66 protein-coding genes (2 of these 66 running past the window's edge) are annotated in these 52,495 nt (G+C 61.2%); 35 read left to right on the top strand and 31 right to left on the bottom strand.

Annotated elements, in window-relative coordinates:
• Positions 1-552: the end of an adenylate/guanylate cyclase domain-containing protein gene (locus tag TRM7557_RS10395; protein ID WP_058290150.1), read on the top strand. It extends 708 nt beyond the left edge of the window; 552 of the gene's 1,260 nt are visible here — the last part of the coding sequence; its start codon lies off the left edge, out of view; its stop codon occupies positions 550-552.
• Positions 553-674: 122 nt separating this feature from the next.
• On the opposite strand, the gene TRM7557_RS10400 is transcribed toward TRM7557_RS10395, so the two are convergent.
• From TRM7557_RS10400 to trmD, 4 genes are all read right to left on the bottom strand, one after another.
• Positions 675-1,484 carry a division plane positioning ATPase MipZ gene (locus TRM7557_RS10400; RefSeq protein ID WP_058290151.1) on the bottom strand — a complete coding sequence of 270 codons (810 nt, stop codon included), beginning with the start codon at positions 1,482-1,484 and terminating at the stop codon, positions 675-677.
• Positions 1,485-1,703: 219 nt separating this feature from the next.
• On the bottom strand, positions 1,704-1,925 hold the full coding sequence (rpmE, locus tag TRM7557_RS10405) for a 50S ribosomal protein L31 (RefSeq protein WP_058290152.1): 222 nt from the start codon (positions 1,923-1,925) through the stop codon (positions 1,704-1,706).
• Between the two features lie 11 nt (positions 1,926-1,936).
• Entirely contained in the window at positions 1,937-2,308 is a 372-nt protein-coding gene (gene rplS, locus TRM7557_RS10410) for a 50S ribosomal protein L19 (RefSeq protein ID WP_058290153.1), read from the bottom strand.
• Between the two features lie 394 nt (positions 2,309-2,702).
• Positions 2,703-3,518, bottom strand: a complete 816-nt coding sequence (trmD, locus tag TRM7557_RS10415) for a tRNA (guanosine(37)-N1)-methyltransferase TrmD (RefSeq protein WP_058290154.1) — start codon at positions 3,516-3,518, stop codon at positions 2,703-2,705.
• A 50-nt stretch (positions 3,519-3,568) separates the two neighbouring features.
• Here trmD and TRM7557_RS10420 point away from each other — a divergent pair, with 50 nt between their 5' ends.
• Positions 3,569-4,594 (top strand): phosphotransferase, encoded by a 1,026-nt coding sequence (locus TRM7557_RS10420; RefSeq protein ID WP_058290155.1) that lies wholly within the window; start codon positions 3,569-3,571, stop codon positions 4,592-4,594.
• On the opposite strand, the gene rimM is transcribed toward TRM7557_RS10420, so the two are convergent.
• From rimM to ffh, 8 genes are read right to left on the bottom strand one after another with little or no spacing between them, the layout of a single operon-like run.
• A complete protein-coding gene (rimM, locus tag TRM7557_RS10425; RefSeq protein ID WP_058290156.1) occupies positions 4,591-5,094 on the bottom strand; it encodes a ribosome maturation factor RimM in 504 nt (167 codons plus the stop codon). The two genes, TRM7557_RS10420 and rimM, sit on opposite strands and share 4 nt — an antisense overlap.
• Positions 5,087-5,257, bottom strand: a complete 171-nt coding sequence (locus tag TRM7557_RS20040) for a hypothetical protein (protein WP_165592453.1) — start codon at positions 5,255-5,257, stop codon at positions 5,087-5,089. Before TRM7557_RS20040 ends, rimM begins: the two co-directional genes overlap by 8 nt.
• Positions 5,258-5,278: 21 nt before the next feature.
• The gene (gene bluB, locus TRM7557_RS10430) at positions 5,279-5,932 is read right to left on the bottom strand and encodes a 5,6-dimethylbenzimidazole synthase (RefSeq protein ID WP_058290157.1); all 654 of its coding nucleotides are present in this window, start codon (positions 5,930-5,932) and stop codon (positions 5,279-5,281) included.
• 3 nt (positions 5,933-5,935) lie between these two features.
• The gene (rpsP, locus tag TRM7557_RS10435; RefSeq protein ID WP_058290158.1) at positions 5,936-6,301 is read right to left on the bottom strand and encodes a 30S ribosomal protein S16; all 366 of its coding nucleotides are present in this window, start codon (positions 6,299-6,301) and stop codon (positions 5,936-5,938) included.
• A gap of 58 nt (positions 6,302-6,359) precedes the next feature.
• Positions 6,360-6,668 carry a chorismate mutase gene (locus TRM7557_RS10440; protein WP_058290159.1) on the bottom strand — a complete coding sequence of 103 codons (309 nt, stop codon included), beginning with the start codon at positions 6,666-6,668 and terminating at the stop codon, positions 6,360-6,362.
• Positions 6,661-7,263 (bottom strand): GNAT family N-acetyltransferase, encoded by a 603-nt coding sequence (locus TRM7557_RS10445; RefSeq protein WP_058290160.1) that lies wholly within the window; start codon positions 7,261-7,263, stop codon positions 6,661-6,663. Before TRM7557_RS10445 ends, TRM7557_RS10440 begins: the two co-directional genes overlap by 8 nt.
• A complete protein-coding gene (locus TRM7557_RS10450) occupies positions 7,260-7,796 on the bottom strand; it encodes a GNAT family N-acetyltransferase (RefSeq protein ID WP_058290161.1) in 537 nt (178 codons plus the stop codon). Before TRM7557_RS10450 ends, TRM7557_RS10445 begins: the two co-directional genes overlap by 4 nt.
• Positions 7,797-9,344: a signal recognition particle protein gene (gene ffh, locus TRM7557_RS10455; protein WP_058290162.1), complete on the bottom strand. Its 1,548-nt coding sequence runs from the start codon at positions 9,342-9,344 to the stop codon at positions 7,797-7,799.
• A 302-nt stretch (positions 9,345-9,646) separates the two neighbouring features.
• Between ffh and TRM7557_RS10460 the strand changes: the two genes are divergently transcribed.
• Positions 9,647-10,174 carry a prolyl-tRNA synthetase associated domain-containing protein gene (locus tag TRM7557_RS10460; RefSeq protein ID WP_058290239.1) on the top strand — a complete coding sequence of 176 codons (528 nt, stop codon included), beginning with the start codon at positions 9,647-9,649 and terminating at the stop codon, positions 10,172-10,174.
• A 246-nt stretch (positions 10,175-10,420) separates the two neighbouring features.
• Here the strand turns inward: TRM7557_RS10460 and TRM7557_RS10465 are convergent, their stop codons facing one another.
• On the bottom strand, positions 10,421-11,002 hold the full coding sequence (locus TRM7557_RS10465) for an FMN-dependent NADH-azoreductase (RefSeq protein ID WP_058290163.1): 582 nt from the start codon (positions 11,000-11,002) through the stop codon (positions 10,421-10,423).
• 130 nt (positions 11,003-11,132) lie between these two features.
• Here TRM7557_RS10465 and TRM7557_RS10470 point away from each other — a divergent pair, with 130 nt between their 5' ends.
• The 3 genes from TRM7557_RS10470 to TRM7557_RS10480 all read left to right on the top strand — a co-directional run bounded on the left by TRM7557_RS10470 (position 11,133) and on the right by TRM7557_RS10480 (position 13,858).
• Positions 11,133-12,011 (top strand): LysR family transcriptional regulator, encoded by an 879-nt coding sequence (locus tag TRM7557_RS10470; RefSeq protein ID WP_058290164.1) that lies wholly within the window; start codon positions 11,133-11,135, stop codon positions 12,009-12,011.
• Between the two features lie 27 nt (positions 12,012-12,038).
• A complete protein-coding gene (locus TRM7557_RS10475; RefSeq protein ID WP_058290165.1) occupies positions 12,039-12,935 on the top strand; it encodes a DMT family transporter in 897 nt (298 codons plus the stop codon).
• A 74-nt stretch (positions 12,936-13,009) separates the two neighbouring features.
• Complete coding sequence (locus TRM7557_RS10480) at positions 13,010-13,858, top strand: transglutaminase domain-containing protein (RefSeq protein ID WP_058290166.1); 849 nt, start codon at positions 13,010-13,012, stop codon at positions 13,856-13,858.
• Positions 13,859-13,861: 3 nt separating this feature from the next.
• Here the strand turns inward: TRM7557_RS10480 and TRM7557_RS10485 are convergent, their stop codons facing one another.
• Positions 13,862-14,197 carry an ArsR/SmtB family transcription factor gene (locus TRM7557_RS10485; protein ID WP_058290167.1) on the bottom strand — a complete coding sequence of 112 codons (336 nt, stop codon included), beginning with the start codon at positions 14,195-14,197 and terminating at the stop codon, positions 13,862-13,864.
• 105 nt (positions 14,198-14,302) lie between these two features.
• Between TRM7557_RS10485 and TRM7557_RS10490 the strand changes: the two genes are divergently transcribed.
• From TRM7557_RS10490 to TRM7557_RS10520, 7 genes are all read left to right on the top strand, one after another.
• On the top strand, positions 14,303-15,217 hold the full coding sequence (locus tag TRM7557_RS10490; RefSeq protein ID WP_058290168.1) for a DMT family transporter: 915 nt from the start codon (positions 14,303-14,305) through the stop codon (positions 15,215-15,217).
• 185 nt (positions 15,218-15,402) lie between these two features.
• Positions 15,403-15,762: an AtpZ/AtpI family protein gene (locus tag TRM7557_RS10495; protein WP_058290169.1), complete on the top strand. Its 360-nt coding sequence runs from the start codon at positions 15,403-15,405 to the stop codon at positions 15,760-15,762.
• Positions 15,763-15,859: 97 nt separating this feature from the next.
• Positions 15,860-16,663: a F0F1 ATP synthase subunit A gene (locus TRM7557_RS10500; protein WP_058290170.1), complete on the top strand. Its 804-nt coding sequence runs from the start codon at positions 15,860-15,862 to the stop codon at positions 16,661-16,663.
• A gap of 61 nt (positions 16,664-16,724) precedes the next feature.
• Complete coding sequence (locus tag TRM7557_RS10505) at positions 16,725-16,949, top strand: F0F1 ATP synthase subunit C (RefSeq protein WP_005636439.1); 225 nt, start codon at positions 16,725-16,727, stop codon at positions 16,947-16,949.
• 86 nt (positions 16,950-17,035) lie between these two features.
• Positions 17,036-17,581, top strand: a complete 546-nt coding sequence (locus TRM7557_RS10510; RefSeq protein ID WP_058290171.1) for a F0F1 ATP synthase subunit B' — start codon at positions 17,036-17,038, stop codon at positions 17,579-17,581.
• A 4-nt stretch (positions 17,582-17,585) separates the two neighbouring features.
• Positions 17,586-18,143, top strand: a complete 558-nt coding sequence (locus TRM7557_RS10515; protein ID WP_058290172.1) for a F0F1 ATP synthase subunit B — start codon at positions 17,586-17,588, stop codon at positions 18,141-18,143.
• Positions 18,144-18,329: 186 nt separating this feature from the next.
• On the top strand, positions 18,330-19,169 hold the full coding sequence (locus TRM7557_RS10520; RefSeq protein ID WP_058290173.1) for a phosphate ABC transporter ATP-binding protein: 840 nt from the start codon (positions 18,330-18,332) through the stop codon (positions 19,167-19,169).
• Positions 19,170-19,181: 12 nt separating this feature from the next.
• Here TRM7557_RS10520 and TRM7557_RS10525 read toward each other — a convergent pair whose 3' ends face one another.
• A complete protein-coding gene (locus TRM7557_RS10525; protein ID WP_058290174.1) occupies positions 19,182-19,952 on the bottom strand; it encodes a FadR/GntR family transcriptional regulator in 771 nt (256 codons plus the stop codon).
• Positions 19,953-20,111: 159 nt separating this feature from the next.
• Between TRM7557_RS10525 and TRM7557_RS10530 the strand changes: the two genes are divergently transcribed.
• The 3 genes from TRM7557_RS10530 (at position 20,112) to TRM7557_RS10540 (ending at position 25,327) form a co-directional block, all read left to right on the top strand.
• Entirely contained in the window at positions 20,112-21,323 is a 1,212-nt protein-coding gene (locus tag TRM7557_RS10530; RefSeq protein ID WP_058290240.1) for an aminotransferase-like domain-containing protein, read from the top strand.
• A 122-nt stretch (positions 21,324-21,445) separates the two neighbouring features.
• Positions 21,446-24,913, top strand: a complete 3,468-nt coding sequence (gene smc / locus TRM7557_RS10535; RefSeq protein WP_058290175.1) for a chromosome segregation protein SMC — start codon at positions 21,446-21,448, stop codon at positions 24,911-24,913.
• Positions 24,914-24,976: 63 nt separating this feature from the next.
• Positions 24,977-25,327: a hypothetical protein gene (locus tag TRM7557_RS10540; protein ID WP_058290176.1), complete on the top strand. Its 351-nt coding sequence runs from the start codon at positions 24,977-24,979 to the stop codon at positions 25,325-25,327.
• A 25-nt stretch (positions 25,328-25,352) separates the two neighbouring features.
• On the opposite strand, the gene TRM7557_RS10545 is transcribed toward TRM7557_RS10540, so the two are convergent.
• The 4 genes from TRM7557_RS10545 to TRM7557_RS10560 form a co-directional block, all read right to left on the bottom strand.
• The gene (locus TRM7557_RS10545; RefSeq protein ID WP_082626594.1) at positions 25,353-26,588 is read right to left on the bottom strand and encodes a lytic murein transglycosylase; all 1,236 of its coding nucleotides are present in this window, start codon (positions 26,586-26,588) and stop codon (positions 25,353-25,355) included.
• Between the two features lie 28 nt (positions 26,589-26,616).
• Positions 26,617-27,540, bottom strand: coding sequence for an adenosylcobinamide-phosphate synthase CbiB (gene cbiB / locus TRM7557_RS10550; protein ID WP_058290242.1), 924 nt, complete (start codon positions 27,538-27,540; stop codon positions 26,617-26,619).
• A 5-nt stretch (positions 27,541-27,545) separates the two neighbouring features.
• Positions 27,546-28,490, bottom strand: coding sequence for a threonine-phosphate decarboxylase CobD (gene cobD, locus TRM7557_RS10555; protein ID WP_058290177.1), 945 nt, complete (start codon positions 28,488-28,490; stop codon positions 27,546-27,548).
• A 143-nt stretch (positions 28,491-28,633) separates the two neighbouring features.
• Positions 28,634-29,608: a glutathione S-transferase family protein gene (locus TRM7557_RS10560; RefSeq protein ID WP_058290178.1), complete on the bottom strand. Its 975-nt coding sequence runs from the start codon at positions 29,606-29,608 to the stop codon at positions 28,634-28,636.
• Between the two features lie 234 nt (positions 29,609-29,842).
• Here TRM7557_RS10560 and TRM7557_RS10565 point away from each other — a divergent pair, with 234 nt between their 5' ends.
• Positions 29,843-30,190 carry a hypothetical protein gene (locus tag TRM7557_RS10565; RefSeq protein ID WP_058290179.1) on the top strand — a complete coding sequence of 116 codons (348 nt, stop codon included), beginning with the start codon at positions 29,843-29,845 and terminating at the stop codon, positions 30,188-30,190.
• 62 nt (positions 30,191-30,252) lie between these two features.
• Here the strand turns inward: TRM7557_RS10565 and TRM7557_RS10570 are convergent, their stop codons facing one another.
• On the bottom strand, positions 30,253-30,789 hold the full coding sequence (locus TRM7557_RS10570; protein WP_058290180.1) for a L,D-transpeptidase family protein: 537 nt from the start codon (positions 30,787-30,789) through the stop codon (positions 30,253-30,255).
• Complete coding sequence (locus TRM7557_RS10575; protein ID WP_058290181.1) at positions 30,789-31,961, bottom strand: MalY/PatB family protein; 1,173 nt, start codon at positions 31,959-31,961, stop codon at positions 30,789-30,791. The genes TRM7557_RS10570 and TRM7557_RS10575 overlap by 1 nt, the downstream gene beginning before the upstream one ends.
• 141 nt (positions 31,962-32,102) lie before the next feature.
• Here TRM7557_RS10575 and def (TRM7557_RS10580) point away from each other — a divergent pair, with 141 nt between their 5' ends.
• From def (TRM7557_RS10580) to TRM7557_RS10600, 5 genes are read left to right on the top strand one after another with little or no spacing between them, the layout of a single operon-like run.
• A complete protein-coding gene (gene def, locus TRM7557_RS10580; protein WP_058290182.1) occupies positions 32,103-32,627 on the top strand; it encodes a peptide deformylase in 525 nt (174 codons plus the stop codon).
• Between the two features lie 12 nt (positions 32,628-32,639).
• Positions 32,640-33,137: a peptide deformylase gene (def, locus tag TRM7557_RS10585; RefSeq protein WP_058290183.1), complete on the top strand. Its 498-nt coding sequence runs from the start codon at positions 32,640-32,642 to the stop codon at positions 33,135-33,137.
• Positions 33,138-33,149: 12 nt separating this feature from the next.
• Complete coding sequence (gene fmt / locus TRM7557_RS10590) at positions 33,150-34,073, top strand: methionyl-tRNA formyltransferase (protein ID WP_058290184.1); 924 nt, start codon at positions 33,150-33,152, stop codon at positions 34,071-34,073.
• Complete coding sequence (locus TRM7557_RS10595; protein WP_058290185.1) at positions 34,073-34,309, top strand: hypothetical protein; 237 nt, start codon at positions 34,073-34,075, stop codon at positions 34,307-34,309. The genes fmt and TRM7557_RS10595 overlap by 1 nt, the downstream gene beginning before the upstream one ends.
• Positions 34,310-34,332: 23 nt before the next feature.
• Complete coding sequence (locus TRM7557_RS10600) at positions 34,333-34,569, top strand: GlsB/YeaQ/YmgE family stress response membrane protein (protein WP_058290186.1); 237 nt, start codon at positions 34,333-34,335, stop codon at positions 34,567-34,569.
• A 15-nt stretch (positions 34,570-34,584) separates the two neighbouring features.
• On the opposite strand, the gene TRM7557_RS10605 is transcribed toward TRM7557_RS10600, so the two are convergent.
• The 6 genes from TRM7557_RS10605 to TRM7557_RS10630 form a co-directional block, all read right to left on the bottom strand.
• Positions 34,585-35,208: a trimeric intracellular cation channel family protein gene (locus TRM7557_RS10605; protein ID WP_058290187.1), complete on the bottom strand. Its 624-nt coding sequence runs from the start codon at positions 35,206-35,208 to the stop codon at positions 34,585-34,587.
• A 13-nt stretch (positions 35,209-35,221) separates the two neighbouring features.
• A complete protein-coding gene (gene rnhA, locus TRM7557_RS10610) occupies positions 35,222-35,677 on the bottom strand; it encodes a ribonuclease HI (protein WP_058290188.1) in 456 nt (151 codons plus the stop codon).
• Between the two features lie 31 nt (positions 35,678-35,708).
• Positions 35,709-36,179: a DUF3429 domain-containing protein gene (locus tag TRM7557_RS10615; RefSeq protein WP_058290189.1), complete on the bottom strand. Its 471-nt coding sequence runs from the start codon at positions 36,177-36,179 to the stop codon at positions 35,709-35,711.
• On the bottom strand, positions 36,179-36,793 hold the full coding sequence (locus TRM7557_RS10620; protein WP_058290190.1) for a LysE family translocator: 615 nt from the start codon (positions 36,791-36,793) through the stop codon (positions 36,179-36,181). The genes TRM7557_RS10615 and TRM7557_RS10620 overlap by 1 nt, the downstream gene beginning before the upstream one ends.
• 80 nt (positions 36,794-36,873) lie before the next feature.
• On the bottom strand, positions 36,874-37,836 hold the full coding sequence (gene ispH / locus TRM7557_RS10625) for a 4-hydroxy-3-methylbut-2-enyl diphosphate reductase (protein ID WP_058290191.1): 963 nt from the start codon (positions 37,834-37,836) through the stop codon (positions 36,874-36,876).
• Between the two features lie 225 nt (positions 37,837-38,061).
• Positions 38,062-38,631, bottom strand: a complete 570-nt coding sequence (locus TRM7557_RS10630; protein WP_058290192.1) for a LabA-like NYN domain-containing protein — start codon at positions 38,629-38,631, stop codon at positions 38,062-38,064.
• Positions 38,632-38,774: 143 nt separating this feature from the next.
• Between TRM7557_RS10630 and folK the strand changes: the two genes are divergently transcribed.
• The 10 genes from folK to rnc all read left to right on the top strand — a co-directional run bounded on the left by folK (position 38,775) and on the right by rnc (position 47,123).
• Positions 38,775-39,356, top strand: coding sequence for a 2-amino-4-hydroxy-6-hydroxymethyldihydropteridine diphosphokinase (gene folK / locus TRM7557_RS19620; RefSeq protein ID WP_074942037.1), 582 nt, complete (start codon positions 38,775-38,777; stop codon positions 39,354-39,356).
• Between the two features lie 94 nt (positions 39,357-39,450).
• A complete protein-coding gene (gene rpoZ, locus TRM7557_RS10640; RefSeq protein WP_058290194.1) occupies positions 39,451-39,804 on the top strand; it encodes a DNA-directed RNA polymerase subunit omega in 354 nt (117 codons plus the stop codon).
• Positions 39,805-39,847: 43 nt separating this feature from the next.
• Positions 39,848-41,953 carry a RelA/SpoT family protein gene (locus TRM7557_RS10645; RefSeq protein ID WP_058290195.1) on the top strand — a complete coding sequence of 702 codons (2,106 nt, stop codon included), beginning with the start codon at positions 39,848-39,850 and terminating at the stop codon, positions 41,951-41,953.
• Between the two features lie 53 nt (positions 41,954-42,006).
• Positions 42,007-42,696 carry a DUF2062 domain-containing protein gene (locus TRM7557_RS10650; RefSeq protein ID WP_058290196.1) on the top strand — a complete coding sequence of 230 codons (690 nt, stop codon included), beginning with the start codon at positions 42,007-42,009 and terminating at the stop codon, positions 42,694-42,696.
• Between the two features lie 96 nt (positions 42,697-42,792).
• On the top strand, positions 42,793-43,554 hold the full coding sequence (locus TRM7557_RS10655; RefSeq protein WP_058290197.1) for a pyridoxine 5'-phosphate synthase: 762 nt from the start codon (positions 42,793-42,795) through the stop codon (positions 43,552-43,554).
• Entirely contained in the window at positions 43,551-43,988 is a 438-nt protein-coding gene (locus tag TRM7557_RS10660; protein ID WP_058290198.1) for an ABZJ_00895 family protein, read from the top strand. Before TRM7557_RS10655 ends, TRM7557_RS10660 begins: the two co-directional genes overlap by 4 nt.
• Positions 43,985-44,407 (top strand): holo-ACP synthase, encoded by a 423-nt coding sequence (acpS, locus tag TRM7557_RS10665; protein ID WP_058290199.1) that lies wholly within the window; start codon positions 43,985-43,987, stop codon positions 44,405-44,407. Before TRM7557_RS10660 ends, acpS begins: the two co-directional genes overlap by 4 nt.
• Before the next feature lie 59 nt (positions 44,408-44,466).
• Positions 44,467-45,303: a signal peptidase I gene (gene lepB / locus TRM7557_RS10670; protein ID WP_058290200.1), complete on the top strand. Its 837-nt coding sequence runs from the start codon at positions 44,467-44,469 to the stop codon at positions 45,301-45,303.
• Positions 45,304-45,539: 236 nt separating this feature from the next.
• A complete protein-coding gene (gene lepB / locus TRM7557_RS20045) occupies positions 45,540-46,310 on the top strand; it encodes a signal peptidase I (protein ID WP_235811456.1) in 771 nt (256 codons plus the stop codon).
• Between the two features lie 126 nt (positions 46,311-46,436).
• Entirely contained in the window at positions 46,437-47,123 is a 687-nt protein-coding gene (gene rnc / locus TRM7557_RS10680; RefSeq protein ID WP_058290201.1) for a ribonuclease III, read from the top strand.
• Between the two features lie 6 nt (positions 47,124-47,129).
• On the opposite strand, the gene TRM7557_RS10685 is transcribed toward rnc, so the two are convergent.
• Positions 47,130-48,512: a multicopper oxidase family protein gene (locus TRM7557_RS10685; protein WP_058290202.1), complete on the bottom strand. Its 1,383-nt coding sequence runs from the start codon at positions 48,510-48,512 to the stop codon at positions 47,130-47,132.
• 209 nt (positions 48,513-48,721) lie between these two features.
• On the opposite strand from TRM7557_RS10685, the gene era reads away from it, so the two are divergent.
• Together era and TRM7557_RS10695 are read left to right on the top strand one after the other, a co-directional pair.
• A complete protein-coding gene (gene era / locus TRM7557_RS10690; protein WP_058290203.1) occupies positions 48,722-49,630 on the top strand; it encodes a GTPase Era in 909 nt (302 codons plus the stop codon).
• Between the two features lie 90 nt (positions 49,631-49,720).
• Positions 49,721-50,050, top strand: coding sequence for a DUF1491 family protein (locus tag TRM7557_RS10695; protein WP_058290204.1), 330 nt, complete (start codon positions 49,721-49,723; stop codon positions 50,048-50,050).
• A gap of 6 nt (positions 50,051-50,056) precedes the next feature.
• Here the strand turns inward: TRM7557_RS10695 and TRM7557_RS10700 are convergent, their stop codons facing one another.
• Positions 50,057-50,467, bottom strand: coding sequence for a hypothetical protein (locus tag TRM7557_RS10700; RefSeq protein ID WP_058290205.1), 411 nt, complete (start codon positions 50,465-50,467; stop codon positions 50,057-50,059).
• A gap of 112 nt (positions 50,468-50,579) precedes the next feature.
• Here TRM7557_RS10700 and recO point away from each other — a divergent pair, with 112 nt between their 5' ends.
• Positions 50,580-51,305, top strand: coding sequence for a DNA repair protein RecO (gene recO / locus TRM7557_RS10705; RefSeq protein ID WP_058290206.1), 726 nt, complete (start codon positions 50,580-50,582; stop codon positions 51,303-51,305).
• Here recO and TRM7557_RS10710 read toward each other — a convergent pair.
• A complete protein-coding gene (locus TRM7557_RS10710) occupies positions 51,286-51,747 on the bottom strand; it encodes a hypothetical protein (protein WP_131727552.1) in 462 nt (153 codons plus the stop codon). The two genes, recO and TRM7557_RS10710, sit on opposite strands and share 20 nt — an antisense overlap.
• Positions 51,748-51,806: 59 nt before the next feature.
• A protein-coding gene (locus TRM7557_RS10715) for a methyl-accepting chemotaxis protein (protein ID WP_058290244.1) crosses the window boundary here: on the bottom strand, positions 51,807-52,495 show its 3' portion. 1,669 nt of this gene lie beyond the right edge of the window; the window shows 689 of its 2,358 coding nt (coding positions 1,670-2,358); its start codon lies off the right edge, out of view; its stop codon occupies positions 51,807-51,809.

The following is a 52,495-nucleotide window of genomic DNA, read 5'->3' on the forward strand; positions in this document are numbered from 1 at the left end:
GCCCTGTCCGAACGCCTGCCGGGATGCGAGGTGGTGGAGATGCTCAACAGCTATCTCGATCATGTCATCGAAGTGGTGCAGGGACATGGCGGGAATATCCTCAAATTTCTCGGGGATGGTGTGCTTGCAATGTTCAACCTGGGCACGCTCGAGGCCGATGCCCGCGCGGCGCTCGATGCCGCTGCCGCCCTACAGGCGCGATTGTCGCAGGTGAATGATCAGCGCCAGACCAAAGGTCTGCCCCATGCGGGCTATCGGGTTACACTCCATGCCGGAGAGATCCTGTATGGGAATATTGGCGCAGAGAACCGCTTGGACTTCACTGTGATCGGCCCGACGGTGAATCTCACAGCTCGCATGTCCGATTTGCACCGGGCGGTGGACCGCGAGGTGTTGCTGTCCGAGGAAGTGCGCCGCGCTGCGGGGGAGGTCTCGCATGATCTTGTGTCGGTTGGCCGCTACATGCTGCGCGGGGTGGCTGCGCCAATAGAGATGTTCACCATTTATCTCGCCGCAGAGGCACCCGCTGCCCCTTTGCCAACCATGTCGTAATTATTCAGCGGTTGCGCCCAGCCACAGCGGGGCCCTCCCGCCCCGTTCGGGTGAGGCACAGCCTCCCCACACACGCGTTGGGCCGGGCAGGCCGCGGCTGCCTTTGCTCCGCGAGCGCGGCCCTAGATGTCGATATCGACGCCCGGCAGTTCCAGCGTTTTCATCATATCGCGCAGTTCCTGACGGGCGGCGATATTGGAAATATTGAGCTGCTTGACGCCCACGTCCTTCAGGTCCAGCAGGGTCAGCCCCCGTGGGAACAGTTCGCGGAAGATCACGCGTTCGGAGAACCCGGGCGAAACCCGGAAGCCAATGCGCTTGGACAGCATTGAGATGGCGCGTTCCATCTTTTCTTTGTTGACCATGCGCTGGGTGCCGACGCGGTTGCGGATGACAATCCAGTCGATTGGCGGCAGCCCGGCTTGCGCGCGCAGCTGGCGGGCATTCCAGACCATTTCAGAGTAGACCGACGGGCCTTTGATGGCTTCCCCCTTGTCGTCCGTATGCGCCAGCAGATCAAAGTCGACAAAGCTGTCGTTCAGCGGTGTGATCAGCGTATCGGCCAGCGAATGCGCCACCTGAGACAGGCGCGTGTGTGATCCGGGGCAGTCGATCAGGATGAAATCATACTTCGGCTCAAGTTCGGAAATCGCCGCAGACAGCCGCAGGTCATAAATGTTTTCGCCGGGCTGCAAAGAGTTCGGGTCGATTTCGGGCAGATCATAGAGCGACACCATCGGCAGCTCGAGATTGGAGTTGGCCATGAAATTCAGCCGGTTCTCCAGATAGCGCCCCAAGGATCGCTGGCGCAGGTCCAGATCCAGACCTGCGATCTTGTGGCCCAAGCGGGCCAAGGTGGTTGCGACGTGCATCGACACGGTCGATTTGCCCGCGCCGCCCTTTTCATTGCCGACGACAATAATATGCGCCATCTATCGGTCCCTCTGCGTGCTGCAGACCCTGTTGTGAGCCTGTCTTTTGCCTCGACTATAGAGAGGGGGCTTTTCAATGGGAAGCGTGGAGAGGGCCTGAATTAGAGCCTATTTCTGCAGTGCAAATTCCTGCGGCAGCGCGCGGGGGCTGTTCAGCGCCCGCAAACGAAAACGCCGCCCCAGAGGGACGGCGTTTCGTGTTCAAAACACAAGCTGGGATTAGAAGCCCAGACCTTCGTATTTCGCTTTGAACTTGGACACGCGGCCACCGGCGTCCATCAGACGGGTGGAGCCACCGGTCCACGCGGGGTGCGCGGAGGGGTCGATGTCCAGTGCCAGCTGATCGCCTTCTTTGCCCCAGGTGGAGCGCATTTTGACAATGGTGCCATCGGTCATTTTGACGTCGATGAAGTGGTAGTCGGGATGAGTATCGGCTTTCATAGAACCACTCCTTACGCTTTGGCTTTGTAGTTGCTGTCTTCTGCGATACGCGCGGATTTACCACGGCGGGAACGCAGATAGTAGAGTTTGGCGCGACGGACGCGGCCACGGCGAACAACTTCGATGCTCTCGATGTTGGTGGAGAACAGCGGGAACACACGCTCCACGCCTTCGCCGAAGGAAATCTTGCGGACGGTGAAGGAACCAGAGATGCCGTTGCCGTTCTTGCGGGAGATGCAGACACCTTCGTAGTTCTGCACGCGGGAACGGGAGCCTTCGGTCACTTTGTAGCCGACGCGGATGGTGTCACCGGCTTTGAAGTCGGGGATGTCTTTCCCCAGCGCAGCAATCTGCTCCGCTTCGAGTTGTGCGATCAGATCCATGATCGTCTCCTATGGTTGCTCGTGGTTTTTCCACGAAGTTTGCGAAACATCCCAGAGCTCCTGGTCCTCATCGGGTCCGCGGATCTGAAGGTCAGACTGCGCCCGCCGGAGATGGCTGTTTTTCCTTTTATTTCCCTTTGGTTCTGTCCCCTGATCCGATGAGAAAACCGGGGGGTGCGGACAGGCCAAAGTCCCGGCGACTCGCAAAGAGTTGCCCGGATGGACGGTCTTTAGTTGGAATGCGCCTGTAAATCAAGGCCGTTTCGTCGCGAAACGCGTTGCGTGACGGGCGTACGCCGGGGCCGCAACGGGGGCAGGCGGGGCAGCGGTGGAGCGGGGCGCTGCCCCGCACCCCGGGATATTTGAGAAAAGATGAAAGAGCAGCGCCTACGCCTTAGGTTTCGTCTTGGTCCTCGCGCTGCTGATAGGCGTCCCAGAGGTCGGGGCGGCGTTTGGCGGTGATCTCTTCGCTCATCTGCTGGCGCCATTTTTCCACGTTGCCGTGGTGGCCGGACATGAGCACATCGGGGATCTTGCGCCCTTTCCATTCGGCGGGCCGGGTGTATTGCGGGTGTTCCAGCAGGCCGGAGGAGAAGCTTTCTTCCTCGGTCGAGGCCTGATTGCCCAGGACGCCGGGGATCAGGCGCACGGTGGCGTCAATCAGGGCTTGGGCCGCCAGTTCGCCGCCGGTCATGACAAAATCACCCAGCGAGACCTCTTGGATATTGTAGTGTTCCAGCACCCGTTCATCGACGCCTTCGAACCGACCGCACAGGAGGGTCATGCCGTCGCAGCGCGCCAAATTCTGCATCATCTTCTGGTCCATGCGGCGTCCGCGGGGGCTCAGGTAGATCAGCGGCCAGTTGCCACGGGTGTCGGCTTGGGCTGTTTCAATTGCGTCGCCCAGCACATCCGCACGCAGCACCATGCCCGCGCCACCGCCTGCGGGGGTGTCGTCGACGTTCTTGTGCTTGCCAATGCCAAAGGGGCGCAGGTCGATGGTCTCGAGCTGCCAGAGGCCCTGTTGCAGCGCCTTGCCGGTGAGGCTTTCGCCGAGAACGCCAGGAAAGGCGCCGGGGAACAGGGTCAGGATCTTGGCCTTCCAGACACCGGCGAGGTCGGGGGTATCCGTCATCAGTTCGCGCGGTTTCAGGGTGGCGCCAATCGACAGGCGGCCGTGGGACTTGTGAGATTTGGTTGGCTTGCTCATGGGATGCTGTTTAATTCAATCGCGGCAGGGTGCAACAGAAAGAATATGGGATGAGCCAGGACGAACAGTCGGCAGATGCGGTGCAGCTGCGTACGCAGGCGCTGTGGCCGCAGATTGCCGCAGATCTGGGCCTGTCCGGGGACGGCGCAGGCTTTCAGCGGCTGCGGGTCAACCGGCGGATGGCGGCTCGGCGCTGCGCGATGGTGGTGCGGGACACAGGCGGCGGGGCCTATGTGCTGCGGGCGGATTTTGGTGCAGGCGGCGAGGCTGCGTTTCAGAAAGTTCTGGCCCGCCACATCGCAGCAGAAGAAGGTTTGCGGGATGTTCCGGGCGTTCGAGTGCCCAAAGTGCTGTGGCGGGACCCTGAGCAGAAGATCATTCTGTTGGAATTTGTGCCCGGCGATACGCTGTTTCGGGAAATGACGGCGGCGGACTTGGGGATGGTGTCGCGGGGGGAGGTTCTGGAACAGGCCGGGCGCGCCATTGCCGCCCTGCACCGCTGTTCACAGGTAGGGGCGCGCAAATTCTGGCCGAAGGCGCATCTGGAGCGGGTGTCGCAGGTGGCGCAAGAGGTGCGTGGGGGCCTGCGTGAGGTGCACCGGCCCAAGCGGTTTCTGGGTCTTTGTGCGCATCTGCATAAGGCCGGGCGCGCGGCCCGTGGGCATCCCTTTGAGGGCGCGCTGGAACATGGCGATTTGCATATGCGCAATGTGCTGCTGTCGGGTGAGGATCTGTGGTTCATTGATTTTGCCAACCACAGTGGCATCTATCCGCAGCGTGACATCGCAAATTTCTGGTTGGCCAATGGCATGTTCCATCTGATCGCACCGGAAGATGACGGCGAGGTGGCGGCGGGCTTTTGCATGGTGGCGCAAGCCGATTGGGCGGCTTTTGAACGCGGCTATGGCGCCGGGCTCAGCGATGATCCGGTGGTGCGGTTTTTCTTTGCACTGCGGGTGTTTGACGCCTGGCTCAAGCAGGGGCACCAGCGCGATGGGCTGACGGCTGAGCAGGTCAGGCGCCGGACCGAACGGCTGGAGCGGGTGCTGAGCAGCTTGCAGGCCAGTGTGGCTTAGAACAGCCCTTCGGGCGGGTCGGCGACAATGCGGCCCTGTGCCAGATCCACAGTTGGCACCGCATCCAGTGTAAACGGCAGCAGAACGGTGGTTTTCAACCCCGGCCCCTGGATTTCCAGCAGGTCTGCGGCGCCGTGGTTCTGCACCGATTTCACCGTGCCCAGGTGCGCCCCGCCGGTGTCAAACACCGCAAGGCCAATCAGGTCGGCGTGGTAAAATTCGTCATCGGGCAGTTTCGGCAGACGGTCGCGCGGCGCAAACAGGCGCAGGCCTTTCAGCGCGTCGGCCTCTTCCTTGGTCTCCACCCCGGTCAGGCGTGCCGCATAGCCGCCTTTGATGGCGCGGGTCAGGATGACGGAATAGCTGCCGTTGCCCTGCTCATCGGTGAGGGGGCAGTAGGCCTCGATCTCTTCCGGCATGGCGCAGAAGCTTTTGAGGCGGACCTCGCCGCGAACCCCGAAAGAGCCCGCAAGCGCGCCAACGCAGATCAGATCATCCATTAAACTCTCCAGTGACGGGGCTGGCGCAGACGCGGGCCCCTGTGGTCGTGCGGGTCCATTCGCCGCCTGCCAGATCGCAGCGCTCGCGTGCGCCTGCACGTTCAAAAAGAACACCGGCGCCAAAGGCGACAGCCGTGAATATGATAAGGCGAATTAGTCCCATGTCCCCTAACTGCCGGGGAACTTAGCGGGTTTCAAGGGGCAGGTCACGATAGCGCCGTTCCCAGCCGCTTTCTTCCAGCTCTGGGATGTCGGAGAGCCGTTCGGGGTGGCCAATGCAGAAGTAACCGACAAGCTGCCAGTCTTCCGGCACGTTCAGGTCGCGGGTCAGCTGGTCCGGGTCGAGGATCGACACCCAGCCAAGGCCCAGACCTTCGGCGCGCAAGGACAGCCAGAACAGGGTGATCGCGCAGACCACCGAATAGCGGCGCATCTCGGGCATGGTGCCCGCACCCAATCCGTGGCCTTTGGTGGTGCTTTCATCGCAGAAAAACGCCATCTGTACCGGCGCATTGCGCATGCCCGAGAGTTTCAGCGTGGCGTAGCGGGCGGCTTTGTCCCCGCCGTATCCCTGAAGGGCGCGGTCGTTTGCGGCCTCGAAATTGGCCAATGCGGCAGCGCGGGCCGCGTCGCTTTCGACACGGATCAGCCGCCAGGGTTCAGACAGCCCGACCGAGGGGGCCATCTGGATGGCAGAGAGGCAGCGCCTAAGCACTGCCTCGTCCACTGCATCACTGCGAAAGCGCCGGACATCCCGGCGCAGACGCATGAGCAAATCCAATTGGCGGCGGAACGCCTCGGGGAAGTCGCCTTCCGGGTGAGGGGTCCGCGCGTCCATGGATTATTCCTCAGCTGTTGCTTCGGCTGCTTCAGCGGCTTTCGCTGCTTTTTCTTCTGCGCGCTCTTGCGCTTTTTTGCCCGGAACAGCTTTGTTCGGGTTGTTACGCTCTTTCTTGGTCAGAACGCCTGCTGCTTCCAGCATACGTGCAACACGGTCGGTCGGCTGTGCGCCTTTGTCGAGCCATGCCTGGACTTTTTCCATGTCCATTTTCACGCGCTCTTCGCTGTCTTTCGGCAGCAGCGGGTTGTAGGTGCCCAGCTTCTCGATGAAGCGGCCGTCGCGCGGCATGCGGCTGTCAGCAGCCACGATGCGGTAGAAGGGACGCTTTTTGGAGCCGCCGCGGGCCAGACGAATTTTCATTGCCATTGTTCAGATCTCCTTTGGATGGCGTTGAACGGGAAAGCCTGTGTCAGGTCAAGCCCGTTTATTCTTGGTGTTTCTTGTGGTGGCGAATGACCTCATCGATGATGAAGTTCAAAAACGCCTTGGCGAATTCCGGGTCGAGGTCGGCCGCGGTTGCCAAGTCTTCGAGACGTGCGATCTGGCGCGCTTCGCGGTCAGGATCGGACGGGGGAAGGTCGTGTTCGGCCTTGAGCTTGCCCACGGCCTGGGTGTGTTTGAACCGCTCGCCCAGCGTGTAGACCAAAATGGCGTCCAGACGGTCGATGCTCTCGCGGTGGCCTTTGAGGATCTCGGCGGCGCGGGCGACGGGGTCGTTTTGCAGATCAGTCAATGGCCCATCCTTTCGGTTTAAAGAGCGGGTCGGCGTAGTGGTTGATTTCCATTTCGATCGCATCCCCAATCTGGCTGTTTTGCAGATCCGCCGGAGAGGGGTGGCGATAGACCGCGTCATTGCCGTCAATGGTGGCGGCTTCCGGGTCCTTCTTCGCGCCCAGCCGTTCGGCCAGACGGATCGAATCGAGGTTTTTCGGGTCAATATAGCTGACCGCGCCGTTCCAGCCCTGCTGGTCGTAGTAATAGGCGCGCGCCGCGTGGCTGGCCTCGAGCGCGTAGCCTTTGCCAGCGGCACCGGGCCAGATGATCCAGGCGATTTCCCGTTCGGGCCAGCCTGCGGGCTGCCAGCCCCCGGCCATGCCATAGGTTTCATCGGTCGCCTTGTCGTGGATCATCCACATGCCAAAGCCCTTGATCTGCCAATGGCCGATTTCTGCGGCATAGAGCATCCATGCCTCGTAGGCATTCAGGGGGCCGCCCATGAAACGGGAGCGATAGGAGGTGAAGGTGGCTTTGAAATCCGGGTAATCCACGGCTTCGGGCGCGCGCAGGATCAGGCGGTTGGTTTCCAGCGTGGGGATGGTCACGGTCATGCGTAGGCCTCCACACTGCCGTCATCTTTGGGAAGGTGGCGGTAAACCAAGGTCGGCTTTTCGGCAAAAGGCACGGCGGCGTTTGCATCCAGAACCGCGCCCAGGCGTTCGGCCAGCGCAATAGAGCGGGCGTTTTCCGGCGCGATATAGCTGACGATCTTGGTCCAGCCCAGACGGCTGCGCGCATCCGCCACTGCGGCAACGGCGGCCTCATGAGCAAAGCCGTGCCCTTCGGCGCCGTCAAAGATCAGCCAGCCGATTTCGGTTTCGGGCCAGCCGTCCGGGAAGAACGGGCCAACCAGACCAATAATGCTGTCATCGCCCTTGCGGGTCACAGCCCAGAGGCCAAAGCCTTTGAGCTCCCAGTGGCCAAAGATCGAAGCGGTGTTTTTCCACGCCATAAACCGGGGCACATTGCCCGCCGCATATTGCGACCGTTCGGACATATAGAAGGCAACAATAGCCTCCTTGTCGCGCGGCTCGGGGCGGCGCAACACAAGTCGTTCGGTCGATATGGTCGGCGTGGCGGTCATTTACTTCTTTTTCTTTCCAAAGCCACCGAGGCCACCAAGGCCGGGCAGACCACCGGGCATGCCACCCATGCCGCCAAGGCCCGGAAGGCCGCCGGGAAGACCCTTGCCGCCGCCCATGGCTTTGGCGGCTGCTTCCAGCGCTTTGGGGTCGATGTTGGAGGGGTCCATGCCTGCGGGCATGTCGGGCATGCTGCCTTTGCCGCCGAACATGCCAGCCATGGCCTGTTTCAGCATTTTGCCTTTGCCCATTTTGCCCATCTTCTTCATCACATCCGCCATCTGGCGGTGCATTTTCAGAAGCTTGTTCAGATCGCTGACCTCTTGGCCGGCACCGGCCGCAATGCGTTTCTTGCGCGAGGCTTGCAGCAGCGCAGGGTTGGCGCGTTCTTTCTTGGTCATGGACTGAATGAGGGCGACCTGACGCAGGATGACCTTGTCGTCAAAGCCTGCCTCTTCGACCTGTTTGGCCATTTTGCCCATGCCCGGCATCATCTGCATCATGCCCTGCATGCCGCCCATCTGCTGCATCTGTTCCAGCTGCATCTTCAGGTCGTTCATATTGAACTGACCCTTCATCATGCGCTTCATCATGCGTTCGGCCTGTTCGGCCTCGATGGTTTCCTGGGCTTTCTCGACCAGAGCAACAATGTCACCCATGCCAAGGATGCGGCCGGCGATCCGTTCTGGCTCGAAGGTCTCGATCGCGTCCATCTTTTCGCCGAGGCCCACGAAACGGATCGGCTTGCCGGTGACTGCGCGCATGGAGAAGGCGGCACCGCCGCGCCCGTCGCCGTCCATACGGGTCAGGACCACGCCAGAGATGCCAACTTTGGCGTCAAATTCCTCGGCGACCTCAACGGCGACCTGACCGGTCAGACCGTCAACAACAAGCAGGGTCTCGCGGGGCTCAACTACGTTGCGAACCTCTTCGACCTCGCCCATGAGGGTTTCGTCGATGTGCAGGCGACCGGCAGTGTCGAGCATATAGACGTCATAGCCACCCAAGAGCGCCTGCTGTTTGGCACGTTTGGCAATGTCGACGGGTTTCTGGCCCGGCACGATCGGCAGGGTGTCCACGCCGATCTGTGTGCCCAGCACCGCCAGCTGGTCCATCGCCGCCGGGCGATAAACGTCGAGCGAGGCCATGAGGACCTTCTTGCCCTCTTTGTCTTTCAGACGTTTGGCAAGCTTGCCGGTGGTGGTGGTCTTACCCGACCCCTGCAGGCCGACCATCAGGATCGGGGCAGGCGGGTTGTCGATTTTCAGCGCGCCGGGATCGCCTTCGCCCTGAAGGGTGGCAACCATGGCGTCATGGACGATTTTCACGACCTGCTGGCCCGGCGTCACGGATTTGGTGACGGCCTGACCGGTGGCCTGATCCTGCACGCGTTTGACAAAATCCCGCGCCACGGGCAGGGAGACGTCTGCCTCCAGCAGGGCCACGCGCACTTCGCGCAGGGCGGTTTTGACGTCGTCCTCAGATAGGGCACCCTGTTTGGTCAGCCGGTCAAAGACGCCAGAGAGGCGTTCGGATAGATTTTCAAACATGCTCTGCGGTCTCCTGTGGCCGTAACATCAAACAAGTGCTGCCTAATTTAGGCAGCGGTGGGTCCATGTGCAATTGCCTGTCTTGCGGTAAGATCAGACCAAACGCTATTGCCCCCACGGGCGTAACACGCTGGTGGAGGGCGATCCCCGACATGGGCGGGGACCGGAAGACCTGAGATTCTTCCGGGATTTGGTCGGGCATTATCGGGTTTTGGTCGGGGAGTCAATTGCAGGGCCGGTTTGTTGCTGTCACAAGGGGCGGCAACGGACAAAAGGAAAGACCAAAACCCATGAGCGACGTTGTGGATGCCTCTTCGGCTTTTCAGGACAGCCTGCCCACCTCATCAGATGCGCTGCTGGCGCAGATGGATGAATGGGGCATTGCCTATACCCTGCACGACCATGTGCCGCTGCGCACGGTGGAGGATGCCAAAGGGGTCGAGGATAAGATCATCGCGCCCGGCAAGCGCTGTCTGCGGCTGAAGAACCTCTACCTGCGGGATCGCAAGAAGCGGAATTATCTGGTGAGCCTGGAGCAGGACCGCGAGATTGACCTCAAGGCGCTTGGCGGGGAGCTGGGTGTCGGCGGTCTGTCGTTCGGGTCGGCGGATCGTCTGTTGCAGAACCTTGGTATCCGCCCCGGCGCGGTGAGCCCGCTGGCGATGATCAATGGGGTCGAGACCGACGTGCGGTTCTTCATGGACCGCGAGGCGCAGGAGGCAGAGCTGATCTATATGCACCCGCTGGTGAATGATCGCACCGTGGCCATGGAGCGCGCGGCGTTTTTCGCGTTTCTGGAGAAGATCAGGGTGACACCGGAGTGGGTCTGACACCTCCGCGTGTTTAGCTTGGGTGCTTAACCCGGCGTCTGCGCTGCAGAGGGTTTGCGCTGTGCTGCGCACATCGCCGGGGGGCAGGGGCCGCGCCTTCGGCGCGGCCCCTGCCATGCCCAACGCTTTTTGAGGGGAGGCTTTGCCTCACCTCAAAGGGGCGGGAGATCCGCGCGCGCCGCAGGCGAAATGGCCCCCGAAGGGGCCATGACATGCGTTCTGTGAGTGGGAGGGCTTAGGCGGGGCTTAGGCGGCCAGGGCTGCGACGGCGTCTTTTGCCTTGGCCATGGAGCCTTCGGCATCGATGGCCTGCTGGTCCGCGGCGATGATTTCAACATCTGCAATGCCAATAAAGCCCAGCATATGGCGCAGGTAAGGGACCGCGTAGTCGAAGTCCGCGCCAACCGGAGTGCCACCGGAGGCCGCAACAATAATGGCGCGTTTGCCGGTCAGCAGACCTTCGGGTCCGTTCTCAGTGTATTTGAACGTCACTCCCGCGCGGGCCACCTGATCGAGCCAGGCCTTCAGCGTTGCGGGGATCGAAAAGTTGTAGATCGGCGCGCCGATGACAATGGTGTCGGCGGCTTGTAGCTCTGCCACCAGCTCATCGGACAGTGCAAGGGTCGCGCGCTGTTCGGCGCTCCGGTCTTCGGCGGGGGTGAAATTCGCGCCCACCCAGGTCGCGTCCAGCAGCGGAAGCGGGGTGGCGACATCGCGGCGGATCACTGTTTCAGGCGCAAGCTTTGCCACAACAGCGGCGGAAAGGTCACGGGTGGCAGAGCCCGTCAGACGGGCGGAGCTGTCGATATGCAGGACGGTCTTGGTCATGGTAGGGTTCCTTTTGAGGGTGTGCTTTGAGAGAAAGATGCACCCTTGCAAAACCAAACACAATTTTCGATATTCAACAGGATCTGTGCATTTTTGCAGAATCTGATTGAGGGACGGGCAGGGGGCTGTGATGGACAATTGGGACGAGGTGCGCACCGCCTTTCAGGTGGCCCGGCTGGGCACTGTCAGCGGCGCGGCCGAGGTGCTGGGCGTACACCATGCCACGGTCATCCGCCATATTGATGCGATCGAAGGCCGGCTGGGCGTCAAGCTGTTCCAGCGCCATGCGCGCGGCTATACCCCAACCGAATCCGGGCTGGATCTGCTGCGCGTGGCACAGGCGACGGATGATCAGTTCAGCCAGCTGGTCGGGCGGCTGAAGGGGCAGGGGGACGAGGTTTCGGGCGAATTGGTCGTGACCTCGCTGTCGTCCATGGCGCCGATGCTGGCACCGGAACTGATTGCGTTTCAGCAGCTGCACCCGGATCTGGTGATCCGCTATCTGACCGGCGACCGGCTGTTCCGGCTGGAGTACGGCGAGGCCCATGTGGCCCTGCGCGCAGGCGCGGCGCCGGAACAGCCTGACAATGTGGTGCAGCCTTTCCTGAGCCAGCGCATGGCGATGTTTGCCTCTAAATCCTATGTGGAGCAGCACGGGATGCTGAACGGCGTGGAGGACATGCAGAACCACCGCTTTGTGGGCGCTGATAATTCGGAAAGCCGGGCCCCGTTCGAGCGCTGGCTGCGCGCCAATGTCAGCGAGGACCGCATTGCGTTCCGCTGTTCGGATCGCACCACTGCGCAAGAGGCGGTGCAGGCGGGCGCAGGCATCGGGTTCTTCACCCTCTGGGAGGCTGCGGGCCATCCTGATCTGGTGCAGATGATGGAGCCCAAGGACGATTGGACCGCAACCCTGTGGTTGGTGACTCATGTGGATCTGCATCGCACCAATAAGGTGCAGGCGTTTTTGTCTTTCCTGAAGGACCGCGCCAAGAGCTGGCCTGCCTGATCGGGCCAATGCGTCTGGACATGCACAATGACTGACGCCCAACGCGGCCATCTGGCCATGCTGACCTTCTCTGCGCTGGTCGCGGGGAGCTTTTCGCTGGGCGTGCTGATCGCCAATGACATCGCCCCTGCCGCGCTGAATGCGGTGCGGTTTCTGTTGGCCGGGGTGCTGATCGGGGCGGCGGCGTCCTTAGGGGGCGGGTTGCAGCGCCGCCATTTCGCGGCGCCTTGGCGTTTTTTGGTTCTGGGCGGGGTCTTTGCGAGCTACTTCGTGCTGATGTTCTACGGCCTGAAAACCGCAGCGCCGGTGAGTGCTGCGGCGGTGTTCACCCTGACCCCGGTTCTCAGCGCGCTGTTTGGCTGGCTGATGCTGCGGCAGGTCACAACCTTGCGGATGGCGAGCGCGCTGGCGATTGGCGCGGCGGGCGCGCTATGGGTGATCTTTCGCGGTGATCTGGGCGCCCTGTTGCGGTTCGAGATTGGCCGCGGTGAGGTGATCTATTTCTGGGGCTGCGTGGCTCATGCCATATATACGCCCCTAGTGCGCAAGCTGAACCGGGGCGAGCCTGCGGTGAGCTTTACCTTTGGCACGCTGGTGGCGGGCGCGGCGCTGCTGTTTGCCTTTGGCGCGCGCGATGTGATGGCGACCGATTGGGGGAGCCTGCGGCCCATCGTCTGGATCGGCCTTATATATGTGTCGGTCTTTGCCTCGGCCTGTACGTTCGTGTTGCTGCAGTTCGCCACCCTGCGCCTGCCAAGCGCGAAGGTCATGGCCTATACCTATCTGGTGCCCAGCTGGGTGATCGGCTGGGAGATCGCACTGGGGAACGGATTGCCCCCGTTGGTGACTTTGGGGGGAATTGCGCTGACGGCGGTGGCGCTGTGGCTGCTGCTGAAGGACGAGGGGGCGGCGGCGAAACCCTGAAAAACGCTTGGGTGTTATGGCGATGACATCTGCACGCCCTAGAGTCTCGGGAAACAGAATGGGGGAGGGGCACAATGATCGAGCTGTGCTATCGGTTTACTGCGGCATCTGGCAGTCGCTTTTTGGTGCCGCAGGGGATGGCCACGCCACATATCGCGCCTTTGGGGCAGATGGTGACGGGGGCCGCGCTGCGCCTGATGGCCGAGCCGCGCTTGGCGCAGATGTTGACCTGCGGCATTGCTACGGGCGGCGAGATCCAAGTGCGGACCCGGTTTCAGGCTGCAGGCGGCCCAGGGGAGTTCAGCTATCCTGAAGCCATGTTCGTGCCGCGCCCCAGTCGATATACGGCGGCGGCTGTGGATTTGGCCAAGGAAGGCCAGCATGTGGCGCAGGCCGCAGGCGCTGGGCTTGCGGGCATCGAAGCCATTGTGCGCCACGTGGCCGAGCTGTTTGAATACGGCCACCCTGAGGATCGGTTTTACGACGATCAGGAGGAGCTGCCGCATCTGTGTTCCATGACCGTGGGATCCTGCGTTGACATCAATGCCTATCTGGTCGCGGCCCTGCGCGGCGCGGGATATGAGGCGGGCTATGTCTACGGTGTGTTTGTGCCAGAAGATAAGCGGACATGGGCCGAGGATGGTCACTGCTGGGTGGTCAGCCGTCATGCGGGGCAGACGCAGGAATGGGACATCGCGCATTTCTTGAAGATGGGACGCCGCGACATTGGTCCGGCGCTGAACCCGCGCCCGGGCGTGCGCGTGCCGATGGCCCATTCCATGGGCTGGACCCTGCCGGAGGTCGGGCTTCAGGACTTCAAACTGATGGGGCCGCCGCTTTTGCTGGGCGAGACCGGGGATATCTCGGATCCCGAGGATCTGGAGATCACACTTCGGGGCTACGAGAACCTGGCGCAGCCCTGAGCCTTATTCGTCGCCGCCCAGCTCGACCTCAAGAAACCGTTCAAAGGCATCCAGATTCACCGGCTCGAACTGGCCAAAACCCTGCATCCAGACGGAGGCCGCGCGCAGCGCGTCGGGTTGCAGCTTGCACCATTTCACCCGGCCGCGCTTTTCCTGCTGGATCAACCCCGCATTGGCGAGGATCATCAGATGTTTGGAAATCGCCGCCAGTGACATCTCGAACGGTTCGGCCACATCGGTCACGGCCATGTCATCTTCGAGCAACATGGTCAGGATCGCCCGCCGGGTTGGATCGGCGAGGGCGGCAAAGGTGGTGTCTAGGCGGTCAGGGCTGGTCATGGCTTACAGTCCTAATGCGCAAGTTCCGGGTGGACAATCCCGCCCGTGTCGTCTGAATGGCGCTCACGCACTGGAACATACAGGACAGCACGAGGGAGTGACGCCATGTCTGCGCGCGATTGGGTCTTTATTTTTGCCCTCGGTATTGGCTGGGGGCTGTCGTTTATGTTCAACGCGGTGCTCTTGCGCGAACTGGGACCGCTGAGCGTGGCGCTGGGCCGGGTTGGCTTTGGTGCGCTGGGCTGCTGGGTCTATCTGCTGGCAACACGGCAGTTTGCGGCGCTGTCTGCGCGGCGCGTCTGCGCGTTGTTGGCGTTTGGCGCTTTCAGCTATGCGGCGCCGTTTTCATTTTATGCCATTGGCCAGCAGGACATTGCCAGCGGGGTTGCGGGGATCGTCAATGCCACCACGCCTGCGATGGCGGTGGTCGTGTCCCATTTCTGGCCGCAAATCTGGGGCGGCGGGGAGCGGGCGAGCCTGCTGAAATCGCTTGGTGTACTCTGTGGCTTTGGTGGTATTGTGCTGCTGTCGCTGCCGATCCTGCGGGACGGGGGCTCCAGCCAGATCTGGGCGGTTTGTGTCACCCTTTGTGCGCCGCTGTGTTACGCGTTCTCGGTCAATATTGCGCGACAGTTTCAGGGCATCCCGCCGGTGGTGATCGTGGCCTGGGGGCTGACTGGGGCCACGCTGGCGTTGGTGCCAGTGGCCCTGTGGCAAGAGGGTCTGCCGGTGATCACACGGGCCGAGACATGGGCCTCGCTTGTGGTCATTGGCTTTGTGCTGACGGCGGCGGCTTTCATTCTGTTTTACAATGTGCTGCCGCGGGTGGGGCCGACGAATATCACGCTGGTGACCCTGATTGCGCCGATGTCAGCGCTGGCTGCGGGGGTCTTGGTGCTGGGCGAGGTGTTCCTGCCTGCGCATTTTGCCGGGCTTGCCCTGATCCTGTTTGGATTGCTGCTGATTGACGGGCGATTGTTTGGAAAAGGTCGCCAAAACCAAAATCAACCAAAAGGTTGAATAAGGGTTTTGACGCCTGTTTGCGCCAACGCGCCACGCGGGGGCATCACGCGGGTGACGGCGCGAGTTGTAAAACCTTTTGTTTTCATACTCTTGGCCTTATGTCGCAGAGTCCGACTCCGGCGTTGACTCTGTGCCGCTGACCCCTTAGCACCCATGGCAGAAGACGCGAGAGGACAGATCCTGTGATTGATGACGACCAAAAGCAGCGCCTGGCGCAGCTGGAGGCCAAAATCGATGCGGCCAAGAAAGCCCAGGAACCTGAGCCTCCCAAGGAAACCCATTTTACCATGGCCAATATGGCCTGGCGGATGGTGACGGAATTGGTGGCCGGTCTGGTGATCGGCCTTGGCATCGGATACGGGCTGGATGCTGTCTTTGGCACCATGCCGCTGTTTTTGGTGCTGTTTCTTTTGCTGGGTCTGGTTGCAGGCATCAATGTGATGCTGCGCAGCGCCAAGGAGATCCAGGCAAAACAGATCGAAGCGGAGGCTGCTAAAGCCGAAGCGGACGCGCAGGAAGCGGAAAACGCGCCGCGCAAATAAGAACAAGACCGGCAAGCCGGTCAGATGGAACTCGGTCAGGCCCCCTGACCACAGAGAGAAACCCGGGCGACGGTCCGGTGACAGGAGACGCAGACCGATGGGCAAAATCTTCTTTTACGTAGCTCTGGCGCTTGTGCTCGTTTCGGGCCTGGTCTTTGCCCCCGAGCACGCAGGCCTTGCCATTCACCCGATGGACCAGTTCCAAGTGAAGCCGCTGTTTGGTGGCGACCACGTGGGCATGTTCACCGTCACCAACGTGACGCTGTGGATGCTGCTGGCAATTGTCGCGATCTTCGCGCTGCTGGTTCTGGGCTCTTCCCGCCGTGCCATTATCCCGTCGCGCGCACAGTCGGTTGCGGAGCTGGCCTATGGGTTCATCTACAAAATGGTTGAAGACGTCGCTGGCAAAGACGCCGTGAAGTTCTTCCCCTACATCATGACCCTGTTCATGTTCATCGTGACTGCCAACTTCCTTGGCCTGATCCCGATGTCCTTCACCACCACCTCCCACTTCGCCGTGACCGGCGTGCTGGCTGTGGTCGTGTTCGTCGCAATCACCGTGACCGGCTTTGTGCTGCACGGCGCGAAATTCCTGGCCCTGTTCTGGGTTAGCTCCGCGCCGCTGGCCCTGCGTCCGATCCTGGCTGTGATCGAAGTTATTTCCTACTTCGTGCGCCCCGTGAGCCTTTGCATTCGTCTTGCAGGCAACATCATGGCGGGCCACGCGGTTCTGAAAGTGTTCGCTGGTTTTGCAGGGGCTCTGGGCTTTGCGTCCTTCCTGCCGATTTCCGCGATCACCGCGTTCTACGCACTCGAGGTTCTCGTGGCCTTTATCCAGGCTTACGTGTTCACCATTCTGACCTGCGTCTATCTGAAAGACGCGCTGCACCCGTCCCACTAAGGGACGGTCCTCGCAGGGTCCGAACAATCACTTCAACTTCCAATCGTAAGGAGAAATCACAATGGAAGGCGATCTCGCATACATCGGCGCTGGCCTGGCTGGCATGGGTACTGGTATTGCTGCTCTGGGTGTTGGCAACGTTGCTGCTAACTTCCTGGCGGGCGCTCTGCGCAACCCCTCCGCGGCTGCTTCTCAGACCGCAACCCTCTTCATCGGCATCGCGTTTGCAGAAGCTCTGGGCATCTTCTCGTTCCTGGTCGCTCTGCTGCTGATGTTCGCTGTCTAAGACCTAGCGGAAACTTTATCCTTACGGCCGGGCAGGGCGGACATCTGTCCTGCCCGGTGTAACGGCAAGTTCCATAGGAGGACGACATGGCATCTAATACGCATGACGCAGGTCATGGAGCTGCCGACGCGGCGCACGGTTCTTCCGGCATGCCGCAGCTGGACTTCTCGACCTACGGAAACCAGATCTTCTGGCTTCTGGTCACGCTTGTCGTGATCTACCTGATCCTGTCGCGCGTCGCGCTGCCCCGTATTGCAGCCATCCTGAACGAGCGTACAGGCACTATCACCAACGACCTCGCTGCGGCTGAAGATCTGAAAGCCAAAGCAGTTGAGGCCGAAAACGCCTATAACAAAGCGCTGGCCGACGCACGTGCCGAGGCGCAGCGTATCGCCGCGGAAACCCGCGCCGAGATCCAGAAAGACGTGGACGACGCCATTGCCAAAGCGGATGCGGACATCGCAGCCAAGGCAGCGGAATCTGAAGCGGCAATCGCTGAGATCAAGGCAGGCGCACTGGAGAGCATCAAGGCTGTCGCAACTGACACCGCCGGTGCCCTGGTCGAAGCCCTGGGTGGCAAAGACGATGCAGAGGCTGTTCAGGCCGCTGTTAGCAAACGGATGGAGGGCTAAGACCATGCGCGCATTTACTGCTGTTGCTCTGACCCTCGGTTCCGCTGCTCCGGCTTTCGCAGCCGGTGGCGGTGCGAACCTCGGTAACACCGACTTCGTTGTCATCCTCGCCTTTGTGCTGTTCATCGGGATCCTTTTGTACGCAAAAGTCCCGGCGATGATCGGCAAACTGCTGGATGACCGCGCCGAGACCATCAAGAACGAGCTGGAAGAAGCCCGCGCCCTGCGCGAGGAAGCACAGACCGTTCTGGCTGACTACGAACGCAAGCAGCAAGAAGTCAAAGAGCAGGCCGAGCGCATTGTCGCAAACGCCCGCGACGAGGCGAACGCTGCTGCGGCGCAGGCCAAAGCTGATCTGGAAACCTCCATTGCACGTCGCCTGGCGGCTGCAGCGGATCAAATCCAGGCTGCCGAAGCTTCTGCTGTGAAAGAAGTTCGTGACCGCGCCATTACCATTGCTGTGGAAGTTGCCGATCAGGTTGTTTCCAAGCAGATGACTGCGACTGAGGCAAACAAGCTGATCGACGCAGCCATTCAGGACGTGGACGCGAAACTGCACTGATCCGCAGCTTCGTTTCAGACCTAAAAGGAACCCGGCCACGCGCCGGGTTCTTTTGTTTTGGACGGGTCGCTTTGTAACGCCCTTGCGAAGTTTTTGTGAAGTTGTCTTTGACTTACCCGACATGTGCAGACTGTTAACGTGCGTTGTGGCATAGCCACGGAGATTAAATTGCCGTGAGGGCAGGCGATGCTGCACGACCTAAACCTATCCGCATCCAAACATCAGGCGACGTCCCAGACCGCCGAGGGCACACCGTCAGCGGTGCCGACGATGATGTCGGTGCGGAACCTGTCGTTGCGCTCGCAGGGGAAGGCTGTTGTCGACACTATCAGCTTCGACCTTCACCGGGACGAGGTGCTTGCGTTTATTGGCCGCTCTGGCAGCGGGAAGTCTGCGTTGCTGCGCAGTCTGGTGCGGATGGAAAAACTGGGCCGCAACCCTCAGCGCAGCGGGGAAATCCTGTTTGGCGGCCAAGACCTGATGCGGCCTGATGCGGATCTGCCTCTGGTGCGGCGACAGGTGGCGTTGATTGCCCAAGAAACCAATCCGTTTCCAATGTCGATCTGGGACAATATCGCCTATGGGCTGAAACTGCACCGTTTGGTCAGCACCAAGGGTTTGATGGCCGAGCGTATTGAACAGGCGCTGCGCCGGGCACGGCTGTGGGATGCGGTCAAAGATCAGCTTCACAAGACTCAGGGCACTTCCCTGCCGGGGCCACAGCGTCGCCAGCTGTGTATTGCACGCGCTTTGGCGCTTGATCCTCAAATCATGCTGTTTGACCGGCCCAGCAGCGCAGGGGACCGGATGAGCTTTACGCTCACGCAGGAAATTGTCACCGAACTTCGCAAGACCACGTCGATTGTTCTGGTGGCCCATTCGCTGGAAAACGCTGCCCATCTTGCGGATCGAGTCGCCTTTGTCGATCAGGGCCGCATTGTCGAACTCGACACCGCCGAGATGATCTTTACCAATGCAATGGAGCCGGAAACGCGGGCGTTTCTGGAGCAATCTACCTATATGTAAGTGCTGAGCCCCCTAGCTGCGGGTCTTTTCGCGCTCGAGCCGCTGGCGGGCGACCTCGACATTGCGTTCGGCGCGGATCTGCGCCTCTAGGGCGGCGCGCACGTAATCCAGATGCGCCTCAACGGCGGCGCGGGCGCCTGCCGGATCGCGGGCCTGAATGGCGCTGTTGATGGCCCGGTGCTGATCCAGAAGCGCGGCGTGGGTTGTGTGTTGCTGAAACATGATCTGGCGATTGTAAAACACGCCGTTGCGCAGCATGTCGAACATGGACCGCATCATATGCAGCATCACCACATTGTGGCTGGCATCCAGAATGGCAGAATGAAACTGCGCGTCCAGTTCGGCCGCGGTGTCGGACACCGAAGGATCGCCTGCGACTTTCATCTTGTTAAAGATATGCTGGATCACCTGAAGGTCTTCGTCTGACCCAAGGCGCGCCGCGCGCTCTGCGGCCAGCCCTTCCATGTCGCGGCGAAACGCGAGATAGTCAAACACCGCTTCTTCGTCGCTGCCAAAGAGTTCGATCAGCGCAGGCGAAAACGCCGATCCCAGAACATCGGCCACAAACACTCCGGCGCCCGCGCGCGAGGCCAAAAGCCCACGCTCTTGCAACTCGGACAGGGCATCGCGCAGCGAGGGGCGGGAGACCCCCAGCCGGTCCGCCAGTTCCCGTTCGGAGGGCAGGCGCTCTCCGGGGTTCAGAATGCCGCGCAGGATCAGTTTTTCGATCTGGCGCACAACAGCAGCGGAGAGCTTCTCGGGGTGGACTTTCTGGAAGGGCATGCGGGGCCTGCGGTGTTGAATTGGTAAATTCATATGACCACGCGCAGGTGGGAGGCGCAAGACCGGGCGGAAAATTGCGAGGGACTATAGGTCATAGTTATTGACATTATTTTCGCACCGGATAAGTGTCAGCTCAAGATGCGCAAGGAAATGACCCAAATGACGACTCAAATGAAATTTGCCGCAAGAATGGACCGCATGAAGGCATCGGAAATTCGCGAGCTGCTGAAATTGCTGGAGCAGCCGGGGATGTTGTCTTTTGCTGGCGGGATCCCGGATCCGGCGCTGTTTCCGGCAGATCGCTTTGCCGAGGCCTATGCCGACGCGCTGTCGCCCGCGCGGCAGGCGCAGGCGTTGCAGTATTCTGTCAGCGAAGGCTATCTGCCGCTGCGGGACTGGATTGCGGGGCGAATGGCGGGGTTGGGCATTCCCTGCGGGCCGGAAAATATCCTCATCACGTCTGGATCGCAGCAGGCGCTGGACTATCTGGGCAAGCTGTTCCTGTCGCCCGGCGACACGGCGTTGGTGCAATGGCCGACCTACCTGGGGGCGCTGGCGGCGTTCAACGCCTATGAGCCGCGGTACGAGCGGTTGGAGATCAACGACAATCGCCCAGCGGCAGAAATCACCGCAGCAGCTGGGGACGGTGCGGTGAAATTCGCTTATCTGAGCCCGGATTTCGCCAACCCCACCGGGCGCACCGTGGACCGGGCCGGGCGCGCGGCGCTGTTGGCGCGGGCCGAGGAGCTGGACTGCGCGATCATTGAAGACGCCGCCTATCAGGGCTTGCGCTATGAGGGCGAAGAGGTACCGCCGATCCTTGCGCTGGAACTGACGCAGAAGGGCGATCTGGATGCCTGCCGCACGATCTATTGTGGGTCGTTTTCGAAAACCCTGTCACCGGGCCTGCGCGTGGGCTGGGTGGTGGCCGGAGCCGAAGTGATTTCGCGTCTTGTCTTGATGAAACAGGCGGCAGACCTGCATTCGTCGACCATCAATCAGATGGCCATTCATCAGGTCGCAAAGGCCGGGTTCGACGCCCATGTGAGCGGCTTGCGTGCGGTCTATGGCCGTCGTCGCGATGCGATGCTGCGAGCCCTCGCAGCCGAGATGCCCGAAGGCGTGGAATGGACCCGGCCCGAAGGGGGCATGTTTGTCTGGCTGACCCTGCCCGAGAGGGTGAGCGGCGCATTTTTGCTTGAACAATCAATTGCGAAGGAAAAGCTCGCTTTTGTGCCCGGACAGGCCTTTTTCGCCGATGGAACCGGTGGTAATAGCCTGCGCCTGAGCTTCTCGAACAGTTCCGAGGCCCAAATCGCAGAAGGAATCGCCCGTTTGGGCCGGGTTCTGCGGCAGGCTTTGGGGGAGTAGTAGTGTCCCACAAGATTTGGTGGTAGAGAGGCGCGGGCGTGGTCTATCTGGGGTTCTCCAGTTGACTCATCACAAAATAATGACCGACACTCTCGGCCACGGAATCATGAAAAGGGGCGAAGTTGCGCTTTTCCAAACTCAGGCTCAATGGCTTTAAGAGCTTTGTTGACCCCACCGACCTGCTGATCGCGGACGGTCTGACCGGTGTGGTCGGACCCAATGGCTGCGGCAAGTCGAACCTTCTGGAGGCCCTGCGCTGGGTCATGGGCGAAACCCGCGCCAAGGCGATGCGCGGCGGCGGCATGGAAGATGTGATCTTTGCGGGCACCGATACGCGGCCTGCGCGCAACTTTGCCGAAGTGAGCCTGCTGCTGGACAACTCGGAACGGCTGGCGCCATCGGGGTTTAACGAGGCTGATACGCTCGACATTACCCGCCGGATCACCCGCGATGTGGGATCGGCCTATAAGGCCAACGCCAAAGATGTGCGGGCGCGCGATGTGCAGATGCTGTTTGCCGATGCCTCGACGGGGGCGCATTCGCCTGCATTGGTCCGTCAGGGCCAGATTGCGGAGCTGATCAACGCCAAACCCAAAGCGCGCCGCCGTATTTTGGAAGAAGCCGCCGGGATCTCGGGCCTGTATCAACGCCGCCACGAAGCAGAGCTGAAGCTGAAGAACACCGAAGCCAACCTGCTGCGCGTCGACGATGTGATCGAACAGCTGGCCAGCCAGCTTGCGACGCTTGCACGCCAGGCGCGTCAGGCAAAACGCTACCGCGAGATCGGTGAACAGCTGCGCCACGCCGAAGGCATGCTGTTGTATCGCCGCTGGCGCGAGGCGGATGCGGCCCGTGTGACCCATGAAGACGACCTGAACCTGCGCGTGACCCAAGCCGCCAAAGCCGAGGCGCTGGCCCGTGCCGCGGCCGCGCAACGCGCCGAGGTTGAAGAAAACCTGCCGCCCCTGCGCGAAGAAGAAGCCGTGGCGGTCGCCATTCTGGAACGTCTGGTGATGCAGCGCGACGCCCTTGGGGATCGCGAGGCACAGGCGCGCCAGACCATCGAACGACTGACCCATCGCGTCACGCAGCTGGGGCTGGATATCGACCGCGAAAAGGGCCTGAACCGGGACGCGGGCGAAAGCATTGAACGTCTGGAATGGGAACGTCGGGAGCTGCTGAAGGCCTCGGATGGGCACGAAGACCGCTTGGACGAAGCCGCCGAGACCGCGAAAGACTCTGCCGCCATTCTGGAGCAGGGCGAAGACCATCTGGCGCAGGTGACCGAGGAGGTTGCGCGTCTGGCTGCCCGTCACCAATCCGCACAGCGTCAGGTCGAAGACTGCCAGCGCGCGTTGGATCGTGCCGCCAGTGAAGGGGCGAAATCCCGTGTCGCCGCAGGCGAGGCCCGCAACGCGCTGAAAGAGGCCGAAGTGCGGTTCAAAGACGCCGCCGCTGCCGAAGAAGAAGCCCGCGAGGCTGCGGATCTGGCCGAAGAGGCGCTGGCCGAAGTAGATGAGCTGCGCACCGAAACTCAGGCTCAGGAATCCGAGGCCCGCGCGCAGCGGTCCGAGGCAGAAGGCGCGCTTGGGGCCCTGCGGGCCGAAGTCACCGCGCTGGCGAAGCTGGTGGAACGCGATGCCTCGGAAGGGGCGCAGGTTCTGGATGCGCTGCAGGTGACACCGGGCTACGAGAAGGCGCTGGGGGCGGCCCTGTCCGATGACCTTCGCGCGCCGCTGGCCGAAGAAGATGGGCCCTCAGGCTGGCTGGAACTGGCAGCCTATGATCGCGCGGTGGCGCTGGATGTGGCCCTGCCTGCGGGCGTGGAGCCGCTGGCGAAATATGTCGATGGCCCGGATGCCCTGGCGCGTCGCATGGCGCAGATTGGCATTGTGCCAGGCGACAAGGCGGCCGAATTGCACGAAAAACTGTTGCCCGGTCAGCGTCTTGTGACGCTGGAGGGCGATCTGTGGCGTTGGGATGGCTACCGCGCCTGGGCCGAAGATGCGCCCTCCGCCGCAGCGATGCGTTTGGAACAGATCAACCGTCTGGAAGCGCTGAAGCAGGAGCTGACCCATCTGGAGGCCCGCGCGGCGGGTGCACGGGACGCTCACGAACTGCTGTCGCGCCGCCTGAAAGAGGTGAGCGAAGCCGACCAAGCCGCCCGTCAGGCTCGCCGTTTGGCGGATCAGCGGGTTGCCGATGCGGCCCGCGCGCTCAGCCGGGCAGAAGCCGACCGCAACCTTGCCGATGGCAAGCTGGAGTCCCTGTCGATTGCTGTGGCGCGTCACAACGAGGACGCGGAAACCGCGCAGGCGCGTCTGGACGAGGCACTGGAAACCGCAGATGGTCTGGGCGATCTGGATGCGGCCCGCGCCAAGGTCGAAGACATCAAACAATCGGTGGAAGCCGCGCGGATCACCATGATGAGCCACCGTTCGGCTCTGGATGAACTGCGCCGCACCGGTGAGGCGCGCGTCGGGCGCAGCCAGATGGTGACCAAGGAACTGTCGGGTTGGCGTCACCGTCTGGAATCTGCGGATCGTCGCATCAAGGAACTGATTGAACGGCGCGAACTGTCCAATGAGGAGCTGGAAGAGGCCTCCATGATCCCGGCGGAAATCGCCGAAACCCGCGAAGAACTGGCCGAGCAGCTGACAGACGCGCAGCTGCGCAAGTCGGCGGCCACCGATGCACTGGCCGCCAGCGAAGCGCAGGTGCGCGAAGCCGCAGGTCGCGAACGCGAGGCCGAAAAGCTGGCCTCGGACGCGCGCGAAGCCCGTGCCCGTTGCGAAGCGCTCGCGGATGCGGCGCGGGATGCGGTGTCTACGGCTGCGGCGCGTATTGACGAAGTGCAGCAGATGGAACCTGACGCGCTGCTCAAACATCTGGGCGTGTCGGAAGACGCGCTGCCGCGGCTCGAAGATCTGGAAGCCGAGGTCAACAAGCACAAGCGCCAGCGTGATGCGCTTGGCGCGGTGAACCTGCGGGCCGAAGAAGATGCAAAAGCGCTGAAGGAAGAACACGACACGCTGGTTGCGGAAAAGACCGATCTGGAAGCGGCCGTGAAGACCCTGCGCAGCGGCATTGCCAGCCTGAACCGCGAGGGCCGCGAACGTCTTCTGACGGCCTTTGATCAGGTGAACAGCTCCTTTGCGATGCTGTTCAAACATCTGTTTGGCGGCGGTGAGGCCAATCTGGTCATGGTCGAAAGCGACGATCCGCTGGATGCGGGGCTGGAGATCATGTGCCAGCCGCCGGGCAAGAAGCTGTCGACCCTGTCGCTGCTGTCCGGGGGGGAGCAGACGCTGACGGCCATGGCCTTGATCTTTGCGGTGTTCCTGTCGAACCCGGCGCCGATCTGTGTGCTGGACGAGGTCGACGCGCCGCTGGATGACGCCAATGTCACCCGCTTCTGCGATCTCTTGGACGAGATGTGCCGCCAGACGGACACCCGGTTCCTGATCATCACCCACCATGCGGTGACCATGGCGCGGATGGACCGTCTGTTTGGTGTGACCATGCAGGAAAAAGGCGTGAGCCAGCTGGTCTCGGTTGATCTTAAAAAAGCAGAGGCCATGGTCGCCTAAGACCCGCCACCGCTGTCGAAAACGTGAGCCCCACCTTCGCCAAAGCGCGCTAGGGTGGGGCTTATGCGTTTTATGGTTTTACTCTTGATGATGTCTGGCGCGGCGCGGGCCGCTGACTGGGCCACAAAACCGGGCGATGCCCCGTTTTCGGCGGCAGAGCTGGCCGCCCTGCCGGGGCAGGTTTTGGTGTTCTTTGACGATGGCACATCGCATTACCTGAACGATGGTGCCTATGCCTATACCTATTCGGGCGCAAACGGCGGCGGCACCGCCTGGGGCAGTTACCGCATTGCCGACGATGGCAGCATTTGTGTGGACTATGTCAGCGGCGCGTCACGCTGCGACCTCTTGGTGCGCAACGCAGGCCGCATTGTAGTCATCACCGAGGACGGCGAACGTTACCCCGTCCGATGACCACGGGATGACCGCGGGGGGCTGATTACAGGCGTTTCAGCAGGGCTGGGGTCGGCCAGGCATCTGCCGGCAGGCCAAGGCGGGCCTGTTCTTTCTGCACCGCCAGCCGGGTTTTTGCGCCCAGAATGCCATCGACCTTGCCCACATCATGCCCACGCGCCTGCAGTTTTTTCTGCAGCTGCTTCATTTCCCCGCCGGACAGCCCGGCGTCGGGACGGCCTGCGTCATAGACCGATGCCCCCTCGAGCCGTGTTGCGAAATAAGCGGCGGTCAAAACATAGGTAAAGCTTTGATTCCATTCGAAATAGACGTCAAAGTTCGGATAGGCGATGAACGCGGGGCCCTTGTGCCCCTGCGGCAGGATCAGTGCGGCGGGGCCCTTGCGCAGGGCAAAGCTGCCGGATTTCGCGCGCACCCCATCGGCCTGCCAGTCGGCCACGGATTTACGGTGCAAAAGCCCGGTTTCTTCAAGGTCCAGATCGGCGGGAATGGTGACCTCTTGCAGCCAGGGCTGGTTCGGTTGCCAACCCAGATGTGACAGCATCTTTGCCGCCGACATCAGCGCATCCGGGGCAGAGGTTTTCAGCGACACTTTGCCATCGCCATCTGCATCCACGCCGTTTTCCAGAATGTCGCCGGGCAGCATCTGCACCATGCCGATCTCACCTGCCCAGGCGCCCGTTGTGCGCGCCGGATCAAACCCGCCACGCGCATAGAGTTCCAGCGCAGAAAACACCTGTGGGCGGAACAGATCGGGGCGGCGGCAGTCGTGGGCCAGTGTCAGCAGGGCATTGCGGGTGTTGAAATCCCCCTGAAACGCGCCGTAGTCGGTTTCAAAGGCCCAGAACGCCAGCAGCACCCCCCGATCAATGCCGTAGGTGGTCTCAATGCGGTGAAAGACCTTGTTGAGCTCTTGCGATTTGCGGGCGCCACGTTGGATCCGGTCGTTTGAAATCAGGCGGCGGGAAAATTCTACGAAGGGCTTTTGAAACACGCCCTGCGCGCGGTCCGCCTTGAGCACTTTGGGATCTTGGGCCGCGCCATTGAAGAAGCTGTTCACCGTCGCAGCACCATAGCCTGCGGCAAGCGCTTCGTCTTTCAGGCCGCGCACAAAGCCAGAGAAGCTTCCGCCACATTGGGCCTGTGCCAGCGATGGCAAAAGGGTCACGGCCACGGCAAATGCGGCAAAGGTCGCGCGACCAGAGGGCCGACAGCGGAGGTCGGGGGAGGGGCGGCGGCAGGGGCGGCGGCGGGCAAACATCAAAAAACGTCCTTGATAAAAGTCGCGCTCACCCTAGCGACAGAAGGGCGGCAAATGCAACCAGAAGCACAACAACGGCGCCCCAGGCTGTCCACAGAACGGTGACTGACCGTGCCACATCCCGGGCCGAACTGCTTTTGGAGCCTGCCGCATTCACCCAAGGAAAGGGGCGCATTTCGCCGTCGTAAGACCGGGGGCCAGCCAGGGCGACCCCAATGGCGCGCGCCATGGCGGCCTCGGGCCAGCCGGCATTTGGCGACCGGTGCAGGGCTGCGTCCTTGGCCACCGCATCCCCTTCGCGCCAATGGCCGGTCACCATGGCAATCAAGGCCGAGGACAGCCGCGCCGGGATCACGTTCAGCACATCATCCAGACGGGCAGCCGCCCAGCCAAACTGTTCATAGCGTTCCGTGCGGTAGCCGATCATGCTGTCGGCGGTATTGACCAGCTTGTAGATGATCAGCCCCGGCAGCCCACCGACCAGAAACCAGAACACAGGTGCAATCACCCCGTCCGAGAAATTCTCCGCCCCGCTTTCAATCGCGGAGCGCGCAACCTGCGGGCCGGTCATCTCGTCCGTGTCGCGGCTGACGATCATCGATACCGCTTTGCGCCCGTCCGGCAGGGAGCTCCGCAGACCTTTTGCCACATCCATAACATGGGCGCAGAGCGAATTCTGCGCGATCAGAATGGCTGCCACAAGGCAGCTGATGACGGGGCCAAAAGCCGCGAGAGCCCAACCAACGCAGAGCCCAACCAGCACCAGGACGACAACGGCCCAGATGCCGTTTTGCTTGCGGCGGTCGCCGTGGTTCAGGCGCGCCTCCAATGCGCCCACCAAACGCCCCATCAACACCGCCGGATGCGGCAGCCGCGACCAGAGCCATTTGGGTTCGCCCAGAACCGCATCCAGAAGCATCGCAAAGATCAGAACAACAAGGGTGGTGGTCATTGTGGTCACGAGAAGGCCTCCTCAAGCTGATCCCAGCGGTCGCGCGGCGGCAGGCCAAGGCGCAGGTAGGTTTTGGAATAGGGGAAAATGCGGCTCCAGACGTGGTGGCGGGCCAGTTTGTCCTGCCATTTTGCCGCATCGTCGACTTCGTACAGGCGGAACAGATCGGTGCCCCCCACCAGCTGCGCCCCACGGGACAGGGCCAGCTGGTCCAGCCGCGCAGCCTCTTGCGACAGCTGCTTGCGAGCCTGTGCGGCCCAGCTGTGGTCCTGCAGGGCCGCGGTGCCGACGCGCAGCGCAGGGCCGGACACCGGCCAGGGGCCCAATTGCGCCGACAGCGCGTCAATCAATGCGGGATCGCCAATGGCAAAGCCCAGCCGAAGCCCGGCAAGCCCCCAGAATTTTCCAAAGCTTTTCAAAACAATCACGCCGGGACGCGCGGCGGCCGCGATCAAGCTTGCCTCTGGCGTCACATCACAGAAGCTCTCGTCAATCACCATCAACGGCAGGTCCAGATCCTGCGCCTGCCACAGGCGACCGTCCGGGTTATTGGGATGCACCAACACCCGGGCCTGCGCAGTGTCCGACGTCTGGGTCCAACCGTGATAGGCAAAGGCGGCGGCATGTTCATTGTAGGTGGGCTGTGGAATATCGACCTGACCCATCGGTGCCAGCGTGGGGATTTTTGCAATCAGACTGGAGGCACCGGGTGCCGCCAGCACGGCAGCGTCCTGTGGCACAGACCAGAACGCGCGCGCGGCAGAGATCAGCGCGGAGTGTGCATCCGCATCGGGCAGAGCCGCCCAGTCCTTGTCGGCAAAGGCAGGCAGCGGATAGGGGGCGGGGTTGATCCCGGTGGACAAATCCAGCCACGCGTTGCGGGGGCCACCATAGGTCGACATCGCAGCAAACAGATTGCCGCCATGATCCCGTTTTGCCTCTTCCGTCATTCTGTCCCCGGCTCACAAACATATTTTGCACTGTCTATGTCCGAGCCACCGCTGCAAAACAAGCCCGCTCTTCTTTTGGCTCGAAATACTCCGGGGAGCGCGAGGGGCTGGCCCCTCGCATCCGCCCTCGCCCCCGAAGGGGTTCAGCCGCGCCGGTGCGGCTCCATCCAGTCAATCTCGGGGTTGATCGGCAGGATCCGATGCGGATTGATGCTGTCGTGGCTGTAATGATAGTGGCGCACAATATGATCCATCCCCACCGTCTCAGCCACGCCGGGGATTTGATACAGCTCGCGGGTATAGGCCCAGAGGTTGGGGTAATCCATGATCCGCTTGCGATTGCATTTGAAATGCAAATGATACACCGGATCAAAGCGCAGCAATGTGGTGAACAGACGCCAGTCGGCCTCGGTCAGGGTGTCGCCCAGCAGGTAGCGATGCTGGCTCAGCAGATCCTCTAGCCAGTCCAGGCTGTCAAACAGCGGATGGACGGCGGCGTCATAAGCCTCCTGGCTGGTGGCAAACCCCGCCTTGTAGACCCCGTTGTTCACGGTGTCATAGATGCGCGCATTCACCGCCTCGATCGGTTCCCGCAGGGCCTCGGGCCAGAAATCGCGCGTGTTGCCGGTGATCCCGTCAAAGGCGGTGTTGAACATACGGATGATCTCGGAGCTTTCATTTGACACAATCGTGCCCTGCTGTTTGTCCCACAGCACCGGCACGGTCACACGACCCGAATAGTTTGGGTCAGCTTTGGTATAGACCTGATGCATGAAGTCGAAGGCAAAAAGATCATCGCCGGTCGCGCCGTGGTCGTCGCGCGCGAAGGTCCAGCCTTTGTCCAGCATGTCGGGATGGACAACCGACACGGTGATGTGATCGCGCAGCCCCATGAGCTGGCGAAAAATCAGGGTGCGATGCGCCCAGGGGCAGGCCAGCGACACATAAAGGTGGTAGCGGCCGCTTTCGGCTTTGAACCCGTCACGGCCCGACGGTCCGGCGGTGCCATCTGCGGTCACCCAGTTGCGAAACTGCGCGGCCGACCGTTTGAACGCGCCGCCGTGGGATTTCGTGTCGTACCATTGGTCGTGCCATGTACCATCGATCAAAAGTCCCATTGTTGCGCCTCTTTGCTGGTTGGACTGTGCTGTGTTGTGCGGATGAACTTAGGTCGGATGCTGCGGTGCGAAAATGCCAAGATGCGCGCAGGGGACCTGCGTTCCTGCACAGTCAATGGCGGCGTTTGCCGTTGGGTAAGCTTTGTCGTTTTGGAAACTATTTACTTGATTTTAGGCAATTTCAACGCACCCTTAGGGACAGGAGAATCTGGAGCGCGAGCGGGAGACCACGTCATGTCCACCTTTGTTCCCAAGTCAGTACAAGAGGCCCTGGATCGGGCGCGTTTTCAGGAGCAACAGCGCCGCAACCGTCTGCGCGTGCATGCGGGCGCGGAGATTTTTCCCGTCCTCAGACGTTGGGAGGGGGGCTTTGCCATGGCGGGCGAAGATGCGCCGCAGCTGCGCGGTTTGGTCGATCTTTATGAGGGATCGCGACATATCTTCCAGTGTTTGATTGTCGCCTCTGAAGAAGAAGCAGGCGAGATGCGCTATGAGTTCAAACGCGCAACCCCGGCCTCTGATGAGGCGCCGCTGGACTTTTACCGGGCACCGGACGCACCGATTGGGCTGCTGCCGGGCTAAGCACGGGTAATTTGGGAAGACCAAAGAAGCGGCCCTGAGGGGCCGTTTTGTGGTTTTGGGGCTCAGGGTCGGATTTCCACCTCTGTGCCAAGGGGCACCCGGCTCCACAGCAGATCCATTTCGGCATTGGTCACCGCCACGCAGCCCGCTGTCCAGTCGCCGGGCAGGGTAACCAGTGACCCCAGTGTGTTGGGCTGGCCGTGGATGAAGATATCGCCGCCGGGGTCCACGCCCAGAGCCGCCGCACGCGCCCGGTCGTCTGGGCGCGGATAATCAAGGCCGAGCGACAGGTAAAACGCGCTGCGCTTGTTGCGCCGGTCGATCTGGAAGATCCCTTCCGGCGTTTTGCCATCGCCCTGCTGTTCTTTGTCGCCTGTCGGTGCAAATCCCAGCGCCACATCCAGCACCAGAACCGGCTCGCCTGCGTGAAAGGCGGTGAGGCGGCGGGCGGATTTCTCCACCACCAGCCGCTCGAACCGGGTGATGCCGGTCAGATCCACAGATGGGCGCGGTGGCGGGCTGCCCCAATGCCAAAGGGCCGCCCAGATGGCCAGTGCCAGGGCGACCCCAAGGGTGGCGCGGATCACAAAGCGGCGCATCAGCGGTCCGCAAAAGCCTTTGTCAGACGATCTGCGGCCTCTTCCACGCGGGCCCGCTGCGTGCCGAGGTTGAACCGCAGGAAGCTTTCGCCGCCCTGACCCAGCGTATGGCCCGGCGTCGCGGCAATGCGGGCCTTTCCGTAAACGTGATAGCTGAACGCCTCACGGTCCATGCCGGTGCCTGCGAAATCCACCCAAGCCAGATAGGTGGACTGCATCGGCATCATCTCCACGCCGTCGATCTTGTCGAGCGCGTGTTTGAACACGTCATAGTTCCCAGTCAGATAGGCGCGCAGTTCGTCGACATAGGCCGCGCCTTCGGGGGAGTAGGCGGCTTGCGTCAGGGTGCTGCCCATCAGGTTGGCACTGACGTCGAACTGGTTGAAATAGGCCGCAAAGCGCGCGCGCAGTGTGTCATCGGGGATGATGACAAACCCCGTGCGCCCGCCCGCGATGGAGAACGTCTTGGAGGCGGCGGTGGTGATCACCAGCCGGTCGAGGATCTGCGGCAGGGCCACAGCGGTGGTCAGATGTTTCTGCCCCGGAAAGACCAGATCATGGTGGATCTCATCCGCGACCAGCAGCAGGTCATGGCGCTGGCAGAAGTCGGCCATTGCGTCCAGTTCCGCCTGCTCCCAGACACGCCCCGCCGGGTTGTGCGGGGTAGAGATCAGCATCAGGCGTTCTTTGCCGGTCATCAACGCCTCGTAGGCGTCGAAATCCATCCGGTAGAGTCCGGCCGCATCCTTCACCAGCGGCAACTGGGTGTTGGTGCGGCCCGCTTTGGTGATCTTGTTTTCAAACTCGTGGTAGACGGGGGTAAAGGTCACAACCCCATCACCGGGGTCGGTCAGCGCCATCAGCGTCGTGGCGATCCCGTGGCCCAGACCGTAGGTGGTGAACATCCAGTTCTGTTCGACCTTCCAGTCGTGGCGGGTCTGCATCCACCACTGCACGGCCTCGAGGCATTTCTCGTGACCGCTGAAGTAGCCGTAGTTGCCTTTGGTAACCAGCTCTTGCATGGCGTTGGTCAGGAAATCGGGTGCCTCAAAATCCTTGTCGGCGATCCACATGGGCAGGCCTTCGTTGGCGGGCACGCCAAAGGCGCGCTCCATCGCGTCCCATTTGAGCGAACGGCAATTGGTGCGGTCGGTGATCTTGTCAAAATGCATATTGGCTGCTCCGTCTTCTTGACCCGAGGCTAGCTGAACGCGGGGCGCAGGCAAGGGGTCTTGCCCGTATCCATACAAAACAGCCCCTGGGGGCGGGCCTAGGCGTTGCGGGCGGGCGAGGTTTCGCCTAAGTCAGTGGCCATGAAACGCCCGATCCTGATCCACCCCGACCCGCGCCTGAAAAAGGTCTGTGCCCCTGTTGCCGATATCTCGGACAGCCTGCGCAAGCTTGGCGATGATATGCTGGAAACCATGTATGACGCGCCGGGCATTGGCCTTGCGGCGCCGCAGATCGGCGTCTTGGACCGCGTGATCGTGATGGACTGCGTGCGCGAAGACGAAGGCGACCCGCGCCCGATGCTGATGTTCAACCCGACCATTGTCGCCTCGTCCGAGGAAACCAGCGTCTACGAGGAAGGCTGCCTGTCGCTGCCCGAACAATACGCCGAAGTGACCCGCCCCGCCGAGGTTGAGGTCGAATGGATCGACCGCGATGGCAACTTGCAGAAAGAAACCTTTGCAGATCTTTGGGCCACCTGCGTGCAACACGAGATCGACCATCTGGATGGTAAGCTGTTCATTGATTACCTGAAGCCGATGAAGCGTCAGATGATCACCCGCAAGGTCCAGAAGCTGAAGCGCGAACGCGCCCGCAGCTCAGAGTAAGGAACCCCCAAGATGACCGTCCGTACCTGCCTGCCCTGGCCCGACAAACGCCTGCGCCAGAAAGCCGAAGAGGTGACCGAGATCACCGATGAGATCCGTGCCATCTGGGACGATATGATCGACACAATGGAAGCCATGCCGGGCGTGGGCCTTGCGGGCAATCAGATTGGCGTGATGCTGCGTCTGGCGGTTGTGGATGGCTCCACCGAACGGGGTCGGGCCGTCAAAATGGCCAACCCCGAGGTGCTGCATGCCTCGGTCGAGCTGCGCGAACATGATGAGGCAAGCCCGAACCTGCCCGGCGTGTCGGCCAAGATCAGCCGCCCGCGCGCGCTGACGGTGAAATACCTGAACGAACACGGCATGATCGACCGCCGTGATTTTGTGGGGATCGAGGCGACCTCGGTGCAGCATCAGATCGACCATCTGAACGGTAAGATGTATTTCGATCACCTCTCGAAGGTGAAGCGCGATATGCTGATCAAGAAATCCAAGAAACTGAACGGCTAAGAGGCGTCTGATATGCGAGTGATCTTTATGGGAACGCCCGAGTTCTCCGTCTCTGTGCTGGATGAACTGGTCAATGCGGGCCACGAGATCGCCGCTGTTTACTGCCAACCGCCACGCCCGGCAGGCCGTGGCAAGAAAGACCGCCCGACGCCGGTCCACGCCCGCGCCGAGGAACTGGGTCTTGAGGTGCGCCACCCGGTGTCGCTGAAGGGCGCGGCCGAACAGGCCGAATTTGCCGCGCTGGACGCTGATGTGGCTGTGGTCGTGGCCTATGGTCTGCTGTTGCCGCAGGCCGTTCTGGACGCGCCGAAACACGGCTGCCTGAATATTCACGCAAGCCTCTTGCCGCGTTGGCGGGGGGCGGCGCCCATTCACCGGGCGATCATGGCAGGCGACACGCATACCGGCATCTGCATTATGCAGATGGAAGCAGGGCTGGATACGGGCCCCGTATTGATGCGCGAAGAGACGATGATCGGTGCGGAAGAAACCACAGCGCAGTTGCATGACCGTTTGGCGGAAATGGGCGCTGGGCTGATTGTTGAGGCGCTGATGGCGCTGGAGGATCTGACGCCCGAGCCGCAGCCGGAAGACGGCGTCACCTACGCCCATAAAATCGACAAGGCCGAGGCGCAGGTCGATTGGACCCAATCCGCCGCCGAAGTTGATCGCAAGATCCGCGGCCTGTCGCCGTTCCCCGGTGCCTGGTGCGAAGTTGACGGCCAACGGGTGAAACTGCTGGCGTCGCGTCTGGCAGAGGGCGGGGGTGCCCCCGGTGAAGTGCTGAACGACACATTGACCGTGGCCTGTGGCGACGGCGCGGTGGAGCTGTTGAAGCTGCAACGTGCGGGCAAAGGCGCACAGGACCGCGAGGTTTTCCTGCGCGGTTTTCCAATCGCCAAGGGGCAGGTCCTGACCGCGCAGGAGGACAACTGATGTTTTTTGCGTTTTTTGGCACCGTCGTCATTGCGGGCATTGTTGGCTACGCCTCTGAGCGGACGGGGTTTACCCAAAACGGTGTGATCCCTTCGATCATCATTTGCGTCGGCGGGGCTTTTTTGTTCTTCTTCCTAAGGGTGATGTTCGGGATCGGCTTTTCGGCTCCGGGCTGGAACGCGATTTTGTCCTCGATCGGGGCGCTTGTCATCGTGCCGACCCACTGGCGAAAGTGACACATGCCCAGGAGGGCTGCTGCATGTCTGTTATATTCTTGATTATCATCGGTGCGGCAGCGGGCTTTCTGGCCACGCGGCTGATGCGGATCGAAGCTGATATTATCACCACCATGGCCATTGGCATTGCCGGGGCACTGGTCGGCGGTCTTGTTCTGCGGGGGCTTTTGGCCGTGATGGGCATGCTGGCCGGACTTGTCGGCGCGGTGCTTGGGGCCATTGCGTTGATCTGGATCTGGCAGAAGATCACCAATCGCTGATCGCCTTGTTGGCCCTTACTGGCGGGGCGGGCGGGATTTATAGACAGGCAGGGACCAGCCCCACAACAGGGCGCTGGCCCGACTGGCCCAAGTGACGGCCGCGCAGACCAGCAGGGCAATGTTCAGCGGCAGCTCCATCCAGACAAGTGTGATCGCAGACATGGCTCCGATCATCGCGCAGGACACATAGGGTTCGCCCTGTTTCAGCACCAGCGGCACCTCGTTGCAGACCACATCGCGCATCAACCCGCCGAAGGCGCCGGTTGCCATCCCCATCAGCACCACAATCACCGGCCCATGGCCCAGCTCAATCGCGGCGCCAGTGCCTGCGGGCACGGCAATGGCCAGGGCAAAACTATCAAGCCACACCACCCAGCGCAGGCGGCTTTCCACCAGATGGGCGGTGAAGAACACCAAAACCGCCATCAGCGCCGCCAGCACAATCGGCATGGGGTCCGCGACCCAGAACACCGGGTGCCGGTCCAGCAGCAGATCCCGCACCGTGCCCCCGCCCACCGCTGTCAGACAGGCGATAAAGGCAAAGCCCACAATGTCCAACTGCGCCCGGCTGGCCACCATCGCGCCCGAGGCGGCAAAGACCAGCACAGAGGCGTAATCGAGCAGGGTGAGGAAACTCATGCGGGCCCTGCCATTATTTGGATTTAAACGGCGCCATGCCCGCGCGCGCCAGCTCATCGGCGCGTTCGTTTTCCGGGTGGCCAGCGTGGCCCTTGACCCATTCCCATGTCACATCATGACGGGCTTGGGCGGCATCCAGACGCTGCCACAGCTCGGCGTTTTTGACGGGCTTTTTGGCGGCGGTCTTCCAGCCGTTCTTCTTCCAGCCAAAGATCCAGCCGGTGACGCCGTTCTTCACATATTGGCTGTCGGTGACGACGGTGATTTTCGAGGCACGCGACAGGCTCTCCAGCGCGGAAATCGCGGCCATCAGCTCCATCTGGTTGTTGGTGGTATTGGCTTCGCCACCTTTGAGTTCGCGTTCCTTGACGACAGTGTCGCCGTCCATGGCACGCAACAGGGCGCCCCAGCCACCGGGGCCGGGATTTCCGGAGCAGGCTCCGTCGGTATAGGCATAAAGATCAGGCATGCGACCGGAGTGCCAGTCGCACACGCAGGCGTCAAGGCAGGTTTGCGAAGACGATCACAAAGAGCGGCACAACAACAGCTGTGATCATCACCCGAAGGGTCAGCCACCAGTCCGGAGCAAGCTGCCAGCGTGTATAAGCCCAGTCCAGCGCCAAGATCCCGGTGAAGCCAAGGGCCAATCGAAAAAGCTGGTCCTCATTGGGGCCGCCCACAAAGAAGAACACATAGAGGGCCGGAAGAACGCTGAGGCCGTAGGTGCACCATTGAGGCGTTTCGCTGCGGGCTGCAAATCCCCAAAGGCAGCCCGACATGAAACAGAGAATAACTGTGCCGTAGGCAATCATCAGGGCAGAGCCATCAGCGGGCACGATAAGCGGGTAGCTGCCGTCGGGGATGTCAGGGGAGGGCGCAATCGAAAGCAGGGCGCCTAGGATAAAAGGCAAAATCCCGGCCAGCCCGAGCCACAGCGCCGGGCGGGGAATATGGCCGGGTTTCACAAACATCAGGCGCGCTCCATCGCGAGGCGGGCGGCAAGGGCTGCAAACAGCGCCGCAAAGCTGCGGTTGAGCCAACGGCGAATGCGGTCCGAACTCAGGATCCAGTCGCGCGCTTGGGCGGCAAACAGGCCATAAGCCAGAAAGATCACAAAGGTCAGCGCCATGAACACCCCGCCAAGGGTCGCCATTTCGACGGTTGCGGTGGCAGCATTCCCGGACAGGAATGGCGGCAGTAGGGCGAGGAAAAACGCAGAAAGCTTGGGGTTCAGGATATTGATCAGGGCAGCGCGCCGACAAATGGCCCAGCCGCTGCCGGCGCTGCGATCCGCGCGGATGGCCAGCGTGCCGCCTTCTTTCACCGCCTGATAGGCGAGCATCAGCAGATAGGCGATGCCGGCCCATTTCACCACGTTAAACAGCAGCGCAGAAGAATGCAGAATGGCGGCAAGACCAAAGATCGCCGCCAGAAGATGCGGGACAATCCCGACCGTGCAGCCAAGCGCCGCCCAGACACTGGCGCGGCGACCCTGACCCAGTGCAATGGCCAGCGTGTAAAGCACGCCGGTGCCGGGGATGATACAGACCACAAGGGCGGTGGCGAGAAACTGAAGCGAAATCATACGTTGGAAATCCTTTGAACAAGTCCTTCCAACTTAGTGCCGGATCGTGCCCTGTCTAGGGCGCGTTCATTCCGGGGGCGTCAGGCTGGCTGACGCAGCACGCGCGGCACTTTGAATTCGACCCGTTCAACGGCGGTTTCAACCACTTCGACGGTCACGTCATAGCGGGCACGGAAGGCATCAATGACCTCATTGACCAAAAGCTCGGGGGCAGAGGCACCGGCGGTGATGGCCACTGTTTTGATGCCCTCGAGCGCGCGCCAGTCGATATCGGTCGCACGTTGCACCAGCTGGGCATAGTTGCAGCCCGCTTTTGCGCCCACTTCGACCAAGCGGCGGGAATTCGAGGAATTGGGCGCGCCCACCACCAGCATGGCATCCGATTTCGGCGCCACAGCCTTGACCGCTTCCTGACGGTTGGTGGTGGCGTAGCAGATGTCCTCTTTGTGGGGGCCAATGATGGCGGGGAAGCGCGCGTTCAGCGCGGCAACGATGTCGCGGGTGTCATCCACCGACAGGGTGGTCTGGGTCACAAAGGCGAGGCGTTCAGGATCGCGCACATTGACATGGGCGACGTCTTCCACGGTTTCGACCAGCAGCACCTCGCCATCCGGCAGTTGGCCCATGGTGCCCACCGTTTCCGGGTGGCCCTTGTGGCCGATCATGATCATCTGAAGGCCTGCTTCGGCGTGGCGTTCGGCTTCGATATGCACCTTTGATACCAAGGGGCAGGTGGCATCCACATAGACCATATTGCGCGCTTCAGCTGCCGCCGGCACGGATTTGGGCACCCCATGGGCCGAAAAGATCACCGGGCGGTCATCCGGGCATTCTTCCAGTTCCTCGACGAACACCGCGCCTTTGTCTCGCAGCCCGTCGACGACAAATTTATTATGCACGATCTCGTGGCGCACATAGACCGGCGCGCCCCATTTCTCGAGCGCCATTTCGACGATCTTAATGGCGCGGTCCACCCCGGCACAAAAGCCGCGCGGGGCAGCAAGGTACAGGGTGAGCGGAGAGCGTGTGGTCTGGGTCGTCATGGCGGGCCTCTATCTGAAGGCAGGGCAATCTGGGGGCGTTTCGGCAGAGGTAAGGGCTTTGGACGCTAAGGTCCAGTCTTAGGGCGACCGGGGCGGTCAGACGCAAAAGAAAAGACCCGGCGCCTGGGCACCGGGGTCTTTCGTCCTGAACTCAGGAAAGAGGCTGTGACTTTGGCTGACCATTGGGTGGTTCAATGGTGGGCTGGTGGCACAGGTTTGACGGGGTCAGCCCTGCGTGCTGATCGGCCGCTGTTCTTCTGGGATGTCGCGCGGGGGACGGCCAATGACGTCGCGCAGTTCTTCCAGTTCGATGAAATTGTCGGCCTGACGGCGCAGTTCGTCCGAGATCATCGGCGGTTGGCTGCGGATGGTGGAGACCACCGACACACGCACGCCTTGGCGTTGCAGGCTGGCAATCAGCGGGCGGAAATCGCCATCGCCGGAGAACAGCACAATGTGATCAACGCGGGGGGCAAGCTCCATGGCATCGACGGTGAGCTCGATGTCCATATTGCCCTTCACTTTGCGACGGCCCATGCTGTCAGTATATTCTTTCGCCGGCTTCGTAACCATGGTAAAGCCGTTATAGTGTAACCAATCCACGAGTGGTCGGATCGGCGAATACTCATCATTTTCGAGCAGGGCGGTGTAGTAGAAAGCCCGGAGAAGCTTGCCGCGGCGCATAAATTCCTGCCGGAGAAGCTTGTAGTCGATGTCAAAACCTAGCGCTTTAGCAGAGGCGTAAAGATTGGAGCCATCTATGAACAGCGCAAGCCGTTCGTCCTTGTAAAACATTAAAAAGTGTCCTTCTGGTGTAGCCGTCCAACAGCTTTCCTGAATGGTGAGTGGTCCGGAAATAATGCCGTAGGCGGGTGGACTTAACTTAGGTTATTTGACACACGCCGCAAGGCACTGTGCAATAGGAATTGGGGTCAAGGATGGCCGAAAACCGGTGGAAATACCACGTAGCCCTCGGTGGTAACTTGGATTTTAACGGTACACCCTCGTTGGTGACCTTGCAATCTTCGCTGCGGCAATTCGCGTCTGAGGGGCTGCATGTGACTGCAGTTTCACGATTTTATGAGACACCCTGTTTCCCGGCAGGGGCTGGTCCCGACTACGTTAACGCCGCCGTTACGGTCGAATCGCAATGCGCGCCGCGGGATGCGTTGCAGGCGCTTCACGCAATTGAGGCGCGTTTTTTACGAAAACGAGAACAGCGCTGGGGCATGCGAACCCTTGATCTGGACCTGATTGCGGTTGTGGGCGGGCCCGGCGACACAGTTTATCCGGACGCAGACGGCTATGCAGAATGGCGGGATCTGTCGCCCGAGGCGCAGCAAATCCGGGCGCCGGAGCAGTTGATTCTGCCGCATCCACGCCTGCAGGACCGGGCCTTTGTGCTTGTCCCGCTTGCAGATATTGCCCCCTTCTGGGAGCATCCGGTATCGGGGCAGACTGTCCTGCAAATGCTGGCTGCTTTGCCAGAAAGCGAGATTTCGGAGGTGGTGGCGCTCTGAATGCGTGCCGCGTTTGGGCTTTCGGCTTGTCAAGCACAAGTTTTGGGCCTATGAAACTGACCTCTGGACCAGAAAACTTATTGGAGAGTCGCCCATGGCCCGCGTTACGGTCGAAGATTGCGTAGACAAGGTTCCCAACCGCTTTGAGTTGGTGATGCTCGCTGCCCACCGTGCACGTGAGATTTCCGCAGGTGCTGAAATCACTGTGGATCGTGACAACGACAAAAACCCCGTTGTCTCCCTGCGTGAGATCGCCGAAGAAACCCAGAGCGCCGACAGCCTGCGTGAACGCCTGATCGAGAGCAACCAGACTCAGATCGAAGTTGACGAGCCGGAAGAAGATTCCATGGCTCTGTTGATGGGCGGTGAAGCAGACAAGCCGGTCGAAGACGATATGTCCGAAGAAAAACTGCTGCGCGCCCTGATGGAAGCGCAAGGCCAGGGCTAAGGCCCGACCGCAGCAGTAAGACAAGAAAGGTTGCGGACCACAAATGACATCTGCCGATGATCTGATTCAGCTGGTCCGCCACTACAACCCGAAAACGAACGAAGATCGGTTGCGGGAGGCCTACGCCTTTGGCGAGGCTATGCACGACGGTCAGTTTCGGCATTCGGGTGAACCCTATTTCACCCACCCGGTGGCCGTGGCGGCGATCCTGACGGAACAACGTCTGGACGACGCCACCATTATCACAGCCCTTCTGCACGACACGATCGAGGACACAAAAGCGTCCTACGAGGAAGTCGCGCGCCGCTTTGGCGATGAGGTTGCGATGCTGGTCGATGGTGTGACCAAGCTGACCAACCTGCAGTTGTCCTCGCGCGAGACCAAACAGGCGGAAAACTTCCGCAAGCTGTTTATGGCCATGTCCAAGGACCTGCGGGTGATCTTGGTCAAACTCGCCGACCGTCTGCACAATATGCGCACCATCCGCGCCATGCGCCCTGAAAAACAGGCGATCAAAGCGCGTGAAACCATGGACATCTATGCCCCGCTTGCGGGTCGTATGGGGATGCAGTGGATGCGGGAAGAGCTGGAGGATCTGGCCTTTAAGGTGCTGAACCCGGAAGGCCGCCAGTCGATCATCCGCCGTTTTGTCACCCTGCAGCGCGAAACTGGCGATGTGATCCACCGGATCACCGGTGATATGCGCTTTGAGCTGGAGAAGGCGGGTATTGACGCCGAGGTGTTCGGCCGCGCCAAGAAGCCCTATTCGATCTGGCGCAAGATGCAGGAAAAGGATCAGGGCTTTTCGCGCCTTTCCGACATCTATGGCTTTCGGGTCATCACCCAGACCGAAGCCGACTGTTACGCGACCCTTGGGGTGATCCACCAGCGCTGGCGCGCGGTGCCGACCCGGTTCAAAGATTACATCAGCCAGCCGAAATCCAACGGCTACCGGTCGATCCACACCACGGTTTCGGGCCGTGATGGCAAACGCGTAGAGGTGCAGATTCGCACCCGGCAGATGCATGATGTGGCCGAAGCTGGCGTGGCGGCGCATTGGTCGTATCGCGACGGTGTGCGCACCGAAAACCCCTTTGCCGTCGACCCCGCAAAATGGATCGCGGGTCTGACCGAACAGTTTGACGCCGAAGAAGACCATGATGAATTCCTCGAGGCTGTGAAGCTCGAGATGTATTCGGATCAGGTGTTCTGTTTCACCCCCAAAGGGGATGTGACCAAGCTGCCGAAAGGCGCGACGCCGATCGACTTTGCTTATGCGATCCACACAAGGATCGGCCATGCCTGTGTTGGCGCGAAGGTGGACGGCATTCGCGTGCCGCTCTGGACGCGTCTGCGCAATGGCCAATCGGTCGAGGTCATCACCGCCGAAGGTCAAACCCCACAGGTCAGCTGGTTGGAGATCGCAACAACCGGTAAGGCGCGCACCGCCATCCGCCGCGCCCTGCGCGAAGCCGACCGCGAACGCTTTGTGCGTCTGGGTCAGGAACTGGCGCGCTCTGCCTTTGAGCATGTGAACAAGAAAGCCACCGACAAGGCGCTGGAAACCGCCGCCCGCGCACTGCGTGTTGGTGATGTGACCGAACTTCTGGCGCGGCTGGGGGCTGCGGTGATCACGGCCCATGACGTGGTGCAGGCGGTCTATCCCGAGCTGACGGATGCCGAAGGCGATGAGATTTCCCCGCGCCGCGCGGTGATCGGTCTGCAGCCGGGGCAGAACTTCAAGCGTGCCAAATGCTGTGAACCCTTGCCGGGTGAACGGATCATTGGCATCGCGACCCGCGGCGAAGGTGTTGAAATTCACGCTGCAGATTGCGCCCGTCTGGTCGAATTTGAAGAACAGCCCGAACGCTGGATGGATGTGAACTGGCATTCCGGCACACACCCGGCGGTCTACAGCACCACGCTGGAATTGACGATTGGCAATGATGCGGGCGTTCTAGGGCGGATCTGTACGCTGATCGGCGAAAAGAAGGCCAATATTTCCAACCTTGAATTTGTCGATCGGAAACCCGACTTTTACCGGTTGATGGTCAATGTCGAATTGCGTGATGTGGAGCAGCTACACTCGCTGATTTTGACACTTGAAGCGGAAAGCGATGTTGCAGCGGTGGCTCGTTTCAGGGAATAGGTGACAGGTGCCCCGCGTAGGGCAACTCAAGGTTAAGGACAAGGACTGCCTCCGTGGTTTTTAGGCGCCGGGATAAACGTCCGCTGATGCGGGTCGTCGCGGATTTCTTCTGGCCCCGCGGGGGCTGGGGGCGCGCCTTTCACTATGTCAAACATCGGATTCGGCGCCTGCCTGACGCACCAGACCGCATTGCGCGCGGGATCTGGGCCGGGGTCTTTGCCTCTTTCACGCCGTTCTTTGGATTTCACTTTATTATTGCCGGTCTGATCGGCTGGATCATGCGCGGGAATATTCTTGCGGCGCTGATGTCGACCTTCTTTGGCAATCCGGTGACATTTGTGCTGATCGCCACCGTGTCTATGCGCCTTGGGCATTGGCTGCTGGGGACCCATTTCGAGGAACAGGATGCCTCGCTTGGGGAAAAGTTCAAAGAAGCGGCAGGCGATCTGTGGTTTAACTTTACCTCGCTCTTCACCAACCGGGCGCCGGATTGGCATGGGCTGGCAGTGTTTTATGACGAGGTTTTCCTGCCCTATCTGGTGGGCGGTCTGGTGCCGGGGGTGATCTGCGCGACAACGGTCTATCTGATCGCTTTGCCGCTGATCAACGTCTATCAGAAGCGCCGCCGCGCCAAGATCAAGGAAAAGTTCGAAGCCATCCGCCAGCGCGCGCAGTATGAGGCGGTGAACAGTCCGCACCCGCCGTCTGGGTCGCCGCCTCCGCAGGCCGGCACCGCCGACTGATCGCCAAAACCCCGCCCGGATTGGTACAATTCCTCCCTTGCTCCTGCCGCGCGGGTGGCTAGGGTGCTGGCAAACCAGAATTCGGGAGTTTTCAAAATGGCTCAGACCCGCCTTCGCCTTGGCGTGAACATCGACCACGTGGCCACCGTGCGCAATGCGCGGGGCGGGGCCTATCCTGACCCGGTCCGTGCCGCCAAACTGGCGGAGGACGCGGGTGCGGATGGCATCACCGCCCACCTGCGCGAAGATCGCCGCCATATTACCGATACCGATATCGAAGGCCTGATGGAGGCCCTGTCCGGTCCGCTGAACTTCGAGATGGCGGCCACGGATGAGATGCAGAAAATCGCCCTGCGTCACAAACCGCATGCGGTGTGCATTGTCCCGGAAAAACGCGAAGAGCGCACCACCGAAGGCGGTCTGGAAGTGGCCCGCGAAGAAAACCGTCTGGCCCATTTCATTGCGCCCCTGCGGGATGCGGGCTGCCGGGTGTCGATTTTCATCGCGGCCGATAAAAAACAGATCGAAGCCGCGCACCGGATCGGGGCCGAGGTGATCGAACTGCACACGGGTGCCTATTGTGACTACCACGCCGAAGGCGATTTCGAGGCCCGCGACACAGAGCTGGCAGCCTTGACGGACATGGCGGCCTTTGCGCATTCGCTTGGGCTGGAAGTGCACGCAGGTCATGGGCTGACCTATGAAACCGTCGGCCCGATTGCGGCCATTCCCGAAGTGATGGAGTTGAATATTGGTCACTTCCTGATTGGCGAAGCGGTCTTTCGTGGCCTGGCGCCAGCGGTGCAGGAAATGCGCCGGCTGATGGATGACGCACGTGAAGGGGGTGCAGAGGCATGACTGTGAACCTCAAGCGCTATGCCGGGATCTATGTTGTGACCCTAGTGGTCGCGGCCCTTGCCATTTGGGCGCTTCGCCAGATCGCGCAGATTGATCTGGCGAGCTCTTTCGTGCCGTTGATCCCGGCGATGGTGGCTGCGATGGTCGAAGGTCACAAACTTGCCAAAGAAGGCGCAGATTACCCCAAGGGCAAACCGGCCTGGATCGCATCGGCGAAGATGACGGGCGTGGCACTGGCGTTTAATGGCGGGCTGGGACTTGTGGTGTTCCTGGCCCTGAGCGGCGCAGGCTTGCAGATCAGAAGTGTCATGGTCTTTGTGGGCTTTCTGGCGATGTATTGTGTGTTCTGGATGGTGGCCAACCGGGTGTTCCTGACCCAAGGCTACCGCAATGCCATGGCGACCACGACATCCGGTAAAGCGGGGCGCTCATGATCCTTGGTATTGGCAGCGATCTGGCAAATATCGAACGGATTGCTGGCACGCTTGACCGGTTCGGCGCGCGGTTCAAGAACCGGGTGTTTACGGACACGGAACAGGCCAAGGCTGAACGCCGCAAGGATGTGGCGGGCACCTATGCCAAACGCTGGGCCGCGAAAGAGGCCTGTTCCAAGGCGCTTGGCACGGGGCTGGCAATGGGTATTTCCTGGAAGGACATGGCCGTCACAAACCTGACGACCGGGCAGCCGGTTATGCAGGTCACGGGCTGGGCGCGGGAACGGCTGGACGACATGACCCCCGAAGGCCACGAAGCCATTATTCATGTGACACTGACCGATGACCACCCCTGGGCGCAGGCCTTTGTGGTCATCGAAGCACGCCCCATCCCGCCCAGCTCCAACCCTAAACCTTGACTTGAAGCACCGAGGCCCGCATGTAGCCTCAGACGTTATTTTATTGACCGGAGAGCCGGATGGCCACCAAGACCACCGCAGGAAATTCATTTGTCGAAACCATCAAGACCATTGTCTATGCGCTGCTGATTGCCGGGGTGTTCCGCACCCTGTTCTTCCAGCCCTTCTGGATCCCGTCGGGGTCGATGAAGCAGACACTGCTGATCGGTGATTTCCTCTTCGTCAATAAGATGGCCTATGGCTATTCCTATGCGTCCTGCCCGACCATCCGCATCCCGCGTCTGGGTGTGAACATCGATGCAAAAACCATCTGTGGCTTCATCGATGGGGACAACACCCGTGTTCTTGGCGGCGAGCCAGAGCGGGGTGATGTTGTTGTGTTCCGTCATCCGGTGACCGGCATCGACTTTATCAAACGTCTTGTCGGCATGCCGGGCGACAAGGTGCAGGTGAAGGGCGGCGTGCTTCACATCAATGGCAAGGCAGTTCAGCTGACCGCAGACGGCACCTTTGACGAAGTCAAAGAGCCGCAAGGGCCGATCGGAAACTATCCGCGCTGCATCAATGGCCCCGTGGGCGAAGGCGGCCTCTGTCAGAAGGAACGTCAGATCGAAACCCTGCCGGGTGGCAGCAGCCATGCGATCCTGAACATCCGCAACCAATCGACAGATCACACCGGTATCTACCATGTGCCCGAAGGGCATTATTTCTTCATGGGCGATAACCGCGACAACTCCACCGACAGCCGTGTGGACCAGTCGCTGAACGGTGTGGGCTATGTGCCGTATGAAAACCTAATCGGTCGCGCGGACCGGATCATGTTCTCGGCGGCGGGCCGGTCCATGCTGTTCTTCTGGGACTGGCGCAGCGATCGGTACTTCAAGGCGATTGAATGACACTTGCGACGTTTCTGTCCGCCGCGTTTCATTGGCGCGGCCGGACGGGGCGCGTGGGGTTCGCTGCGGCATTCGTTCTGTGTGCCGCGGTTTTTGTCATTTGGGCGAACCAACCAAAGCTGAGCTGGGACCGAGTCTGGGGGGCGCCGGTTCTGGCGCTGACCGTCCTGCTGCTGTTTGGCCATGCCCGCCGCCGTTTGAATGACCTGGGGTGGTCTGGGCATTGGATGTGGCTGATGGCGGTGCCGCTGCTGCATCTGGGCCTGTCGCTTGTGCTTGCGCTGCGCCGCTCTGCCAAAGAAGATCAGATCCTGCATGTGGGGCTCTGGGGCAAACGCCTTGTCTATGTGTTTGCCATGCTCGTCGCCTCGCGCGGGCTTTGGGAACCCTATTGGATCCCGTCGGGTGCGATGAAGCCCGCGCTTCTGGTAGGGGATTATGTGCCCGTGACGCCGGTCTGGGCCACGCCACAGCGCGGCGATGTGCTGGTCTATCGGCATCCGGCGCAAGAGGTGGACTTTGTCGGCCGCCTGATTGGTTTGCCGGGCGATGAGCTGCAAATCAAAGCCGGTGTGCTGCATCTGAACGGCGTGTCTGTGATCCTGCGCGATGCTGGTGTCTTTGCAGAGCTGATGGAGCCACAGGGCCCGCAGGCCCGGTTCCCGCGCTGTGTGAACGGCGCCGTGGGGATTGGCGCGATCTGCGAAAAGACCCGTCAGATCGAAACCCTGCCAAATGGGGCCAGCTATGCGGTGCTGGATATTCGCAGGCAAACGTTGGACCAGACCGGGATCTATCAGGTGCCAGAGGAGCATTATTTCTTTCTGGGCGACAACCGCGACAATTCCATGGACAGCCGGATGGCGGTTTCCGTCGGTGGCGTTGGGTTTGTCCCCATTGAAAATGTGGTTGGGCGGGCCGATCGGGTGCTGTTTTCTGCCGCGGGGCGGTCGCTGGCGCATGTCTGGACCTGGCGCGGCGACAGGTTCTTCAAGGCAATCCACTAGGGTCACAGCTGTCGTGCCGCTGATGTGCTTGTCTCGCGCGGGCGGGGGCGGTATTTGCTGTGCAACCTGTCGGGCGGGCTGAGCCGCCCAGATGAAGCGGCCCGGCGAAGAGGGCAAGGAGATCACGTGAAACTATCCAAGGACATGCGCGCGTTCCAAGGGCGCCTGGGTCATGAATTCACCACGCCCGAGCTGCTGATCCGCGCGTTGACGCACCCGTCGGTGTCGACCGCCAACCGCGAAGACAACCAGCGGCTGGAGTTTCTGGGCGACCGTGTTCTGGGGCTGGTGATGGCCACCGCCCTGTTGGATCACGACCGCAAAGCCACCGAGGGCCAGCTGGCGCCGCGGTTCAATGCGCTGGTGCGCAAAGAGGCCTGCGCCGATGTGGCGCGTGAAATCGACCTTGGGGCCGTGTTGAAACTGGGCCGGTCCGAAATGATGACCGGTGGACGCCGCAAACAGGCGCTGTTGGGCGACGCAATGGAAGCCGTGATTGCCGCTGTCTACAAAGATGCGGGATTTGAGGCCGCACAGACCGTGATCCTGCGTCTGTGGGGGAACCGGATCGGTGCCGTTGAAGACGACGCGCGCGATCCCAAAACCGCGCTGCAGGAATATGTGCAGGCCCGCCGTCAGCCGCCGCCCGCCTATGTGCTGGTGGAACGCTCTGGCCCCGACCACGAACCGGTTTTCACCATCGCCGCCCAGCTGCAAGATGGCACCGAAGAACGTGCCACCGCTGGCTCTAAACGTCTGGCCGAACAGGCCGCTGCCAAGGCGCTGCTGGCGAGACTGGAAAACGACACCTAAAGGCGCTTAGGTCACTCGGATGTATCCGGCGAGGCCGGTTTTCTGATGTTCGATCACATGGCAGTGGAAGGCCCAGTCGCCGGGGTTATCTGCCACCAGCGCAATGTCGATCACCTCGTCTTTCAAGAGCAGCGCCGTATCTGTCAGCAAGGGCGGCAGGGCGCGCCGGTTTGACCGGATTGGCACAAACACCAGCCCATGCAGGTGGATGGGGTGCAGGTTCGGGCTCTCATTGCGCAGCCGCAGGACATAGGATTTGCCGCGTTTCAGCACCGCCAGCGGTCCCGTGCCCGTCGCGGCATCTCCGGCCCAAGGGGTGCGGTTGATCGACCAGAAACTATACCCCAGCGACCCACATAGCCCATCGTTGGGCGCTCCGCCTTCGGGTGTCCAGCCAAAGACGAACTCCAGCATGTCGGCCCGGTCCAGATCGGGCAGGGCGACAGGGTTTTCAGGAAGCGGTGGAAGGTCGCGTAGGTCGCGCGCCAAGGACGCTCCAATACTTCGCAGCTGCGCCATGATCCGCGTTTTGCGCCCCGGAAGTTCGGCGATGACCGAAACATCCTGGCCTTCGCCTTCGGGCATGCGCAGGGCAAAGTCGACCCGCTGTCCGGGGCCAAGGTACAGTGGCGCGTCAGCAGAGGGGAGGGCAAGCAATTGCCGCACCGGGTGCCCGTCCCATGCAATGATGCGCGCCTGCGCCGCTCCCAGATGCAGCCGATAGATTCGCGTGGTGTCGGTATTGGCAATCCGCAACCGCACCAATGATCCCGCCGTATGGTCATAAACGGGGTCCTGATCCCAGTTGGTTGTCAGCACATTGCCATGAGTGCCCCCGCGCGCTGCGCCGCGTGCGGTGTAATAGGGCAGGAAACTGCCATCATCCGCCAGCCGGAAGTCGCGCAGGTTCAGGGTCTCTTCGCTGTCAAAGCCTGTGTCGCTGTCTTCTTCGATCACCATCATGCCGGTCAGCCCATGCGCCATCTGCGCCATTGTCATGCAATGGGGGTGATACCAGTAGGTGCCTGCGTCCGGCGGCGTGAAGTCATAGGTGAACGTTTCTCCCGGCGCGATTGGCATCTGCGTCAGATAGGGAACGCCATCCATCGCATTGGGGATTCGCAAGCCATGCCAGTGCATTGCGGTGTAATCGGGCGTCTGATTGGTGACCGCAAGGCGCATGGGCTTGCCCACACGGCCCCGCAGGACGGGGGGCGGTGCATCCGGGCTGAGGCTCACCAGACCTTGCGTGATGCTGTCTCTGAACCGATAGGCCGCTTTTTGGATCACCAGCTCCTGTGTGGCAGGCCCCTGCGCCAGAAGACGACCTGCCGCCGCAAGGCCAAGTGCCGCAGCGCCCGAGGACAAAAGGAAATCGCGACGCTTCATGGTGGCTCTTTCAATGCATGTTTGGAGAAAGGCTGGCGCGCCCTTCTGCGGGCTGGCTGTGGTTTCTATTGTCTCATATCGCGCAGTGGGCGACTATGGTGCAAGCGGTCGCAGCTGAAACGCATAGCGGCAATGCCGTTTGAATTGCCCTCTGGCCGGGCCTTGCAAACTCCTGTATGCCCGGCACCGCTTTTGACAGGATGGATACCATGACCACACGCGCGGGCTTTGTTGCCCTGATCGGCGAACCGAACGCCGGGAAATCCACGCTCCTGAACCGTATGGTGGGGGCAAAAGTTTCGATTGTAACGCATAAGGTGCAAACCACCCGGGCCCGCATTCGCGGTGTCGCCATGGAGGGCGAGTCGCAAATCGTCTTCGTGGACACGCCGGGCCTCTTTAAACCCCGCCGTCATCTGGACCGCGCCATGGTGGCTGCCGCCTGGGGCGGGGCTGCGGATGCGGATGTCATCGTCCTGCTGGTCGAGGCCCACCGTGGCATCACCGAGGGCGTAGAGGCCATCCTTGAAGGGCTGGAAGAGGTCGCCACCGGCCGCCGCGTCGCCCTGGCAATCAACAAGATCGACAAGGTGCAGGCCGAAGACCTGCTGGCGCTGACCAAAGACCTGAACGATCGCTACGCCTTTGCGGACACCTTCATGATCTCGGCGGAACGCGGCCACGGCGTCGACGATCTGCGCACGTGGCTGGCAGGTGAACTGCCCGAAAGCCCCTGGCTCTACCCCGAAGATCAGATTGCGGATCTGCCCCTGCGCATGATCGCAGCCGAAATGACCCGCGAAAAACTGACCCTGCGCCTGCATCAGGAACTGCCCTATCAGCTGACGGTCGAAACCGAAAAATGGGAAGAACGCAAAGACGGCTCTGCCCGCATCGATCAGATCATCTATGTGGTCCGCGACGGCCACAAAGGCATCGTTCTGGGCAAACGCGGTGAGACCATCAAAGCGGTCAGCCAAGCCGCCCGCGCAGAACTGGAAGAGTTCATGGGCCGCAAGATGCACCTGTTCCTGCAGGTCAAAGTGCGCCCGAACTGGCTCGAAGAAGCAGAGCGTTACTCGGAAATGGGTCTCGATTTCAAAGACGGTCAGCAATAAACACTCTGGCCCCGGCTTTCATCTTTTTCCAAATATCCCCGCCGGAGGCTCCCCAAACGGGCCTCTGGCGCACCCGTTCGGAGACACGCCATGACCCGCCTCACAGCTCGTTTCTGGGTCGACGCTTATCTGGCACGGCTCCGGTTTCAGGACATCCCCGCCTTTGTTGTGGCCCATGGCGATGACACGGCCGGGGCCGTTCTGGTCAAACTCAATACTCTCGACGGTCAGGCCATGGCCTTTCAGCGGTCGTTCGATCTGATGACAGGCGACCGCAAATGGATGGAGCTGTCGTCGGGTGCCGAGGCCGACGTGGATGCCTCCATCACCAAACAGCGCAGTTTTGACAGCGACCTCTGGGTGCTCGAGGTCGAAGACCGCGCGGGCCGTCATCTGCTGGATGAACCGGGGCTGGAGTAGCCCAATTCAGGTGGCGCGGTCTTGGCTCATGCAAGGTGAATGCACCCAGAAGGCCACGATTTCCTCGTCCCAGAATTGAATATCGAAATGGCTCCGGCAGCCGGTTTGTGTGCTCAGCTGACCTTTCATGATGATGCCTTCGCTGGTGGACGCTTTGATATTCAGAAACCGTTCAACGGTAAACGCGGCCATATTCTCAAAATCGGTGCGGAGCTTAAGCAGCGGGTATTCCGCCTTTAGTGCTGGGGCAAAAAGATCATGGGCGTCTTCGAATTTCTGTTCGGCGACCAGAGCAAAGAAGTCCCGTGTAATCTGTTTCTCTTGCCGACTGGAAAACAGGACCGTGCAGATGAAAATAATCACCAAAAGCGCGATGACGCCAAGCGCCTTGAGCACATAGCCAAAGAATTTCTTCATGAATTACAGAGCCTAAATCAATCGTCCAATCCGCGGATAGTGGCATGTACGCATGGGCGCGTCCAGATGATGTTCCTCTTGCCGGGCGGACGAAATGATGGAAGGTACTGCCATGGAATGGAGTGATCAGGGCATTTTGCTGACCGTGCGCCGCCACGGTGAAAGCGGTGCGATTATTGACGTCTTTACCGAACAGCACGGCCGTCATGCGGGTGTCGTGCGCGGCGGTGCGGGGCGTCGCATGGCACCTGTTCTGCAGCCCGGTGCACAGCTGGACCTGACATGGCGGGCGCGGCTCGAAGATCATCTGGGCTCTTATCAGGCCGAACCCCTGCGCAGCCGCGCGGCGGTTGCCCTGAACTCTCGACTGGCGCTTGCGGGTCTGAATGCGGTGTGCGCATTGCTGAGTTTTGCCCTGCCGGAACGCGAAGCCCATCTGTCCCTTTACCGTCGCAGCGAACAGTTGCTGGACCTGCTTGGGCAAGACGACCTATGGCCACTGGCCTATCTGCGCTGGGAAATGGCGCTTCTTGAGGAACTTGGGTTTGGCATTGATCTGTCGTCCTGTGCGGTCACAGGGGCGTCAGAGGGGTTGGCCTATGTTTCACCAAAATCCGGGCGTGCGGTGTCCCATGCTGGGGCTGGGGATTGGGTCGATCGGCTTTTGCCCCTGCCGCCGGTGATGCTGGGCCAAGGTGACGCAGACGACGCAGAAATTTTGCGCGCGCTGCGCACCACAGGCTACTTCCTCGAGGCGAAACTGGCACCGGCCTTGGGCAACAGACCTGTGCCTGAACAACGCGGCCGGTTTATGGACCTTATTGCGCGTCGCCTCTGATTTCTTGGGTAAACACCATCTCTGTTCTGTCCTGAGCTCGCAGAATAAGAAACGGTCCGCTGACCTCGACTTCTGTTCGCGACTGCAAAAGCGCCATAGTGCTGGCATCGTCTCGGGACGCGACACAGCCAGACGGGCGCGACATCCGGGTTTGTTCCAACCTGAACCAAGGGTACGGCGCCGTGTTGCGCGCTGTCAGGGACAGGCACCGCGTGTTGGCCTGCACCTGCGTCGGCCCTGAAAATTGCAGGTTCAGCCGGGCGGGCAGAACGGTGTTCTCATTGGCGGTCTGGTTTGGGCCAAGGATCTGCTCCAGATCCCAAATCCCGGCCGCAGCCCCATAGGCCGCGACTGTTTCGGTCCGAAGACAGCCCTGCGTCAGCGTCGCGATCAGAACCAGGGCGAGGTAAGCCGCGCCCCTATTGAGGTATTTACACTGCATGCCCCTATGGAGCGATATGCAGAAGCGCAGGTCAATCTTTGTGGTGCGTGTCGCGCGCTTTAGAAATCTTCCCATTTGTCATTGGCGACCTTTTTCTCTTCGACAAAAGGGTCTTCCATGGCGGCCTCTTCCATAGAAGAGGGGCCATTATTCACTGGGGCGTCCGGCGCGGGCGTAGATGTTGGCGCATTGCCTGCTGCCGCGCGATCGGTTTGGAAACTGCCGACGAGGTTCCAAAGACTGTCGGAGTCCGAGCGCAGCATTTGGCTTGCCGCATTTGTTTCTTCGACCATGGCCGCGTTGTCCTGCGTCACGCGGTCCAATTGGGACATGCCGGTGTTGATCTCTTCGAGCGCATGGGATTGTTCATCGGCTGCTTTCGCGATCGACGACACAAGGTCCGAGATATTGGTGACCCGGGACACGATCTGTTCCAGGGCTTCGCCCGTGCGGTTCACCAGTTCGACACCGCGGTCCACCTGTTGGCCGCTGCTTTCGATCAGTGTTTTGATCTCGAGTGCCGCATCCGAGGCCCGCTGCGCAAGAGCGCGGACTTCGCTGGCGACCACGGCAAACCCGCGCCCTGCCTCTCCGGCGCGGGCGGCTTCAACACCGGCGTTCAGCGCCAGCAGGTTGGTCTGGAAGGCGATGTCGTCAATCACGCCAATAATCTGCGCGATATGCTTGGACGAGGCCTCCACCTCGGAGATGGCTTTCACCGTCTCTCGCACCACCTCACCACTTTCGC

Source organism: Tritonibacter multivorans, assembly GCF_001458415.1.
Lineage (GTDB): Bacteria > Pseudomonadota > Alphaproteobacteria > Rhodobacterales > Rhodobacteraceae > Epibacterium > Epibacterium multivorans.

What these genes read in the sequence shown, in the direction of transcription:
- TRM7557_RS10400 (WP_058290151.1), bottom strand. Translation starts at nt 1,484, where the DNA reads ATGGCGCATATTATTGTCGTCGGCAATGAAAAGGGCGGCGCGGGCAAA.
- rpmE (WP_058290152.1), bottom strand. Translation starts at nt 1,925, where the DNA reads ATGAAAGCCGATACTCATCCCGACTACCACTTCATCGACGTCAAAATG.
- rplS (WP_058290153.1), bottom strand. Translation starts at nt 2,308, where the DNA reads ATGGATCTGATCGCACAACTCGAAGCGGAGCAGATTGCTGCGCTGGGG.
- trmD (WP_058290154.1), bottom strand. Translation starts at nt 3,518, where the DNA reads ATGAGCAAGCCAACCAAATCTCACAAGTCCCACGGCCGCCTGTCGATT.
- TRM7557_RS10420 (WP_058290155.1), top strand. Translation starts at nt 3,569, where the DNA reads ATGAGCCAGGACGAACAGTCGGCAGATGCGGTGCAGCTGCGTACGCAG.
- rimM (WP_058290156.1), bottom strand. Translation starts at nt 5,094, where the DNA reads ATGGATGATCTGATCTGCGTTGGCGCGCTTGCGGGCTCTTTCGGGGTT.
- TRM7557_RS20040 (WP_165592453.1), bottom strand. Translation starts at nt 5,257, where the DNA reads ATGGGACTAATTCGCCTTATCATATTCACGGCTGTCGCCTTTGGCGCC.
- bluB (WP_058290157.1), bottom strand. Translation starts at nt 5,932, where the DNA reads ATGGACGCGCGGACCCCTCACCCGGAAGGCGACTTCCCCGAGGCGTTC.
- rpsP (WP_058290158.1), bottom strand. Translation starts at nt 6,301, where the DNA reads ATGGCAATGAAAATTCGTCTGGCCCGCGGCGGCTCCAAAAAGCGTCCC.
- TRM7557_RS10445 (WP_058290160.1), bottom strand. Translation starts at nt 7,263, where the DNA reads ATGACCGTGACCATCCCCACGCTGGAAACCAACCGCCTGATCCTGCGC.
- TRM7557_RS10450 (WP_058290161.1), bottom strand. Translation starts at nt 7,796, where the DNA reads ATGACCGCCACGCCGACCATATCGACCGAACGACTTGTGTTGCGCCGC.
- ffh (WP_058290162.1), bottom strand. Translation starts at nt 9,344, where the DNA reads ATGTTTGAAAATCTATCCGAACGCCTCTCTGGCGTCTTTGACCGGCTG.
- TRM7557_RS10465 (WP_058290163.1), bottom strand. Translation starts at nt 11,002, where the DNA reads ATGACCAAGACCGTCCTGCATATCGACAGCTCCGCCCGTCTGACGGGC.
- TRM7557_RS10470 (WP_058290164.1), top strand. Translation starts at nt 11,133, where the DNA reads ATGGACAATTGGGACGAGGTGCGCACCGCCTTTCAGGTGGCCCGGCTG.
- TRM7557_RS10475 (WP_058290165.1), top strand. Translation starts at nt 12,039, where the DNA reads ATGACTGACGCCCAACGCGGCCATCTGGCCATGCTGACCTTCTCTGCG.
- TRM7557_RS10480 (WP_058290166.1), top strand. Translation starts at nt 13,010, where the DNA reads ATGATCGAGCTGTGCTATCGGTTTACTGCGGCATCTGGCAGTCGCTTT.
- TRM7557_RS10485 (WP_058290167.1), bottom strand. Translation starts at nt 14,197, where the DNA reads ATGACCAGCCCTGACCGCCTAGACACCACCTTTGCCGCCCTCGCCGAT.
- TRM7557_RS10490 (WP_058290168.1), top strand. Translation starts at nt 14,303, where the DNA reads ATGTCTGCGCGCGATTGGGTCTTTATTTTTGCCCTCGGTATTGGCTGG.
- TRM7557_RS10500 (WP_058290170.1), top strand. Translation starts at nt 15,860, where the DNA reads ATGGGCAAAATCTTCTTTTACGTAGCTCTGGCGCTTGTGCTCGTTTCG.
- TRM7557_RS10505 (WP_005636439.1), top strand. Translation starts at nt 16,725, where the DNA reads ATGGAAGGCGATCTCGCATACATCGGCGCTGGCCTGGCTGGCATGGGT.
- TRM7557_RS10510 (WP_058290171.1), top strand. Translation starts at nt 17,036, where the DNA reads ATGGCATCTAATACGCATGACGCAGGTCATGGAGCTGCCGACGCGGCG.
- TRM7557_RS10515 (WP_058290172.1), top strand. Translation starts at nt 17,586, where the DNA reads ATGCGCGCATTTACTGCTGTTGCTCTGACCCTCGGTTCCGCTGCTCCG.
- TRM7557_RS10520 (WP_058290173.1), top strand. Translation starts at nt 18,330, where the DNA reads ATGCTGCACGACCTAAACCTATCCGCATCCAAACATCAGGCGACGTCC.
- TRM7557_RS10525 (WP_058290174.1), bottom strand. Translation starts at nt 19,952, where the DNA reads ATGCCCTTCCAGAAAGTCCACCCCGAGAAGCTCTCCGCTGCTGTTGTG.
- TRM7557_RS10530 (WP_058290240.1), top strand. Translation starts at nt 20,112, where the DNA reads ATGACGACTCAAATGAAATTTGCCGCAAGAATGGACCGCATGAAGGCA.
- TRM7557_RS10540 (WP_058290176.1), top strand. Translation starts at nt 24,977, where the DNA reads ATGCGTTTTATGGTTTTACTCTTGATGATGTCTGGCGCGGCGCGGGCC.
- TRM7557_RS10545 (WP_082626594.1), bottom strand. Translation starts at nt 26,588, where the DNA reads ATGTTTGCCCGCCGCCGCCCCTGCCGCCGCCCCTCCCCCGACCTCCGC.
- cbiB (WP_058290242.1), bottom strand. Translation starts at nt 27,540, where the DNA reads ATGACCACCACCCTTGTTGTTCTGATCTTTGCGATGCTTCTGGATGCG.
- cobD (WP_058290177.1), bottom strand. Translation starts at nt 28,490, where the DNA reads ATGACGGAAGAGGCAAAACGGGATCATGGCGGCAATCTGTTTGCTGCG.
- TRM7557_RS10560 (WP_058290178.1), bottom strand. Translation starts at nt 29,608, where the DNA reads ATGGGACTTTTGATCGATGGTACATGGCACGACCAATGGTACGACACG.
- TRM7557_RS10565 (WP_058290179.1), top strand. Translation starts at nt 29,843, where the DNA reads ATGTCCACCTTTGTTCCCAAGTCAGTACAAGAGGCCCTGGATCGGGCG.
- TRM7557_RS10570 (WP_058290180.1), bottom strand. Translation starts at nt 30,789, where the DNA reads ATGCGCCGCTTTGTGATCCGCGCCACCCTTGGGGTCGCCCTGGCACTG.
- TRM7557_RS10575 (WP_058290181.1), bottom strand. Translation starts at nt 31,961, where the DNA reads ATGCATTTTGACAAGATCACCGACCGCACCAATTGCCGTTCGCTCAAA.
- def (WP_058290182.1), top strand. Translation starts at nt 32,103, where the DNA reads ATGAAACGCCCGATCCTGATCCACCCCGACCCGCGCCTGAAAAAGGTC.
- def (WP_058290183.1), top strand. Translation starts at nt 32,640, where the DNA reads ATGACCGTCCGTACCTGCCTGCCCTGGCCCGACAAACGCCTGCGCCAG.
- fmt (WP_058290184.1), top strand. Translation starts at nt 33,150, where the DNA reads ATGCGAGTGATCTTTATGGGAACGCCCGAGTTCTCCGTCTCTGTGCTG.
- TRM7557_RS10595 (WP_058290185.1), top strand. Translation starts at nt 34,073, where the DNA reads ATGTTTTTTGCGTTTTTTGGCACCGTCGTCATTGCGGGCATTGTTGGC.
- TRM7557_RS10600 (WP_058290186.1), top strand. Translation starts at nt 34,333, where the DNA reads ATGTCTGTTATATTCTTGATTATCATCGGTGCGGCAGCGGGCTTTCTG.
- TRM7557_RS10605 (WP_058290187.1), bottom strand. Translation starts at nt 35,208, where the DNA reads ATGAGTTTCCTCACCCTGCTCGATTACGCCTCTGTGCTGGTCTTTGCC.
- rnhA (WP_058290188.1), bottom strand. Translation starts at nt 35,677, where the DNA reads ATGCCTGATCTTTATGCCTATACCGACGGAGCCTGCTCCGGAAATCCC.
- TRM7557_RS10615 (WP_058290189.1), bottom strand. Translation starts at nt 36,179, where the DNA reads ATGTTTGTGAAACCCGGCCATATTCCCCGCCCGGCGCTGTGGCTCGGG.
- TRM7557_RS10620 (WP_058290190.1), bottom strand. Translation starts at nt 36,793, where the DNA reads ATGATTTCGCTTCAGTTTCTCGCCACCGCCCTTGTGGTCTGTATCATC.
- ispH (WP_058290191.1), bottom strand. Translation starts at nt 37,836, where the DNA reads ATGACGACCCAGACCACACGCTCTCCGCTCACCCTGTACCTTGCTGCC.
- TRM7557_RS10630 (WP_058290192.1), bottom strand. Translation starts at nt 38,631, where the DNA reads ATGTTTTACAAGGACGAACGGCTTGCGCTGTTCATAGATGGCTCCAAT.
- folK (WP_074942037.1), top strand. Translation starts at nt 38,775, where the DNA reads ATGGCCGAAAACCGGTGGAAATACCACGTAGCCCTCGGTGGTAACTTG.
- rpoZ (WP_058290194.1), top strand. Translation starts at nt 39,451, where the DNA reads ATGGCCCGCGTTACGGTCGAAGATTGCGTAGACAAGGTTCCCAACCGC.
- TRM7557_RS10645 (WP_058290195.1), top strand. Translation starts at nt 39,848, where the DNA reads ATGACATCTGCCGATGATCTGATTCAGCTGGTCCGCCACTACAACCCG.
- TRM7557_RS10655 (WP_058290197.1), top strand. Translation starts at nt 42,793, where the DNA reads ATGGCTCAGACCCGCCTTCGCCTTGGCGTGAACATCGACCACGTGGCC.
- TRM7557_RS10660 (WP_058290198.1), top strand. Translation starts at nt 43,551, where the DNA reads ATGACTGTGAACCTCAAGCGCTATGCCGGGATCTATGTTGTGACCCTA.
- acpS (WP_058290199.1), top strand. Translation starts at nt 43,985, where the DNA reads ATGATCCTTGGTATTGGCAGCGATCTGGCAAATATCGAACGGATTGCT.
- lepB (WP_058290200.1), top strand. Translation starts at nt 44,467, where the DNA reads ATGGCCACCAAGACCACCGCAGGAAATTCATTTGTCGAAACCATCAAG.
- lepB (WP_235811456.1), top strand. Translation starts at nt 45,540, where the DNA reads ATGGCGGTGCCGCTGCTGCATCTGGGCCTGTCGCTTGTGCTTGCGCTG.
- TRM7557_RS10685 (WP_058290202.1), bottom strand. Translation starts at nt 48,512, where the DNA reads ATGAAGCGTCGCGATTTCCTTTTGTCCTCGGGCGCTGCGGCACTTGGC.
- era (WP_058290203.1), top strand. Translation starts at nt 48,722, where the DNA reads ATGACCACACGCGCGGGCTTTGTTGCCCTGATCGGCGAACCGAACGCC.
- TRM7557_RS10695 (WP_058290204.1), top strand. Translation starts at nt 49,721, where the DNA reads ATGACCCGCCTCACAGCTCGTTTCTGGGTCGACGCTTATCTGGCACGG.
- TRM7557_RS10700 (WP_058290205.1), bottom strand. Translation starts at nt 50,467, where the DNA reads ATGAAGAAATTCTTTGGCTATGTGCTCAAGGCGCTTGGCGTCATCGCG.
- recO (WP_058290206.1), top strand. Translation starts at nt 50,580, where the DNA reads ATGGAATGGAGTGATCAGGGCATTTTGCTGACCGTGCGCCGCCACGGT.
- TRM7557_RS10710 (WP_131727552.1), bottom strand. Translation starts at nt 51,747, where the DNA reads ATGCAGTGTAAATACCTCAATAGGGGCGCGGCTTACCTCGCCCTGGTT.